A 57,671-nucleotide genomic window follows, 5' to 3' on the forward strand; every position below is an offset into this window, starting at 1 on the left:
ACAGTGTGCTGTGCTTCCGATACCAGCGGACAGTGGCCGCGGATAACACGGTGAGCTTTGGTGGAGAGGACCTGCAGATCGAGCCTGACAGCGAGCGGAGCACATACGCCAGGGCGACCGTAGAGGTACAGGAGCGGCTGGACGGGCGCATCGTGGTCATGCACAAGGGGCGTGAGCTGGCCAGCACGGTTGCTCCCCTAAGACCCGCAGTCCTGCGAGCAAGGCGAAGAAAAGCTCAGGCGGGCAAGCGAGGAGAGGGGCGTGCTGGAGACGGGTCCGTCTCCAGCACGCCCCTCTCCTCGCCCAAGGATCGAAAGCTGGCTCCAGATCACCCTTGGAGATCGAGACTGACTCAACCAAAACCAGTCGTACTGACAAAATCACTGAGCAGTAAGACTGACAAAGTCATTGAGCATTGACACGCCTGAGTACTACGAAACTGCTATTCCGAGCGGGTGTGCGGGAGGCCGATTTACAGCCAGGAATTAAGGGCGGGTAGTCCATTGCGCTTATGGCGAGGGCGCCAGGCGACGGCGCGCGTGCATGAGCGCTCGCGGGATGCCGCGTGAATATGGGTCGTGCGGTTGACAGGGTTAGCTGGGCGAACATAGAATCGCAGGCAGTTGCCGCGCGTTCAACCGCGCCACGCGTAGCTTCCCGGAACGGGGTAGGCCCATTGAAGAAGCAGGTTGTCGTGATCGGTCTCGGCAGGTTCGGCTCAAGCGTGGCCCGCTCGCTGTATAACCTGGGCCACGACGTGCTTGCCATCGACGAAGAAGAGGACCGCGTGCAGACGATGATGGGCCAGGTCACCTTCCCCGTCGCAGGCGACGCCACGAGCGAGACCGTGCTGAAAGAGCTGGGCGTGCCGGACTACGACGCGGCGGTGGTGGCGATCGGCTCGAACATCGTGGCGAGCGTGATGACGACGGTGCTGCTGAAGACGCTTGGCGTGCCGTATATCGTAGCGCGCGCGCACAATGACCTGCACGGCAACACGCTGGAGCGCATCGGGGCGGACAAGGTGGTGCACGCCGAGTCGGAGATGGGCGTGCGGCTGGCGCACAACATGTTCAACCCGAACGTGCAGGAGTACCTGGAGCTGGCGCCCAACTTCGGCCTCAGCCGTATCAGGGCGCCGCAGGCGTTCGCCAACAAGACCCTGAAGGAGCTGGGATTCTCCAGTCCGCGCGACAAGTACGGGCTGGCTGTCCTGGCGGTCAAGCGCGGGCGGGACATCACGCTTAACCCGGACATAGACGACCGCCTGCATGCGGGCGACCTGCTCATCCTGGCCGGCAAGGACGAGCTGCTTGACCGGCTGCCAAGCTAGGTTGCGGGCCGCGCCGCGTGAACGATCGAACTATTGGCTGAGTGCCGGCAAGGACCGCTCTTATGCCTTTTCCAAAGCCATTCGGCGGGTCCCGCAAAGCGAAGGTCGGCGGCCTGCCCGCCATCCTGGTTGCGGTGACAGGCGATCCCTCTGACCTGCCTTCCGTCCAGGCGGCGTGCAATCTCCTGGACCCGGAAGGCGACCTGTATATCGTGTATGTAATCGAGGTAAGCCGAGGCCTGCCGGTAGACGCGGAGCTGGCCCCTGCGACGGCGAAGGGGGAAGAGGTGTTGCGGAAGGTTGAGGTGGTAGCGCGGGAGCTGCGGATCGAGCCGAAGGCCGGACTACTGCAGTCCAGAAAGGCCGGCCTTGCCATAGTCCAGGAGGCGATCGACAAGAAGGTCGACGCCGTAATTGTGGGCATCCCCTACAGGCAGGTCTACGGCGCATTCAGCATGGGCGAGACCGCACAATACGTTCTCACCCACGCGCCCTGCCGGGTAGTACTGTGGCGGGAAACCATCTCGCCCGCAACCGCGGGCAGGAGCATCAGGTAACCGGCGGGTCCGGTATCCAAGGAGAAGGGCCGTTGCTTGAGCTGACGCGCTCGGAGCACAAATTCAGAAGGGCAGTCATCCTGGGCTGCCGCCCATCGGCAATCGCAGTCGCGACCGCTCTTTCAGAACAGGGCTACACAGTGCACGTCATAGACGAAAGCACGGCGTGCCTGGACATGCTGCCCCAGGCGCGCGTGGCTGAGGGGAAGATCGTACCCCTGCTTTCCGTCAGAAACATACAGCAGGACCTTATCAAGGCAGAGATACGGGACGCGAATGTCTTCATGGCCATGACCGCCGTGGACACGATCAACATACTCGCGGCGCAGATGGCCAAGCACATGTACCAGACCCCCCTCGTTATCTGCAAGATCGACGACCCAACCGTGCAGAGCATATACAAGGACCTTGGAATCATCCCCATAAGCCCCACGGCGCTGGTGAGCCAGTACGCCCTGGAGGCCGTTCAGCCGTAGGGGGCCGACCGCATGCATATCATCATCGCCGGCGCGGGCAAGCTTCGGACGGCCCTCGCAAGGTGGCTGGTCAGCAACGGCCATGAAATCGCCGTCATCGAGGAAGATGCGACCAAATGCGCACTCCTCGACGAGGTGCTCGGCAGCGTATCCGTGCACGGCAGCTCGGTGGACGTATCGAAGCTGGCCCGAGCCGGCGCGAACCGCGCGAACGTTGTCATCGCCACTTCCGGGGACGATGACGTAAACCTTGTGACATGCCAGATAGCCAGGCAGCTCTTCGGGGCAGCCAGGACCGTTTCGGTTGTCAACTACCCTGAGCACGTGGAGCTATTCACCCTGCTTGGAATTGACGCGCCTGTCAGCGTCACATCCCTTCTGCTCACGCGGTTGCAGGAGAGCCTGTCCGGTCACGGTGTAGTACACCTGATGCCCATCGCCAACCACGAGGACAGGATGCTCGTATCGGTCAGGATTGCGCCCTCCTTCGGTAAGGTCGGAAGGCCGCTGAAGGAAATCGCCCTGGGAGAGGGCGCGCTTGCTGTGCTGGTCATCGGCCAGGACGGAGCGATAACGCTGCCTTCGCCGGAGACTCCTGTGCGCGCAGGGGACGAGGTTATTGTGGTAACCTCTTCCAACTGGCAGCAAGAGCTGCGAGACCTGCTTGTGGAAAGGCTCGAAAAGTGACCCAGTCCCCGAAACGCCTCGCCTACCTCGGCCCGGCGGGCACCTTCTCAGAGCTGGCGTGCGTTACCTACGGACCGGCGGACCTCCATCTCCCCTACCCCTCATTCCAGGCCGCCGTCTCCGCCGTGGACAGGGGCGAAGCGGACGAAGCCGTCCTGCCGATTGAGAACAGCATCGAAGGGCCCATTGCCATCAATGTGGACCTGCTGATACACGACTCCGATCTGCGCATCCGCAACGAGGTTGTGGTGCCGGTGTGGCACTACCTGATGGCGCACCCCGGCGCCAGCCTGGCCGACATCAAGGTGGTCTACTCTCACCCACAGCCGCTTGCCCAGTGCCGGAAGTACCTCTCGCGGAGCCTGCCGCAGGTGGAGCTGGTTGCATCGCTCAGCACGGCGGCCGCCGTGCAAGACATGATGAAGCTGGGGCGCGAGGTAGCCGCCATCGCTCCGAAGCGTGCGGCCGAGCTGTACGGGGCGACGATTCTCGTTGAGCGAATTGAGGACAACCCGAGCAACATGACGCGCTTCGTTGTGCTGGGTCGCACGGACCATCCGCGCACGGGGCGGGACAAGACATCCATCTGCTTCTCGTTCGCAGCGGATGCGCCTGGAATCCTCTACAGCGTCCTGGGGGAGTTCGCCACGCGCAAGATCAACATGGAGAAAATTGAGTCGCGCCCAACAAAGCAGAGCCTTGGCAGATACGTCTTCCTCGTGGACCTTGAAGGCCACCGGGAGGACCGGCTGCTGGGCGATGCGTTGGAAGCGGTGAAGAAGCAGGTCTCCATGTTCAAGGTGTTCGGGTCGTATCCGAAGTTTGAAGGTCCAACCAACGGCTCGCCCGGCCAGTAGGCCCGCAGCGGGAAAGAAACACCAGAGGACCGGCGCAATGCCGGTCCTCTGTATTTTTCGACTTATTCGGGAAAACTAGGCCTGGGACTAGGACTGCTCGCCGTTAGCGCCATCGGCGGACTTGCCGCGATTGGAGATCCGGCCGGCCAGCGGCGCCACGCGCTCGTTGACCTGCTCTCGCACGTTTTCAACCTTGGGGCCGACCTTTTCCTTCAGGCTGGCCGCCATTTCCTCGGCCTGATGGCGGAGCTTATCGCCGCGGTCCATCAGCTCTTGCCGCGTGTCCTTGCCGGACTTCGGCGCCATCAGCATGCCAACAACTACGCCCAGCGCCGCACCAAGGATGAAGGCAAAATGCCTGTCATCATGCCTGCCGCGCCCGCCGCTGCTACCCTATCCGAATCTGTGTCATAGTGTGCCATGGGTCCACCTCGGTTTGTTAGTTTTCGTCTCTGTCCTTCTTCTTCCTCCGCCCCATCGAGAATCCCCGCATGAATGCCGCGAACTTGCCTGCCGTAAACGCAGTGCCCGCACCCGCCGCAGCCGTCGCGGCTATTGTCTTTTGAAGGGTTGCCACTGTCTCTCCCACTTTTTTGGTGGTCCTATCCACCGTGGCCATGAGCTTCTTCACCTTGCTATACAGGAGGAGGGCGATAACTATAAGGATAACAAGGAAAAGGATGAAGATTACGTCTCGGATGATGCTTGCAATGTACTCAATCCACTGAAGCCATACGGGTACGTCCAAGGAAATCCCTTTGTCGGTGATTTCGGGCCACTTGACTCCATCGTAGCATGGGGTAAAAATGGCCGCAACACGCGGAAATCACAAAGGGGATAACGTTTGCCTCATCCCCTTTGTTAGTGATTTTTGGATTGAATTTCTGCTAGGGCTGAACGAGCATCCTTACGGACTGGCCGTCCTTGCGCTGGGTAAGCACACGATGGCCCCCCTTCTCCGCCCAGACGATCACATCGTACGTGTTCAGCGCGTCCGGGATTATAACCTCAACGAACGATCCCCTGTCCGCCTGGACCTGCGCGGTGAGAGCAGCGATGATGCCGGCGCAGGTCTTGCCCGTGCCGTCGATGATCACCCACCCTCCCTTGTGGCCATTGCCGTTGCCGTTCGCGTGAGCGCCGTCGCGCACGTCGATAGCACCGGCCTTGCGCAGGTCGACTTGCCGCTTGAATTCAGCCACTGCCTCCCAGTGCACCCCGTCGTTCCTATCGCCCTTGGAGCAGACCGCGCCGCGCACGCCAACGATGTCCGGGTTAATGCGGGCCAGTTCATCCAGATTATCGAGCTTCAGGTGGCCGGAAAGCGCCGTGCTCATGCCGAGCTGCTTGCCCTCGAAAACCAACTCGCGGAGGGTTGGCTCGGGGATGAAGTCGAAGAGGTTCCGCCCGTCCTTGGTGAGCGTGTCGATCAGCCAGCCGTCGCACTTGCCGTCCTTGGCAAGCTCCACCATGCGAAGCGGGTCCAGGCCGCAGTCGTACAGGAGATTGTCTGCGAACAGGGAGCCGATGAGCTTCGTCTCTGTGCCCTTGAGAGCTTCTTTTGAGGCGAGAAGAGTCTCAACCGCCAGAGCGTACTCGGTCTGCATGAAGCCTACCTTCACGGAGGTGGCCCCGAGCACGCCCGCGGCGTACACCGCCATGGCGACGGTGCCGACCTGGTTAGGCACGACGCCGAGGGTGACGCTGGCGTGGTGCGGATATGGGACCGCCTCGCGCACCTGCTTGACCACCCAGGGGTTGGCCGAGCCAACGAGGGCCTCCTGGAGATTCTTAACGTCGACGATGTCCGCGCCGCCCTTCAGCGCCTGCATCGCCTCTTCCAGGTTCTGAACGCTCACCATGAGAATCATGTTAATCACCCACCGTTGAAGGCACTTTGGATTGGACTGCCAGGATATCGGCCTTCAGCTCTTCTTTTTCATCCGGAGTCAGGTCGACGAGCGGGGGCCGGACTCCGCCGCCGGCCATTCCCATAACCTCGCCCCAGTGCTTGCACATCGCCGCCGGGAGAACGCCGCCGGCCTGCTGCACCATACGCTGCCACCACCTGTCCGAGACCGCCTTGATGGGGCGGATACGCGAATCGTAGAAGTTGTCGTCGATGTCGCCTGCGGTGGCGCGGTCTATGAACTCCGTGTAGTAGTTTGCGCCGGGCCGGTCGAACCGCCAGTCCGACGTGTTGGCAAACATCACCTGCTGCCGGATGCCCAGCTCCCTGCCCTTTAAGAGAATCCACTCATCCGGGGCGCTGATGATGGCATCCTTGCCTATCGTCCGGTGCGCCTCGATGGTGATATCGCGGTTGAAGCTCGCCTCTTTCACACCAACGACATTCGGGATCGCGCAAAGCTCCTTGAGGGCCGGCGCACCGAGGACGATGCCGAACTGCGGCGAATTATAGAACATAATCGCCAGGTCCGTCTTACCCGCCAGCAGGCGGACGAAGTCGATAACCTGAGACTCCTTGCGCGTCACAATATAAGGAGGGGCGACAATCAGGAGTTCGATTCCCGCCGACTGAGCGTAGTCGGCTAGCAATGTCGCTTCCTTAATAGAGGTGTGCGTCACGTGGGCGGCGGTTAGCCATTCCCCGCGGCTTTCGTCCGCGAGGATGTCGTAAACCTTGAAGCGCTCCTCGCGGGTCAGGCTCCAGAACTCTCCCATTCCCCAGGTTGCACCCGCGCCACGTGCGCCAAGACTTCGGATATGGCGGATGTTCCTCCGGAGGCCGGCTTCGTCGACCTGGTCGTCAGGGCTGAACGGGGTTACGAGTGTTGACCACTGCCCCGTCAGGTTATCCCAGGCCCAGTCCCTCGCTTCGCCCTTCGTGTAGTGTGCCATGTGGACTCCTGCCTGCCGCGCTCCCGTCCCGGTCGAAACTAAGACTGGGCGCAACAGCGAACGGGTCGAATAGTCGATTGTGAAATCCGTAACATTCCGCGTCTATGATATTCAGCAGCACTTTTCGATGTCAATTATAGAGGGTTTCGTGCGGCGTGTTAATTGACCGGCCGGGCGGCAGTCGCTAGGATATCGGCTATCGTTGCGGACGGGTCCCCGGCAACTTGTAGGAGGCGTTCTCATGGCAACCAATGCTACTGATACGGCAAATCGCATGAGCTCCGATTCACCTGAACCTGGCGAGACTCAAAAGGCCGGGGCGCTCATACGCCTGGCCGCCGGGCTAATCGACCTCGTCGTTATGGGTATCCCGGCTCTCCTGCTGGTCTCAATATTCATGGATGTTACAGCCAACCCGGACGCGACGCCTCTCGAAAGCCTCTTTTCTACGGCGAACCTATTGCAGGGGTTCATCATTCTGATTGTTACGGTGCTCATGCTCGTGAACTGGGACGGCCGAACGCCCGGGAAGAAGATCCTCAATCTCCGCATCGTCAGCTACCCAGGCAATGGCGAGCTCTCTTACTACGTCGCCACATTGCGCAGCCTGCTTAGCCTCACGGGCGCATTCACCATCGGCCTCGGATACCTGGTCATGGGAATTATGATAGCCACACGAGCGGACCGGCGGGGCTATCACGACATTCTGGCGGGAACGTGCGTGATAAGAGAACGATGAAGTATGAATGATGAAGTATGAAGTTAACAGCCAGAGAGTCCGGATGGGTCATTCATCATTCATAATTCTCCCCTGTCCTTCAACCGCCGCACGAACTTGAGGCCGGACCAGACGCGGTCTACTGCGCAGACCTTAACGTCCACCAGGCCGCAGCTGAGGCCGATGTCCCTAACAACCTTCTCGGTCAGGTCAGTCATGACGCGGGACGACCCTTTCGGCCATGAGACCCAGAGCATACCGTCCCTCGCCAGCATTTCCCGCAGGCGGGGAAACTCATGGGCAAGCTCCCCGGCCGAAGTTGTGAAGACCTGGATGAAGGGGGACCCAGGCTGCGCCTCGCCGGTCACCGTCACGCCGTCCGGCAGCGGAGCGAGCGTTTCATCGTAGCCCTCGGGCGCGTTCAGCAGAACGATGGTCATGCCGGCCTTGATTCCGAGTTTTTTCGCCAGCGGTGTGCCTGAGTACCCCGCAGTTGTGGCGCCGCTATCCCGCATCTGGTCTGACTCCCGTTTGACCTGTGAAGGAGCGACTGAATGGAGCCTAGAATCAGTATGATAACGCTCGGCGTGTCCGATCTGGAACGCGCCCTGCGCTTCTATCGCGACGGCCTCGGTCTGCCGGTGAGAGGGGACGCAGGCGGCGGAGTTGCCTTTTTCGTCCTGCACGGCACATGGCTTTCTCTTTTCCCTCGGGCTGAGCTGGCGAAAGACACCGGCGTTAAGATGGAAGGCCGAGGGTACCAGGCCTTCTCGCTCGCGTACAACGTGCGGAACAAGGCGGATGTGAAGCCGGTGCTGGAGCAGGCCGTCGCAGCCGGAGCGACGCTGGTGAAGCCGGCACAGGACGTGTTCTGGGGCGGGCACGCCGGGTACTTCGCAGACCCGGACGGCTTCCTGTGGGAGGTTGCCTGGAACCCGCACTTCTGGGTGGGGCCGGAGGCGCTAACGTAGAGACCCCCCGGTGGGTCGTCCCTACGACATTTCGTCCGTCAGGCCGGCCTCGTATGCCTTGAGGCGTTGTGCGAGGGCGGCGTGCTCCGGCCTGGCCAGGTCAGGATCGGACTCCAGGATGTGGCGCGCCTCGGCGCGGGCCATGGCGATGATGTCCTGGTCGGACAGCTTCGCCACGCGCAGGCTGGGCAGGCCGCTCTGCCGTGTGCCGAGGTAATCGCCGGGGCCGCGGAGCTTCAGGTCCTCCTCTGCAAGCTCGAAACCGTCCGACAGGTGCTCGACCAGCTTGAGCCGCTTTCGCGCCTCCTCGCCGGGTTCGTCCGCCAGCAGCAGGCAGTAGCTTTCGAACTTCCCGCGCCCTACTCTGCCCCTGAACTGGTGGAGCTGCGCCAGGCCAAAGCGGTCTGCTCCGTCGATCAGCATTACCGTCGCATTCGGGACATCGATCCCCACCTCAACGACCGGCGTTGAGACGAGGATATTCGTCTTTCCCTGCACGAACTGCTCCATCGCCGCGGCCTTCTCCCTGAGCGGCATCTTGCCGTGGAGGAGCCCCAGCTTGAGCTCCCGAAAGACCTGCTTTGAAAGCCGTTCGTACTCCTCCACAGCCGCGCGGGTCTGGACCGCCTCCGAGCCTTCAATGAACGGGCACACGACGAACGCCTGCCGGCCAAGCTCCACCTGGGCGCGAATGAAGTTATATGCGGACTGGCGCCGGTCCGGCTCCACCCACCGCGTGCGGATCCGCTGGCGTCCCGGGGGCATCTCGTCGATGGCGGATACGTCCAGCTCGCCGTACAGCGTCAGTTGTAGCGAACGGGGTATCGGCGTGGCCGACATTGCAAGCAGGTGCGGCCTTGTCCCCTTCTCCCGCAGGGCCGCGCGCTGCATCACACCGAAGCGGTGCTGCTCGTCCACAACGGCAATCGCAAGCCGGGGCAGCGCGACGCTGTCCTGAAGGACCGCGTGCGTCCCGATGACCAGGTCGATTTCGCCGGAGGACGCCTGCTGCTGTATCTCCCGCTTCACCTTTTGAGACAGGCTTCCCAGCAAGAGCCCAATGACGAGCGGCCTGGGCAGACCCTCGTAGGTGACGGCGATGACGTTATCGCTCAGGGCGACGGTCGGCTTGCCGGAGAGCATCCTGCGGATGCTGAGAAAGTGCTGCTCGGCAAGGATGGCGGTCGGGGCCACAAGAGCGCCCTGATAGCCGTTGGCGACGGCCATCAACAGTGCCATAAATGCGACAACGGTCTTGCCGCTGCCCACGTCACCCTGCAGGAGCCTGCTCATCGGCTTCGTGCTCTGGATATCCCCAAGCACCTCATTCAGAACGCGCGCTTGGGCATCCGTCAGGTTGAACGGCAGCGAGCGCTGGAAGGCGAAGAGCATTTCCCGGTCTACCTTCAGCGCCACCCCGGTTTCCTCGACCTGCCATGCCTGCTTGCGGGACATTACGGCCATCTGCAACATGAAGAGCTCGTCAAATGCAAGCCGGCGGCGGGACGATTCGAGGTCTTCCTTGCCCGAGGGGAAGTGCATTCCTGATATGGCGTTCCGGATGCCTGAGAGGCCGGTGCGGTGGCGTGTCGAATCGGGGAGGTACTCACCGACATGGGTCAGCGCGCCGTCCAGCGCCTGCTTTACGTAGCCTCGCAGCGATCGCTGGTAGAGTCCTTCCACCAGAGGGTAGACGGGCACCAGGCGGCCCGTGTGGAGTAGGTCTTCCTGTCCCGCCAGGACCTCATATTCCGGGTTTTCGAAGACGAAGGCGCCCCGGAAGGCGGTCGCCTTGCCGCTCAGGACAATGCGGTCGTTGACCTTGAGCGTCCTTGCGACCCAGGGCTGGTTGAACCACGTTACACGCACATTGCCCGTGTCGTCGCCCATGACCGCCTGTGTTGATCGCTTTGAGCCTAGCTGCGTCTCGGTTGCCTCCCACACGTTGACGACAACGGTCTGCTCCTCGCCGAACTTCAGCTCGGAGACGGTGCGGATTTTCGAGTAGTCGCTGTGCCGGTGCGGGAAGAGGTAGATGAGGTCTTCCACCCGCTCAACGCCCAGCCGCTTGAGCTTTGGGACGGTCTTGTCGGTGACGTAGCGGAGGACGGTCACGGGGTCGCTGAGCTTTATCGGCGCGGCAAGCTTCCCGGCCGTTTTGCGTGATGGCGTCGAGGGCTTCGCAGGGGTAGCCGAGGTCGCGCCGTTGGCCGCCGGGACCGGCGCGGCGTTTATCTTGTCGATCGCGCGCTTCGCCCAATCCTTGCGCTCTTCAGGCGTGCGAGAAGAGTACGATGGGTAGTTCCCCAGTACCGGCTTGAGCTCGCCTTCCCACCTGGTCAGGAAGGAGTCCAGGCCGCCAATGACGGCCTTGTCCAGGAAGCCTTCCGCGGCCTCCTTTGCGAGCATTTTGCGGAGAAGCTCAGTTTTCGGGGGTGTGGGTGTAGCCATGCCAGCACAATTGTACTACGTGTGGGGTGAACGGCAAGCGCGATTGGCGTTAACAGTACCCTTACGACGGGCGGGCGCCATCCGCCTTGAGCAGGCCGATCCCGACGGCGCCCGGGCCCACGTGGGTGCCGACGCCGGGTCCGAAGCGCGCGACGAACGGCTCCTTGCGCACGGGCAAGAGGTCCTTGAGCCGGCCGGCGATCTCGTGAGCTATCTGGGGGTCCGTGCAGTATGCGACGCACAGCTCCTCGATGGGCGCGTACCCGCGCGCCGCCTCTTCAAGCGCCGCAACGCCTTTGGCAAAGGTGCGCGCCTTACCGAGCGGCTGGACTTCGCCATCTCGGACGATGATCATGGGCTTGATCTTTAGAATCGTACCAAGCAACGCCTGCGCCTTGCCGATCCTTCCGCCCTTCTGGAGGAACTCCAGGGTGTCGAACAGGGCTATGCACTGCGCCCGGCCCATGGCGCTGTTTGCGACACTGACGACCTCCGACACGGGCGCTCCACGGTTGGCCGCCCACGCGGCAGCGATGGCGACCATCGCGAGGCCCAGAGACGCCTGGAACGTGTCTATCACCTCTATCGGGCAGGAGACCTTGGCCTCGGACTTGGCCTGGTTGGCTGCGTTGTACGTGCCGCTCACCTTGGAGGAGACGTGGACGGAGACGATGGCATCGGCGTCCTTCGCTACTCGCTCGTAAGCCTCCACGAAGTCTCCAATTGATGGCGCGGACGTTGTTGGCATGACCGGCCCGTCGATCAGGCGCTTGTAGAAGTCGTCCGGCGCTATTTCAACACCGTCCTTGAAGGTCTTCTCGCCGAAGATGACCTTCACGGGGACAACGGTAATACCCAGGCTCTTTGCCAGCTCCAGGGGCAGGTCGGAAGCGCTGTCTGTCACTACTTTGACGGGCATTTGATTATCCTTCCTACTCAATGGAAATTATGAAGTGGTAGTGCGGCTGTCCGCCGTACACAAGCTCGCATTCAACGCCTACGAAGGCCTCTCCGATGGACTTCAGGGTCGCTTCGGCATCCTCTTCCGAGACCGGCGCGCCGCGGTATAGCGTCACGAGGCTGCCCGCCGATGCATCCGCTTTCTCCAGCAGCGCGCGCACGAGGCCGGGAAGCGAGTCCCCCGCCGCGACAACCTGCCTGTCCAGCAGGCCGATCAGGGCGCCGGCCCGGACGGTCACGCCGTCCAGCTCAATGTCGCGGATGGCGGTGGTCACCTCGCCTGTGCGTATGCCCTCGATCGCGGACTCCATCTCCTTGAGATTGCCGTCCAGCCCGCTGTCCGGGTTGAAGGCGAACAGCGCTGCGACGGCCTGGGGGATGGACCTGGTAGGTATGACTTTCGCCGGCTTTGAAGCCAGCTCCGCGGCCTGCCTCGCCGCCGGGATGATGTTGCCGTTATTGGGGAGCACGACGACGCTTCCGCCGGGCGCCTGCTCTATCGCAAGCAGGATTTCTCGCACGCTGGGGTTCATCGTATCGCCGCCCTGGATGATCGTCGCGACGCCCAGGTCGGTCAGGACCGCCGCCATCCCCTCGCCCGCTGCGACCGCAATGACCGAGATATCCGATGCGGTCGCCTCCTGCCTGCGCGCCGCCGCGAACTCGACGTGCTGCTCGTCCATGTTCTCGATCTTGACTTGCGCCAGCGTGCCGTACCGGACGCCGGCGCTCAGCACCTTGCCAGGGTCCTCGGCGTGAACGTGCACCTTCACCATCGTGTCATCCCCCACGACGACGGCGGAGCGCGCCGTTTCGGCCATGAGCGCCCGGACGGCATCGACGTCCAGCCCTGCGCCCTTGATTATGAACTGCGTGCAGTAGCCGTACATCTCATCGTCGGCGTCCTGGAGGAACGCGTTGGAAACCCGGCCGGCCGGAGACCCCTGCCTGAAATGAGCGGCGACGGCGTCCGGAGTAACGAGAGCCTCCCCCGCGAGGTGGCGTCGCATGCCCTCGAGAATTATCGCGAGGCCCTGCCCTCCGGCGTCCACCACGCCGGCCTTGCGGAGGACCTCGAGCATGGAGGGCGTGCGGGCCACGGCATCGTTGGCGGCGTCAACCGCGGATGCCACAACACCCAGGACTGTGCGTTTGCCGTCCAGACCATCGTTGGCAGCGGCCGCGGCGCTGGTTATAACAGTAAGGATGGTCCCCTCTACGGGCTTGCCTACCGCCTTGTACGAGTATGCGCGCGCCTGGTTGAGGGCTGCGGCGAGCTCGCGCGGGCCGAAGTTCACCGAGCCGGAGAGGCCGGTGGAGAGGCCCTTGAAGAACTGCGAGAGGATAACGCCGCTGTTCCCCTTGGCGCCCATGATGGCGCCCTTCGCCATGGCGGCGGCAACGGCGCTCGCAGGCGCGCTGTGAAGGGGAGCGGCCTCTTCGTTTACGGCCTTCAGGGTGAGAAACATGTTCGTGCCCGTATCGCCGTCCGGGACCGGGTAAACGTTCAGCGCGTTGATCGCCTGGACGTTCTGCTCCAGCAGCCGGGCCGCCGCCGACAGCATCGCCTTGAGGTCGTCGCCGTCAAGCCGCTCCTCGCCCTTTCTTGACTCTGCTCCACCATTTACCAAGGTTGCCTGCCGGGGTATGTTATGATATATTTTCCGGGTTAAGCTCGGATTCTACTTCAAGACCAATTTACAGTCAAAAGGCCTACTCCACAATGCGATGTGAAATCTGCCTCAAGTCCAGCTCCTCCGGCTACAACGTGAGCCATTCCAAGAGGCACACGAAGACCAGCTTCGTGGCCAACATTCAGAAGGCCACGGTTTTCAAGAACGGAGAGTCGAAGAAGATGACTCTCTGCACGCGCTGCCTCAGGACCCAGTACAAGTCCGCGACCAAGGTATAGCGCGCGGCCCCGAGAATCACCGGCTCCCGGCGGCATAACTGCCCAGAAGCGGTAGACAGAGCCACCAATCCAGCTAACACCTACCTAACACTCGTGCGCGATGCATTTTCGCCGCGCATTATGTAGTCTGGATTCATGCAAATCCTCCTCACAGGCCTAAATCACAAGACTGCCCCGGTAGAGGTCCGGGAGCGCGTCTCCTTCTCGAAGGAGCAGCTCTCCCGCGCGCTGCCGTTGCTGGCGGCCAGGACCGGCGAGGCTGTGGTGCTCTCCACCTGTAACCGTACCGAGGTATACACCGCCACCGACAGCCCCGAGGACTCGGCGCTCGAGATCCGCAGCTTCCTTGCCGACTTTCACGGCGTCGCGATGGGCGACGTTTCTCCTCACCTGTACGACCGCGCAGGCCGCGAGGCTGTGCACCACCTTTTCACCGTTTCTGCCGGCCTTGACTCTATGATTTTGGGCGAGTCCCAAATACTTGGCCAGGTCCGGACGGCATTCGCACTCGCCGCCGAGCACGGCGCAGTCGCATCCGAAGTGTCGCGCCTCTTCCACCGAGCCATCCGAACCGGCCGCCGGGTGCGCGAAGAGACTGAGATATCGCGCAACGCACTCTCGATCAGCTACGCGGCAGTGCAGCTTGCCCAAAAAGTAATGGGCAGGCTCGCAGGCAAGCGCGTGCTCCTGATAGGCGCCGGCGATGCCGGCCAGCTTGTCGCCCGGGCGCTGCGCACCACAGGCGCGGCGGACCTTATGATCGCCAACCGCACGCTCTCCCGGGCCGAGGAGCTCGCCTCCGAGCTGTCCGGCCGCGCGGTGCCGTTCGCCGATATCCCGTCCGCCCTGATCGACGCCGATATCGTCATCGCCGCCACCGAGGCGCCGGAGTTCGTCCTGCGCACGTCCGACCTCAAGGCCGCGTTCGCGCACCGCAACGCCCGCCCGGTATTCCTGTTCGACCTCTCCGTCCCGCTCAACATCGACCCGCAGACGGCGAAGCTGGACGGCGTGAGCCTCTACGACATCGACGACCTATCGGCCATCGCCGAGGAGAACCTTCAAAATCGCCGCAACGCCGCCGACGCCGCCGCGAAGATCGTGGATGAGGAGACGGACGCCTTCATGTCGTGGTGGAGCACACTGGACGCGCTGCCGCTGGTCAAGTCGCTCCGCGCCCAGGCGGAGGATACCCGCGCCCGCGAGCTCGCCCGCGCCGTCCGCAAGCTCGGCGACCTCCCCCCCGAGCAGCTTGAGATCATCGACGCCCTCACCCGTTCCATCACCAACCGCCTCCTCCACGACCCCACCCTCGCCCTCAAGCAGGCCGACGAAGCCGAGCTCAAGGCCATCCGCGCGCTGCTGGGCATGGACGAGGGACATTAGCTCACGCGGGCGGCCCGTTCCTTCGACCCCTCACCTCCACTCGTTCCCCCAGAACCCCCAGTCCACCATCCGACCGCCGTCGTAGACGATGTAGTCCGGCAGGAGCATCATGCCGAGGTGGCTGCCCCAGCACACCGCATCCGGCGTCACGCCGCCGTGGACCGCGACGTACCGCTCACCGTTGAGCGGGTGCGGGAAGAGGGCGAACACGGATAAGCGCTCGCCCGTGTATCTCTTCCCCGCCAGCGTGATCGCGCCCGCCCCGAACTCCAACGGAAGCTTGCCCTTGAACCGCGCCAGGACGGCGTTCGTGGCGTATGTGCCGTACAGGAGGATATTGTTTGCCTTGAGGTCGTCGTCCGCCAGCTCCTTGTCCGGTACTATCGCAAGGTCCACGGAGTTCTCGCCCATGATGCCGCCGCGGTGGACGCCGCCGTTGCGCTTCTTGAAGTAGGCCTGCGCGTCCTTCGCAGCCCATGTGTTGAAGTGCGTCTCCTCGTCCGTGCCCGCCGTTCCCGGCACCATGAGCGCGCGGTCGAAGAACAGGTCCGATATCGGCCCGGACATGCCGCGTCGCTTCTCGCCCGGCGTGCCCGCCGTCGAAACTGACCAGCTCTTGCCATTAATACGGAACGTCAGCCGCTTCGAGATTTCCAGCACGCCCATGTCCTGCCCGTCCACCGCCACGCGGCCGCGTCCCGACCCCACCGGCCCGATGGAGAAGCCGCGGACGTTCGCCGTGGACACGGTCACCGCGCCGCCGTCCTCCAGCCGCGCGTTCACCAGCGCCCTCCGGCCGTAGCGCTCGATCTGGTCTACCGTCACCCAGTACGACCGGTTGTGGCGGAGCTGGTACGTGGCGAGCGCGACGTGGCGGGGGTTGCGGACCTTGTTTTGCTCCAGCATCCACAGGATGAGTTGCTCGTACATGGGGTTCGGCGGCACCTCGTGACCCAGCTTCGCAGTCTCGGTGTACTGGTGTTGGAACCCCTTCTCCCTGAGCAGGCGCGACATCTGCCGCGAGTGCTCCACCGGCACTCCCCCGCCGACGCCCCTGTCCCACGCGCCGAGCTCGATCCACAGCGGCGTGTGCTCCAGGTTCTCCACCAGCAGCGCCGCCGAGCGGGCCTGCCACGACGGCTCCTCCCACTCGCTCATGTGGAACGTGGCGCCGCCGGGCTTCTCCCACAGACGGTAGTCGCAGTAGCCGCAGATCGGCACGCCGGCGGCGAAGAAGTCCGGGTAGTGCGACACCATGTACCAGACCGACGCGCCCCCCATTGATGAGCCGATGACCGTTATGCGGTCACGGTCGATCTCGTGGCTTGCCGCCACCGCCTCAATGGCTTCAAAGACGTCCACCTCGCCATAGTTCTGGTGCACCGAGCCCGGCCCGCACCCCGTCGGGCGCAGCACCACGCACGACTTCCCTCCCCGCCTGGCAATGTCTGCGATCTTCTCCGTGTCCTCCACTGCCTTTTGCAGGTTCGTGATGGCGCCGGGGCTGATCTCCAAGATCAACGGCTTCGGCCCGGGCAGGTCGTCCGTCGCACATACCGCATAGGGATGAAGCTTCAGATCGATCTTGGACCGGAAATACAGAAGCTGGGCCTGGGGGCGCATGTTTTCACCTGCAAAGGCATCGAAGTGTCGTACATGATAGCGGAAAATAGGTAGATATTCGCATTGAGTGATTCGCACCGATGGGTTAGTCTAAAAAGATAAGTGAGGTAACAGATGAAGGTGCTCATTACCGGCGCTGCCGGCGCCGTCGGATCGACGCTCGTTCGCGGGATGAAAGACCGCTACGAATTGCGCGGGTTTGACAGGCAGCCGATGCCAGAAATGGCAGACGCCATTGTCGGCGATGTTGCCGACCCGGAGGCGGTCAAGCGGGCAACCGAGGGCGTTGAGGTCGTCATACACCTGGCCGGCGCGCCCGGCGGCGGCTACCCGTGGGAGGCCGTGCTGCCGAGCAACTTCGTCGGCTGCTACAACGTCTTCGAGGCATGCCGCTTGAACGGCGTGCGCCGGGTCGTCTACGCCAGCCGCGCGGGCATCCTGGGATGGGTGAAGGACACGATGCGCACGGTGGACCAGGTCCCGCGCCCGGACAGCTACTACTCCGCCAGCAAGATCTTCGGCGAGGGTATGGGGTGGATGTACCAGCTCAGGTACGGCATCGAGTTCCTTGGGGTCCGCATCGGCAACTTCAGCCGCACACGCGACCTGCCTGAGCACCCGCACCAGCTCAGCCACGGCGACGCCGTCCGGGTCTTTGAGCGCGCGGCCATTCAACCCGGCGTGAAGTACGAGATCGTATTCGGCGTCTCGGATAGCACATGGCCCATGTATGACATTGACCACGGACGCCGCGTGATCGGGTACTACCCGCAGGACAAGTCGGTGTGGGAGCCGACGAAGGAATAGAAGTTAGTAGTTGGAAGTTAGCAGTGAGTTGAAGACTGGACCAGCAGCCGTTTTGAGAGGGGGAGAAGTATGGCGAAGATCAAGCATATAGCCATAGCGACGCAGCAACCGGAGGAGACGGCAAAGTTCTATCGCGAGACATTCGACCTGCGACTAGTGGGCAAGGTGGACACGGACAACCTGGAGGGTTACTACCTGACCGACGGCAACGTGAACCTGGCCATCGTGCGGTACAAGAACGACGCAATGGCCGGCAACGAGCACGGCAAGGAGTACACGGGCATCCACCACATCGGCTTCCAGGTGGAGGACATGTCCGTTACCGACACTCGCCTTCGCAAAGCGAACTCCGAGCCCCGCAACGACATTAACGGCGCAAAGCGCTCCGAGCTCGGTAAGGCGTACAACGGGCGAAACGTCGCATTCACCTACGCCGGCCCGAACGGCGTCCTGCTGGACGTATCGCACACCGGCTGGGTAGGCACCGGCCAGGCGGACGCCCCGGCACACGCGGGAACGGTCCATCCGACAACGCCGCACCCGTCTACGGCGCACAGCCCCACAACCCCGCATGCGGCCTTCAGGGGCGCAATACACCCCGGTGCCGCAGCGGCGCGCGCTACGAGATAACTCAGCCTCGCTATCAACACAAACGTCAGGGGGGCGGTCGGCATGCCGACCGCCCCCCTGAATTTCTTATCTGACTCCAGCTGCTAGCTCACTGCTAACTGCCCACTGCTCACTACTTCTTCTTGTGGAAGAGGTTGAGCGCAGAGCCCGCCCAGAACCACTGCACCTGGTTAGCGCCGAAGCTGTGGTTCAGGTTCAGCGTCTCGGTCGTGCCGTCTGAGTGCTTGATGAGGCACGTCACAGGCTTGCCCGGCGTCAAATCGGCCAGACCCACAAGGCTGATCCTGTCGTCCTCGCGGACCTTTTCATAGTCCTTCGGGTCCTGGAAGGTCAGCGGCAGCAGCCCCTGCTTCTTCAGGTTCGATTCGTGGATGCGCGCGAAGCCCCGCGCGATTACGGCAGCGCCGCCCAGCAGCCTGGGAGAGAGGGCAGCATGCTCGCGGCTGGAGCCCTCGCCGTAGTTGAAGTCGCCCACTACGACCCACTTCACGCCCTTCGCCTTGTAGTTGCGGGCAACCTTGGATATCGACTGCCCCTTCTCGCCGGTGAGCTGGTTGGTCGTCTTGCCCGTCTCCCCTGTATGGGCGTTGATCGCGCCCATGAACATGTTGTCGCTGAACTTGCCCAGGTGGCCGCGGTACTTCAGCCAAGGGCCGGCCGGGGAGATATGGTCGGTCGTCGTCTTGCCCTTTGTCTTCACCAGCACGGGCATGTCGACGTAGTCCTTCTTGTCCCAGGCCGGGAACGGCTCAATGATCTGCAGGCGGTCGCTCGTGGGCGAAACGCTGACCTGGATCTTGCTGCCGTCGTCCGGCGGCGCGACAAAGAAAGGGTTGCCCTTTGCGAAGCCCTTCGAAGGCACTTCCGGCGCCTGTTTGGGCGCGGTGAGCTTGAACTGCTTCCCGTCCGCGCCGGTCAGCGTGTCTGTCAGCGGGTTGAACGACAGCTTGCCTGCCACGGCCAGGGCAGTCACGATTTCCGGGCTGCCGATGAAGTTCATCGTTTCGGACCGACCGTCATTGCGGCGGGGGAAGTTGCGGTTGTAAGAAGTGACGATCGTGTTCGGCACGCCGTCCAGCATCTTTTCGCGCTTCCACTGACCGATGCAGGGGCCGCAGGCGTTCGCGAGAACGATGGCGTCCACCTTCTTGAGCGTCTGTAGCTGCCCGTCGCGCTCAATTGTCGCGCGGACCTGCTCGGAGCCGGGCGTCACCATGAAGGCGGCCGCGGTCTTGATACCACGGGAAGCAGCCTGCTGGGCAACGTCCGCCGCGCGGCTCATGTCCTCGTAGGAAGAGTTCGTGCAGCTGCCGATAAGCGCGGTATCGATCTTGTCGATGAACTTGCTCGCGGGGTCTGCCACCTCGGCTTTCAGCTTCGAGATAGGCCGCGCGCGGTCCGGCGTATGCGGGCCTACGATGTGCGGCTCCAGCTTCGTAAGGTCGATGTGCACAACCCTGTCGAAGTACTTTTCCGGGTTCTTCACCACCTCGGCGTCCGGCACCAGCAATTCGTGGTTCTTCTCCGCCAGGCGGGCAATAGCCGCGCGGCCCGTCGCCACGAGGTATCGGGACATGCGCTCGTCGTGCTCGAATATGGAGGTCGTTGCGCCGATCTCCGCGCCCATGTTGGTAATCGTCGCCTTGCCGGTGCAGCTGATCGAGCTCGCGCCCGGCCCGAAGTACTCAATTATCGAGTTAGTGCCGCCCTCAACCGTCAGGAAACCAGCGAGGTACAGTATGACGTCCTTCGGAGCGGTCCAGCCGCTCATCGATCCCGTGAGGTAAACGCCGACGTGCTTGGGGTACAGGATCTCCCACGTCAGGCCCGCCATTACTTCCACGGCGTCCGAGCCGCCCACGCCCACGGCGCACGCACCCAGTCCGCCCGCGTTCGGGGTATGGGAGTCCGTGCCGATGATCACGCATCCCGGGAAGGCATAGTTTTCAAGGACCACCTGGTGGATGATGCCCGCGCCCGGGCCCCAGAAGCCCACGCCGAACCTGGCCGAGGCCGTGCGGAGGAAGTCATAGACCTCTTTGTTCTCCTCGATGGACTGCACCAGGTCGAGGCCGCCCTCTGTCCGGGCCTGGATAAGGTGGTCGCAGTGGACCGTCGTCGGCACCGCCGCACTGGAGCGCAGCGTCTGAATGAAATTCAGCATCACCGTCTGGCCCAAAACGTCCTGCAGCGCCACCCTGTCCGGGCGCACCTGCAGGTAGCTCTTGCCGGGAATCAGCTCCTGGTTGACGGCGTCGTCCAGGTGCGAGAGCAGTATCTTGTCCGCAAGTGTCAGAGGCCGGCCAAGGTTCTTCCTGACGGCCTTCATGTTCTTCTCCATGGTGGCGTACACCCGCGTCACCATCTCCGGAGTCGAATTAATCTCAACCATTACCGGTATCCTCCAGATATTCCATTCTCTATTAAGATTATCAAAATAGAACACGGCCCCGATACGTTCGGGGCCGTGTTCTGGAAGTCCTGTGCAATAATCGCAGACACAGGGCCTGGACTAGCCCCTGGTCTGGTTGAAGTACTTGTAGTTGAGGTCTATGTACTTGTCCCACTCCTTTGGAGTGTCCGGCTCTGCGAAAATCGCTACGACGGGGCACACGGGCTCACACGCGGCGCAATCGATGCACTCTTCCGGGTTGATGAAGTACTGGTTGTCATCGTCTGTGGTGTAGATGCAGTCTACAGGGCAGACGTCTACGCAAGCCGCGTCCTTAACGCCTACGCACGGCTCGGCGATAATGTAGGACATCTCTCGTGAACCCTCCCTCAAGGCGCCCCGGCTACCCGGGACACATCCAATAGATTTTCGCGTTCACAATTATAGCGCCGGTGCATATACCGCACAAGCGACTTTCGTAAACGGGGTTCTCATTGCAAACGGTCGCCACGCCACGTATTGTAGCGTGAGTCAACAATTTCTGTTAACCAAAACGCACAGGGAGGGCGCCATGACCGAGCTTCAACCACGGCCTGTGGAAATCGACGAACAGCTCGTGGAGCGCACCTGGAACGACGCGGCCGCGCTGACCGACTGGACGCCCTTCCCGACCGGTTACGGCATCCTCCTGAATGAGCGATACCAGTTCCCAGTGGACATGGCCCTCGCCCGCATGAAGCTGGACTCCAAGCGCCAACTCTTCGTGGACAACCCCATATCATAGGTCACATGGAGGGCGTTACACGGGAAACGCACTCTGTCCGTGAGCACCCCGCCAACCCGGTCTTCAACCCGCACCGCAACTACCCTCACTACATCGTTCCCGACCCGGAAGTCGGCTACCGCCTCTACTACAATCACGCCGGCGGCTGGGTCCAGCATGTGGCCCACTCGAAGGACGGCATAAACTGGGACCTGCCGGACCTCAATGTGGGTGACTTCGACCGCTCCCACATTCCCGACGGCCCGAACAACGTCATCGGCGCGGGTGAGATAAACGGCCTGTTCTACGAGCCGCACGACCCTGACCCCGACCGCCGCTGGAAGATGATCGTCCGTCCGACTACCAGAACGTTCAAGCACAAGCGCTGGCCCTATCTGAACCTGTCCCCCGAGAAGCGGGACCAGATGGGCGTCCCGTACGAGCTCCGGGTCTCGCCGGACGGGTACAGGTGGAAATTCGAGGCCGAAACGAACCACTGGAAGGGCCCAACGGCGGACTTCGACGCGCCGACCTACCAGCCCTATGCCGGCAGCGACGTTTTCCGAACACGCTGGGACCCCGTGCTCCGCAAGTACGTCGGCAATACGAAGCACCGCATCGGCCCTGATTTCCGCCTCTCCTCTATTTTCCACTCCGCCCGCGTCGTTGGCCAGATCGAGAGCGACGACCTTACCCACTGGTCCGCCCCACGCATCTATGCCTACCCGGACAGCATTAACGCCGCCCACCAGCCGCTGAACGGCATGCACGGCATTTACGAGGCGGACGGGTACCCGTACGAGAGTATGTGGATGAGCAATTTGTCCATGACCAACTACACTCCCGCCACCAACAGGCAAATGCGCGACCATAACTTGATGGACTCGCGCCCCTATATAAAGCGCAACTGGATCCGGGCAGCCGCCAGCCGCAACGGTCGCCACTGGTACTACTTCGGCGACCGCAAACCCCTCGTCCCCCTCGGGCCTGACGGAGCATGGAATTCCGGGTACCTCCGCGCCGTGAACCTGGTCACCACGGGCGGCCCCATCGTCAAGGGCGACGAGCTCTGGTTCTACTACCGCGGCAGCACGATCGACGGGCCCAAGAACACATGGGGCCACGCGATGGGCATCGGCATCCTCCGGCGAGACGGCTTCGCCTCGCTCAACGCGGGACCGGACGGCGGACTGGTTATCACACGCCCGTTCGTATTCGAAGTCGAAGGCAGGCTCCACGTCAACGTCGACGCCGGCAAGGACGGGTCCCTGCGCGCATCCGTCGTGGATGAAGACACGGCCGAGCCGCTGCCTGGCTTCACCGAGGCCGATAGCTCGGTCGTCGTTGGCGACTCCCCACGGGCGCGCGTCGGATGGCGCGGCCATGAAACGTTGTCGCCCCACAAGAAGCGATACGCCCGCCTCGCGTTTCACCTGAAGAACGCGCGACTGTATTCGTTCTGGATAGAGTAACGGCAGCCACAAGTCGGATAGCAACGGGCGCACATCTGTGCGCCCCTACGAAAACCGGCCCCGCCGGTGACAGCGACCTCTCGTATCAGGCCGCTTCTCGGTGCGCTGGCGTTTACAGGAGGCCGCTACTTGACATTCCGCCCGCCCGCGTGATTACCTTTTCAGGTTCGTAGCGAAGCTGCGCAAGTCCATCTTCCCGCGAGGCGTTCATGGGTCAGCTTGAAGGAAAAGTCGCCATCATCACGGGCGCCGGCACCGGCATCGGCAAGGGCATCGCCCGCGCGTTCGCACGGGAGGGCGCGTCCCTGGTGCTCGCTTCCCGCAACACTGAGCACCTCCGCGAGACCGCCGCCGAGGCCCATAGCCTGGGCGCAAAGGCGATCGTCGTTCCCACGGACGTGACGGACGAAAAACAGGTCATCGCGCTGTTCGAGGGGACGATGAAGGAGTTCGGCGCGCTGGACCTGCTCGTGAACAACTCCGGCGTCTTCGACGGCGGCCCCATCGACCAGATATCGCTGGAGACATGGAATAAGGTCGTCGGGGTCAACCTCACCGGCGTCTTTCTCTGCACCCGCGAGGCGATGAAAATTATGAAGCCGCGACGCGCCGGTCGTATTATTAACATGGGCAGCATCTCAGCGCAGATGCCCCGCAAGAACGCCGCGCCGTACACCACTACCAAGCACGCGCTCGTGGGACTCACCAAGGCGACCGCGCTTGAGGGCCGGGAATACGGCATCACATGCGGCGCCCTGCACCCGGGCAACGTGCGCACGGAGCTGCGCGCCTCAAGCATTCGCCCACAGGACCACGAGCCCATGATGACGCCGGACGACATAGCGGTGGCAGCCCTCGCAATGGCGGTCCTGCCGCCCTACGTGAACATGCTGGAGTCGATCGTCCTGCCAGTAGACCAGCTCTACCTGGGTAGAGGGTAATGCCGATGATCGCCATAGACGGGCCGGTCGCTTCCGGCAAGAGCGCCGTCGGCCGCCGCGCCGCAAGGCGCCTGGGCTACCGCTTTCTGGACACCGGCTGGATGTACAGGGCCGTCACGTGGGCCGCCATTCACCGCCAGGTGAACATCCTCAACGAAGACGCGCTTACCCACCTGACCCACCACATCCAGATGGAGCTCGTCCCCGGCAAAGACAACGGGGACCGGCTGGTGCTGGACGGAATCGACATGACGGACCATCTGCGCGACCACGACGTCCAGTGCCATGTCTCGCCCGTCTCGGCCGTGCGCGGCGTCCGCGAGGCGCTCGTCGCCCAGCAGCGGAGCATTGCCTCGAAGGGCAGCATCGTAATGGTTGGACGCGACATCGGTACCGTGGTGCTCCCGGACGCCGAGGTAAAGGTCTTCCTCACCGCGTCTCTGGACATTCGCGCCCGGCGCCGCTACGAGGAAGTCAGGGCGGGCGGCGTGACGTACGAGGAGGTGGTCGCCGACCTGCTGCGTCGCGACAAGATCGACAGCGAGCGCGCGGAGTCCCCGCTCAGGCAGGCGGGCAACGCCGTGCTGATCGAGACGGACCGCCTTACGGTGGATGAGATCGTCGACCGCATCATGGGCCTCGCCAGGGTGAAGACCGCGAATGAAATCCCTTAATCCTACCTGCAACTTCCTGCAGCGGATAACGTTGCGCATCTTCGCCGACTACAGGGTGGAGGGGAAAGAGAACGTCCCGCCCATGGGACCGATCATCATCGTCGCCAACCACTGCAGCAACTTCGACCCTCCCCTGCTCTCGACCAGCCTGCCACGGCGCGTCCGCTTTCTGGCCAAGCGGGAGATGTTCAAGAACCCGTTCTTTAGGTGGTTCTTTACCTCGTACGGCGCCCACCCGGTAAACCGCGAAGGGCTGGACATCACAGCCTACAAGTGGATGCTGGAGCAGCTCAGCAAGGATGCCGCGCTCGTGATTTTCCCGGAGGGCACGCGCAGCCGCGGCGGCGGAATGAAGCGCGCGCTCCCCGGCGTAACGCAGGTCGCCATCAAGTCCCAGGCTACGATTCTACCTGTCGCCATCACCGGCACCGAAAAGCTAGGCTCGTGGCTCCGCGTCTTCAATCCCACCGGCAAGATACGCGTCAAGATCGGCCAACCCTTCACCCTCCCCATCATCGAAGGCAAGCCGGACAGGGTCGTCCTGGACTCGATGACGGATATGATCATGGGCCGCATAGCCATGATGCTTCCGGAAAGCTACCAGGGCGTGTACAAGCAGGGCGCAAAGGCGTCCCAGGCCCAGGCGAAGGCGGACGCGCCGAAACAGTGAGCCGCCGCTGAATTCGGTATGGGGGTCTGAGACCTGCCCATGCCGGACCCGCCGACCCCTTTTTCCCCTCTCTACTTTCCTTCAGGCGTGGTATAACTCTTGGTGAGGGCTTAAATTATCTCCATCACGCTTCAGGCTCCCCAGATCGCGAGGTTGAACACCTATGTGCGGAATTCTTGGCTATACAGGCGCGCGCCAGGCCGCCCCACTCCTGCTTGATGGACTTGCCACGCTCGAATACCGGGGCTACGACAGCGCCGGCATCGCCGTCATCGGCGCAGGCGGCAGCCCGGAGGTGCGGAAGTCCCAGGGCAAGCTGGCCAACCTGCGCGCCACGCTCAACGGCCAGGTCCCCCAGGGCGTCTGCGGCATCGGCCACACGCGCTGGGCCACCCACGGCCGCCCCAGCGACGACAACGCCCACCCCCACACCGACTGCCGAAACGAGGTCGCAGTCGTCCACAACGGCATCGTTGAGAACTACCTTGAAATCAAGCGGGAGCTACAGGCAAAAGGCCACGAGTTCCTATCGCAAACGGACACGGAGTGCATCCCGCACCTCATCGAGACTTACCTCATGGAGGAGTACCCGTTCGAGGAGGCGGTCATGAAGACCGCCGGCAGGCTCCGCGGCGCGCAGGCCGTCGTCGCCGTCTCCCGGCGCGACCCCGGAAAGATCGTCGCGTTCCGGCTGGGCAACGCAGGCGGCATCGTCCTCGGCTACGGGAAGGGCGAGATGTTCCTCTCTTCCGACCTCCCTGCCCTGCTGCCGCATACACGGCGCATCGCGTACCTGGCAGGCGGCGAGACGGTGGTGCTGACGCCTGGCGGCGCCGCATACCGCCGCGTGGACGGGTCAGCGATCACCAAATCCCCGACCCACGTCCCTTACGACGCCGTCTCCGCAGCGAAGGGCAGCTACAAGCACTTCATGCAGAAGGAGATAGCCGAGCAGCCGGAAGCCGTTATCAACACGATGCGTAATCGCGTCTCTTTCGACAAGGCCACGGTCGAAATGGAGGAATCGCTGCTGGCGAAGATTGACGTCGACAGGATAGACCGCGTCGTGATCGTAGGCGTGGGGACCAGCCTGCACGCCGGAATGGTGGCGCGCCACTGGATGGAGCAGTTCGCCGGCCTGCCGACTGAGGTCGACAATTCATCGGAGTTCCGTTACAGGGACCCAATCCTGAACGACCGCACGCTGGTTGTCTCTATCAGCCAGTCCGGGGAGACGGCAGACACCCTCGCCGCGATGGAGGGCGCCGCCCATAAGGGCGCGAAACAGATAACGCTTACCAACTACGATGGCACTCAGACGACGCGCATCGCCGACGGGACAATTCTCATACGTGCCGGAATGGAGATCGGCGTAGCCGCCACAAAGACGTTCCTGTGCTCGCTGACAGCGCTGCACATGCTCGCCATTTACCTTGGGATCAAGCGCGGCACACTAAACGGGGAGCGCGTCGCCGGCCTCATCAAGGAGCTCGCCCACCTGCCGGAGATGCTCGGCAACCAGGTGCTTCCGAATCCTGTCTACGAACGCCTTGCAGATAAATACTCCCGCTACAAGGACGTCCTCTACCTGGGCCGCGGGATAAACTTCCCGATGGCGATGGAGGGCGCGCTCAAGCTGAAGGAGATCAGCTACATCCACGCCGAAGGGTACCCTGCCGGCGAGATGAAGCACGGACCGATATCGCTCATCGATGAGAACATGCCGGTCGTCGCCCTGATCCCCCACGACAACCTGTACGAGAAGATGCTCAGCAATATCCAGGAAGTAAGGGCGCGCGGCGGGAAGGTGATCGCGATCTGCACCGAGGGCGATGTCGAGCTGCCGAAGATCGCAGACGACGTTATCTTCACGCCGAAGTCGTCCCCGCTCATCAGCCCAATGCTGATGGCGGTGCCGATCCAGCTACTCGCCTACCACATCGCTGTCCGCCGCGGCTGCGACGTTGACCAGCCCCGCAACCTGGCCAAGTCCGTCACCGTAGAATAGGAGAGACGTCGGCAGTGGATTAAACTAGTCCCCTTGTGCAAAATTGGGGAATTGTCAGCGGAAACAGCCACTGCGTCGGAGTGCGGCCTAACGTTTCTCCATCCTGGACGGCACAGATGATAAATACCATGCAGGCGTCCCTGACGGTGCGCGGCGGCCCTAATAGCGGCATGACCGTCACCCTTTCTAAACGCCCGGTTACCCTCGGAAGGCGATACGACAATGACATCGTCGTCGACGAGGCCACCGTATACCGCCGCGCCACGCCCTCATCATGGAGACCCCGTCCGGCGTCGTAATTCGCGACCTCAACACCACCAACGGCACATACGTTAATTTCGACCGAGTAGGCTCCTGCGAGCACTCGCTCAAGAGCGGAGACCGCATCCGCCTGGCGGGCAGCGAAGTAGTTATCGTTTACCTGCAGGAGGGGTACAACACGGTCAAAATGGATACCCCGCCTGCCTTCGCGGGGGAGGCGGTCTCTTCGAGCAGAAAGGCGTCGGCGACTGAGGATGCCGGAGAGTCACTGGCGCCCAAAGACACCGCACTGCTCAAGTATCTGGAATCGCGACGTAGCGAAGTTGTGAGCCGCGAGGATATCGTGAAGCGGGTGTGGCCGGAGCTTCCTGCCGGCGTAAACACGGAGCTACTGGTATCCGAGTCCGTCAACAGGGTCCGAGCGAAGCTGGGCGACGACCCGGCAAAACCGACCCACATTATCACAGTCGGTGAGTTCGGCTACCTTTTCATCTGACGCATCAGCTTTACTGTAATTCGGGGGCTAACGTTAATGGTGTCTATACCGCCGGGGAGCAGTCTTGGTAGGTACAGGGTTATTCAGCAACTTGGGCGCGGCGGCATGGCCACGGTCTTCAAGTGCCACGATCCCGACCTTGACCGATACGTCGCCGTCAAGGTGCTGCCTTCCTATTACAACGATGACCCCACCTTCATCGCCCGCTTCGCCCAGGAAGCCCAGACCGTAGCCAAGCTGAACCATCCGAATATCCTTCAGATTTACGACTTCGGCTCGGACAAAGGCTTTTCCTACATCGTCTCGGAGTACCTCCCGGGCGGCAACCTTCAAGACAAGCTCAAGGGCGAACCACTCCCCCTGGACGAAGTTGTCAAGTACATGGCGCCCCTGGCAAGCGCTATGGACTATGCCCATGCTCAAGGCATAATTCACAGGGACTTGAAGCCTTCCAACGTTCTCCTGAGCTCCGACGGCAAACCCATTCTGGCGGACTTCGGACTCGCCCGCATGATGGAGTCTGCCGTCAGGTTCACTCAGGCCAACCAGGCCCTGGGCACCCCGGAGTATATGGCCCCTGAGCAGGCGATGGGCGCGGATGCCGACCACAGGTCCGACCTGTATGCCCTGGGCATCATTATCTACCAGCTCCTGGTGGGACAGACTCCCTTCCGGGCAGACACGCCCGCGGCCACGCTTATGGCCCATGTCCACTGGCCGCTGCCGTTGCCAACTACCCTGAACCCGAACATCGAGCCGCGCCTTGAGGCCACACTCCTCAAGGCCCTGGCCAAGGAGCCGGACGACCGCTTCCAGTCCGCCGGGGACCTCATAGACGCCCTGACAATGTCCTCTCGAAAGAAGGACTTGATTAACGAGGCCGACCTTGGCGCGACTGCCGTGATCGATACTTCCAAGGTGCGGGGCGCGCCGGACATGGAGGGCGCAACGCTCGTCATGGGGCAGGGCGCCACTCAGGCGATTCCAAAGTACCAGGCGCCCTCGCGCGGAACCCAGGCAGCCAAGCCCGCTCAACGCCCAACTGCGGCGTCGGGCCGCGCCGCCGCGCCGCCAACCGCACCCGGCCAAACACGGCGGCCAAGCCCGGGACCGTGCCGGTGCCTTTGCCTGCCAAGAAGGGCCCGCCCATGGCGCTCATACGGGGCGGCGCCGTGGCCGTGGTGGCGGCCGTCGCGGTCGGCGCATTCATCTTCATGAACGGCGGCAAGGGCGGAGAGACTGCCAACACGCCCGTGCCAACCAACATACCGGTAGCCGCGGTGGCCACGAGCACGCCACAGCCCGGTATGAGTCCTGCAGAGATACTCTCCGCGCTCAGCCGCATGCAAAACGATGCCAAAGAGGCAATTCCCCAGATACGACAGATTGATGCGAAGTCGCCTCTGGAAGCGGACTTCAAGACCCGGACCGAGCTCGAGGGGATTACCCGCAGCTTCTTCAAGCGCGAGGCGCTACGTGACCAGGTCTTCGAGACCGAGGAGCTTTACAAGGCCCTGGGAATGATGGCTGAGAGCGAGAGCCTGGAGGAGATTCTGGTCGGTATTCAAACGCAACAGGTCTCAGCACTCTTCGACGACGCTGCCGGCAGGTTCTACGTCGTCAACGACGGCACGACCGTCGGCCCGCGCGACGAGCTCGCCATAGTTGCCGCTTACATGAGCGGCATGCAGCAGCAGAATTTCAACGTCGCAGAAATCCGTCGAAAAGCCGGCGAGTTCAGCCTTGATGAGCTTCGCGCAGTCGACGCCATGATTAAGGGCGATATTGCACAGGTGCTCGACGGGTACATATCTAGGAACATGACGCAGGCGGAGATTTCGACGCTGTCCGCGCCACTGGCTGAGAACAAGCTACTCGCCGCCCCGAAGGTGGTGCGAGCGGTAAATAACTTCCAGTCACAGGAAGGCGAGACATTCAGCTACGAGCTATTCGGCGAGGACGGCTGGAACGGCGTAGACCGCGCCTACACTCGGCCTCCGGTTTCCACTGAGCAGGTCATACACCCGGCCAAGTATTTCGTCAACGAAGAGGTGGTTCACACCATCGTTCCGAATATCGCGAACCGCATGGGCGGCGGCTGGAGCCAGGTCAGCGGCAACGCCATGGGTGAGCTGCTGATTCGCACCTATTTGCTGGAATTCCTCGGCGACCAGCAGGCGGGCGACGCCGCAGCCGGTTGGGGTGGGGACCGCTACTCGCTGATGGTCGGCCCGAGCGGAGAGAAGCTGCTCATCGCAAACATCGTGTGGGACACCAACTTGGACGCCAAGGAGTTCTACGACGCCTACGCCGCATTCATGTCCGCCAAGTACGCCGGACAAAACATCGAGATAAACAGGACAAACACCGTCAGCCGCTGGATTGTGCCCAACAAGGAGGCCATTTTCCTCGGCAAAAACGCGTTCGCGACCGTACTGATGATCGCCAGCAACAGCAAGGATGACAAGGCGCTTCTTGAGACGGCCTTCCAGAAGCTCACAGAGGCGCTCCAGGAGCAGTCACCCTTGGTCGGACGGTAACGTGGCCCCAGACCGACAAAGGAGCCGCGCCTTTCCCCTGCCGAACAGAGGATAGGCGCGGCTCCCTTCATTACTCCTGATTACTTCTACAGCCGGCGTTACCTCACCGTAACGTCTGAAGCCCCCGCAGAAATCCTCAGATCGATCCTGTTCGTCGCCGTGTCGTAGTCCGAGGACTGGTGCACGTCTCCCACTTTCGGGAAGCGGCTCGCAATGTCTATGGATGAGAGCCCGGACTCGTTTGTGATCCTCGCGGCCACGCCCTGCGGGATCCGTACGCTCACGTCCGCCGCGCCGGCGCTGATCTTGGCGATCACGTTTCCAGCATTCGCCGGCATGGTCACATCCAGGTCCGCTGCGCCGGTGCTGATGTCCACACTCGTCGCCCGCAGCTCCATCAGGTCAAGCTCCATGTCCGCCGCGCCGCTATCCAGGTCGAATCTGACTGTTGGGGAACGTGACAGGTTGATGGTCCATTCTACGTCACCCCTGCCGAACCAGGAGAATGGCCCGCCGTCAGTCCGGCTGATTGTGAGCGTCCCGTCACTGCCGTTCCTAGTCATCACGGCCTCCGCCGGCTCCCCAGGGTTCTGCAGGCGCGCCTCGAACAAGTTAGTTGACCCGGCAGGTAACGTCCCTACCCGCAGTCGCCCTGCTCCAAAATCCACGTTCGCCTGGATGGTGCGAATGTCGCCGAGCGGCTCTGACAATGTCGTAACCTGCCCGCCGGAGCTGAACACATCGTTGTTTGCGGCGTACACAATTGCGCCAACCAGGACTGCAATGAGCGCCACAGCGACGACCGCAGCTACTGTTTGCGAAGCGGACCTGAATATGATACCGACTCCCACAAGGATTATGATCACCGGCCAGAGGCGCCAGAGGTCCGACCATATGGAGCTTGGAAGAACGTCCAGGTTCTGGAGCAGGAAGATGACTCCCAGGGTGACCAGTACTACAGCGAAGATTGGTATGCCGACCCTGTTGCCGTTTAACATGGTCTTACCTCCGCGCCCTGCCGAGTATCAACAACAGGCCGATGGCGATCAATACGACGGGCCAGATAACGCCCCATTCCAGCCAGCTGAATACCCCAAAGTTGATCAGCAGGAACAGTATGCCCAGGGCAATTATCCCGAGCCCTATGACCTGCGCGCCCTTGTTGCGAGACTCGGAATATCGACGAGGTGAAAAGTCGGGCGCAATCTCCGGCGCCGGCTGGCCGGCAATATCAGCCGGCGGGGTGCCGGAAGACGACGCAGGAGGAACGATGGACTCCTGCTCTGGAAGTATTATGGCGAGGACAATGTAGATGATGATCCCTGAAGCCCCGGCGAAGACCAGCAGCACGAAGGCAAGTCGAATCAACGTTGGATCGACGTCGATGTACTCTGCGATCCCGCCGGCCACGCCGGCAATCATGCGGTTCTTCCTACTCTTGTACATTCTCTTATTCATGTCGCCTCCTCTGGCCTGACAGGAAACGGACACTCATTCACAGTTACATTTTTGCGGTTCACCGTCAAATCGCCGTGAACACGGGCGCCGAATCCGTGAAAAGCGTGCGCTAAAGGGCGCTATTCGTCCGTCGTGCCAAGAAGAGTGTTCAGAATCGTGCTGACGACAGCCACGATCAGGGCCGCCACGAACGCCCACATGATGTTTTCCACCTCGACAGCCAGGTCCAGCAGACTCGCAAGCCAGACCGCCAGAAGCAACATGAGCGTGTTGATGACCAGCGCGAAGAGCCCCAGTGTGAGGCACGTCAATGGCAGTCCGATCAGCTTGACAAAGGGCTTGATGACCGCGTTAACCAGTCCGAAAATCAGTGCGGTGCCAAGCAGCGCCTTCCAGTCGGCGATGTCGAGGCCCGGCAATAGCTCCGCCGCGAGCCATAGGGCCAGGGCGTTAATAAGGAACCTGATCGCCAGCAAGACTATCCCTGAAGGGCGCTTGTCCTTCTCGTCACGTGCCATGCTGGATCCCTCCATTCGCTGATGCTGAACGATTTACCCTCTTCTGCATCGTACGCGAATCGGTATCTGGATTCAATTACGTGACCTGGCCGTTCCGCTTGACAGAAGCGTTGTGTTCTACCATAGTACCTGTCGTTCAAATAATTCATCACGAGGTGCAGCATGGTGGCCTCCTTTTCGTGGCCCCGCCCCGTCACGGTCCCGGGAATACAGTCGTTCAGGGCCACAGAGGTCACGCCGCCTCCCGCCTGGGCGCTGATGGAGCGCAGGCTCTTCAAGCTTATTGAAGAGTCTTGCGAGCTTGCCGCATCCAGGTACTCTCGGCCGGACGGCAACTGCTACGCAATCCACGATGTAGACGACACCTACGAGAGCCGCTCGATGCGTGGCCTTTTTTATGCCATGGGCGGAAGCGACCGGATGCTGGAGATCGCATACCGCTCCTGGGAGTCCACGACGGCGCTCTACAGCGACGGCGTGGCCCGCAGGCCGGACGATCCTGCCTTCACGAACCCTCGGTTCAGGCCGCAGCTTCATAACGAGTACTATACGGACGCAGGCCCCTACGACTGGTTTCACATGGGGGAAGGAAACCAGTCTTTCTACGACTTCGGCCTGGCCGACCCCACTAACCCGCAGATGCACGCCCGCGCGCGCCGTTTTGCCGGCCTCTACCTGGGTGAGGACGCATCCGCGCCGAACTGGGACCCCGTTCACAAGATAATCCGCTCCACGTTTCACGGCTCTCTCGGACCCAAGTTCAAGATGGAGCCGGATAGGACCAGGTTGTACCTGGACCCGGTCTATGGAAAACCCGAGCAGAACCGGGGATACGCCCAGCGCACGAACCTGCATCCCGTAATCAAAGACCTGGACAATAACTGGTTTGACGACCCTGCGCGCCGCGAGGAGGTCTGCCGTCTCTTTGACGAGATTATCCTGAACGGCGATGTCCCGGACAACCTCATCTGCACCGCCCTCATCACGAACGCGTACCTGTACACCGGTGATGACAAGTACAAGAAGTGGGTCCTGGACTACACTGAGGTCTGGTTGGAGCGCGCAAGGGCAAACGGCGGGATTATCCCCGACAACGTGGGGCCGACCGGAAAGACGGGTTAGAACCGCGGCGGGCAGTTCTGGGGCGGGCTGTACGGCTGGAACAGCCGCTGGTCCGGAGACCACATCATGATGGGGGCTGTCATCGCCTCCACCTGCTCGCTGCTCCTAACCGGGGACTATGGCTACCTGGAGCTGATCCCCGGCCAGATAGAGGCCCTCGTCAAGATGGGCAAGGTGCGCGAGGACGGCCACCTGCTCATACCAACCCGAATCACCGAGAAGGGCTGGACTGAGTACAAGACCTTGTGGGTGCGCGAGCTGGCGCACCTGTACCACGCATCGATGGCGCCGGGCGACCGCGACCTTTTCAACCGCCTCTACAAGGGTGACAAGGAGAGCAACTGGCGAGAGATCAGGCCTGAGCCGGACCGCCGGAGCGGGAACTCCGAGCGGGCGCGCTTCCTGTACTACGAGGGAAAGAACGCGGACTGGTCTGTGACCATCCTTTCCTCCGAGTACGAGCAGGTGCTCAAGCAATTCGAGCTTATGGTCAATGACCCGCGGTCTACGGCGGAGATAGCCAGGGACAGCCGGTGGCCGGCCAACCCGTGTGTGGTGAAGGGCCTGACGCAGGTCACGATGGGCGCTCCGCAGACGATCTACAACGGCGGGCTGAACCGGGCTACCGTACGCTACTTCGATGCAGACCGCGCCCGCCCCGGCCTGCCGCCGGACGTTGCCGCACTGGTGGACAGCCTCGGCCGGGACCACGTGGGCGTCCACCTGGCAAACACCAGCCGCACCGAGACTCACCGCCTGATCATCCAGGCGGGAGCGTTTCGCGAGCACGAATTCACCCAGGTGGGGGTTGGGGATCCTGGGCTGGGGGCTGGCTCTTCTCTCCCCCCTCGGGGGAGAGATACAGAGAGGGGGTCTTCGCCCCCCCTCCAAGTCAACAGCAAGCACTTCGAGGTTGTCCTGCCGCCTTCCGCGAGCATTCGGATCAACGCCGGGCTGAAGCGCTTCTCCAACAAGCCCAGCTACGCGTTCCCCTGGCATGGGGACAAGGCGCCGGTGATTTAGATACGGGATTACGGGACAGAATGCAGTGTAGCTGCACAGCATGCTGTGCAGCTACACGGCCCGCACTCTTCCAGGCACCACGAGGCGGCTACGGCGCTCCGCCTGACGGCGTGTCCGTGAACCACAACGATTCAATGTAGAAAGGCGGCGGCACGTCCCGGCAGCCTCCTGCACAACCACTCGCGTGATAGTTGTGTTCGCGCCTCCGAGGTCGGCCAGCGGGATGCTTACCCAGTACCAGCCCTCCGGCCCGAGGTCAGCGTACTCGTTCATAGCGACGCGCCGTATTGTCCGCCCGTTCGCGTCCCGCATTGCCACGATCAGCTTCGGCAGCGGGCTGCCGTTGGGATTAATCACGAAGTCAAAGTGAGTATATGGCGTGGTGTTGAAGGTCGGCTTGCGAAGCTGCAGCCCCGCCCACCCCCTGTTAAACCTCACCTCCATCGACCTCCCGCCCGTGAGGACTGGCGACAGCGCCCTCGGGTCAACCTCCGCATCCCAGCTCCAGTTATCCCAATGAAGGTCCTCGTCGTAAACGAACCGATCGGTGGAAGGCCCCGGCGGCGCGCCTTCCAACCGCACGAAACGCAGGTCGTCGATATAGAAAGGCGACGGCGTTATGCCCGCCCCCTCCTGCACCACCACACCGGTGACTGTCCGGTCTCTCGCTCCGAGCTGTTCGAGCGGGATGGTGACCAGGTACCATCCGGCGCTCGTCGGCCGGGAAACCGCATATATGGATACACGATTGATCAGCCTGCCCGTGCTGTCTTTGAGGCCGATTCGCAAGTCAGGCAACGGGTCCCCATTCGGGCTGATAAAGAACTGCAGGTTCGAGTACGGCGTCGTGTCGAAGCTCGCCCTGTGAAGCTGCAGCCCGCCCCCAAGCCTGGTGAACATCACGCCAAGGGACTTCGTCCCCACGTAGACCGGAAACTGCGAGATGGGGTTCACGGTCGCGTCCCATCTCCAGTTGTCCCAGCGGAGCGACTCGTCGTACACGTCGTGCGCCCGCGACTGCGGATCGCTCGACCCGACGAAGCGCATGTCATCTACGAAGTAGGTTGGCTGCGCAGCCCCGGCGTTTTCCTGAATGGTCACCCGCGTGATGGTAGTGGCTACTGCGCCGAGCTCGTTCAGCGAAACTGCGACGGTGTACCAGCCGCCTGACGTTGGGTCCATGTAGATGCCGGCCGGATGCTCTTTATGATCCCCCCGCTGCTGTCGTGCAGCATGACGCGAAGATCCGGAAGCGGCCTACCTTTTGGATGGAGCGTGAACCGGAGGTGCGTGTACGGCCCGGCGTAGAACGGGGCCGGCGCATGGAACGATAGACCGGCCCAGGCCGCGTTGTGTGTCACGGCCATCGATCTGGAGCCTTCAAACACCGGCGATGTGCCGGCGGGGTCCACGGTCGTGTTCCAGCTCCAATTCTGCCAGTACGCCGCGTCATCGTAAACGACGCCCGAAGAGAAGTCCGCGCGCGCCGAATCGCCAATCGCCGCGGCCGCGAGCGCCGCCACTGCGAGCACTGCGGCGACCAGAGCCTTCGAAGTCCATCCCATGCTCCACCGCCTTCCCTACCACCCTCATGGCCCTTATGCGCACATAATAGGCCCGCCGGCAACGGTCCACTTCGTACAAAGGCAGTATGGGCGCCAACTGCCGGACTAGTTTGAATCCAGCAAGAACTTTCGCCGGCTTGAAGAATTCAGGCCGTCGTGTATAATACGGCCCTCCCGCCCACCCGGCGTCTGTCCGACAAGCACCTTTCATGGAGAAGATCAATGGCAAGGGTTTCCATGCCCGGACTTCACCGCGTAACCGCTACGGAGGTCGCGCCCCCGCCCACATGGGCCCTGATGCAGCGCCGCCTGTTCAAACTCGTCGAGGACGCAGGGATACTCGCATCCGAAAAGTACGCGCGCCCCGACGGCGGGTGCTACTCGGTCCACGACGTGGACGATACGTATGAGAGCCGTTCCATGCGCGGGATCTTCTACGCTATGGGCGGCGGCGACAAGATGCTGGAAATCGCCCACAAGTACTGGAACTCCTCCACCGCGTTCTACAACGACGCCACCGTCCGACGACCCAGCGACCCCACGCACCCCATGTTCATGGTGCAGCTCCACAACGAATACTGGAACCACGCAGTCCCATTCAACGCGGACTGGTTCCACATGGGCGAGGGCAACCAGTCGTTCTACGACTTCGGCGTCGCCGATCCTACCAACCCGGACATGCGCCGGCGCGCGAACCGCTTCGCCGAGATGTACATCGGCGATGACCCTGAGGCGCCAAATTACGACAAGAAGCACAAGATCATCCGCTCTCCCCTGCACGGCTCCGAAGGGCCGCTCTTGCACGCGGACGTTAAGTACCGGCTCATTCACGAGGACGGCCACACCACCGGGGCGCTGGAGCTCGTGCGCCATTGGCTTGATTCGCGCTCGCTCGGCGATTTCGGCCACAGGCGCTCGCGCCTGGTGGACTACAAGCCCAGCGACAAGCCGCTGGTGACGCCGCTCCACCCCATCGTCAAGGAGCTCGAGCCGCTCTGGTTCGAGGACCCGGCGCGGCGCGACGAGATAATGAAGCTCTTCGACGACATCGTCCTCAACGGCGATGAGCCCAGCAACCTGTGCACAGTCGCGCTCGTTACCAACGCCTACCTGTACACCGGCGACGCTAAATACAAGAAGTGGGTGCTGGAGTACACCGGCGCGTGGCTGGACCGGATCAAGAAGAACAAGGGCATCATCCCGGATAACATCGGCCCCACGGGCAAGATCGGCGAGAAACGCAACGGCCAGTGGTGGGGCGGCCTCCACGGCTGGATGACCGCTGGCGCGTCCGACCGCATGTTCATCTCCATCACCATCGCGGCCGAGCTTGCCCACCTGCTGAGCGGCGACGCCGGCTACCTGGAGGTCCTGCGCTCACAGATCAAGGTGATGTTCGACAACCACAAGATTCGCGACGACGGACAGATTATCTTCCCCACGCAGCACAACGAACAGGGCTGGGGCGGCTACGGCCCAATGCGCCCGCGCCGGGGCATCTTCCACCTCGCGCACCTCTACCACGCCTCGTTCGCGAAACAGGACTACGACTACATCGTCCGACTGCGCGAGGGGGAGCGCGAGATCGACTGGAACGAGGCGCCGGTCATTGGCGACCGCGGCGGCGCGGGAAGCGAGTACAGCCGCTTCCAGTACTACGACGGCAAGAACCCCGACTGGCCGCTTAAGACCCTTACCGCGGACTACCAGGACGCGCTGGGACACTACGAGTTCATGATCAACGACCCTCGCGACACCGCGGCGATAGCCCGGGACGCGAAGTGGCCGCCGAACCCGGTGATTGTCAAGGCGCTCATCCAGACGACGATGGGCGGTCCGCAAACCATATACAACGGCGGGCTGAACCGCGGCAACGTCCGCTACTTCGACGAGGACCGCGGCCGCCCCGGCCTCCCGCCGGATGTCGCCGCGCTGGTAGACAAGCTGGGCGACGCCAACATCGGCATCCAGCTCGTCAACACCAGCTCCACCCAGACGCGCAAACTGATCGTCCAGTCCGGCGTCTTCGGCGAGCACACGTTCACGGAGGTAAGGACCCAATCGGCGGGCAAGGAGCCGGCGATTGTGCCGGTAAACGGGAAATATTTCGCGGTGACACTCCCACCGTCCACGAGCATCCGCCTGGACGCCGGCCTGAAGCGGTTTTCAAACGACCCGAGCTATGCGTTCCCATGGCACAACGGCAAGGTGCCGGTGATATAGGGGTACGGGGTATGGGGTATGGGGCAACAGCCGTAACAGTCGGCACCCTCACCCTTCGGCCAGAGCGCCGAAGACCTCTCCCGTCGAGGGAGAGGTAAGAATGGGTCAGGCAGCCACCTAACCCCTACCTCCCTATTCCCCCGATGAAGCATAGGGGTCATGCGGGATCCAAGGACCTTCCCTGAGAGGGAGGGGTTCTGAGATAGGCTGCAAAGCCGCCTCTACGCGAGTCTGAGGGCGTAGCCCTCAGTGGGGCACGGGGCGAAGCCCCGCACCGGGGTCTGGGGCGGAGCCCCAGGGCTCTATTCCCCCCCTCTCCGTGTACGGAGAGAGGGGGCCAGGGGGAGAGAGGTCGGGGCGGTGTCCGGCCCCACGGGCGAGGTCACCATTCACAGATTCGCCGCCCGACCGGCGTCCCCAAGCGTCGCGCCGTCGCCATTCGATTCACAACTATCCGGAGGCTCCAATGTCCGCAAGTGTTCCAGGGCTCGTGACTATCACCGCAACGGAGACAGCGTCGCCGCCGGCGTGGGCGTTGCTTGAGCGCAAACTAATTTCAACGATGGAGGACGCGGCGCGCCTAGCCCACAAGAAGTACTGCAATTCCGCAGGCCTCCCCTACTACGTACTGGACACGGACGACGTCTACGAGAGCCGCTCCATGCGCGGCCTCCTGTACGCAATGGGTGGCGCGGACGACCTCCTGGACATCGCGCTCAAGGAGTGGAACGCCATCACGCGCTACTACGACGACGGGATCAAGCACCCGGACGACCAGCCCACCCACCCCATGTACATGGCGCAGCTCCACAACGAGTGGTGGAACCTCGCCATCCCGTACAACTCCGACGCGTTCCACGAGGGCGAGGGCAGCCAGTTCTTCTACGACTTCGCCATGGCGTCCCCCAACAACGCGGAGATGTACCGCCGCGCCAAACGCTTTGCCAACATGTACATTGGAGACGACCCCGAGGCGCAGAACTGGGGCCCGAAGCACAAGATCATCCGCTCGCCCATGCACGGCGGCAGTGGGCCGTTCCTCAAGAACAGCTTCACCACGCACAAACTCATCCACGTCGGCGGCCACACGACCGGAACGCTGGAGTTCGTCCGCGAGATGCTTGAGCGCGGCTCAATGGGCAACTTCTCCCACCGCACCGGCCTGGGCGACAAGCCCGGAAACAAGCCGCTGACGACGACGCTCTACCCCATCGTCAAGGACCTGGACCCGCTGTGGTTCAAGGACGCCAAGCTGCGCGACACGATTCTCCAGCTATTCGACGACATTGCCCTCAATGGCGACGACCCCGCGAACCTGGGGTTGACGTCGCTCGTCACCAACGCGTACCTGTACACAGGCGAGGAGAAGTACCGAAAGTGGGTGTTGGAGTACGCGGACGTGTGGCTGGAGCGGCTGAAGAAGAACGGCGGCATCATGCCGGACAACACCGGCCCTACGGGCAAGATCGGCGAGAACCGTAACGGCCAGTGGTGGGGCGGCATCCACGGCTGGAACACCGGGGATAAGGGCGGCCTGGACAAAATCTTCATCTCCTGCGCCGTCGCCGCGGAAAACGCCGTGATGCTGAGCGGGGATGTGAAGTACCTGGACCTCCTGCGTCTACAGGTCAAGTACCTGCTGGACCGCGCCAAGACGGACGAGAACGGCCAGCTGCTCGTCGGCGCGCGCCACGGGCCGGACGGCTGGGGCGCCTGGCAGCCGATGCGGCTGCGCGAGCTGTCGTACATCTACCACGTCTCGATGAGCAAAGAGGACTACGACCTCATTTGCCGCCTCCGCGAGGGCACGCGCGATATGGACTGGAACGCCGCGCCCGTGGAAGGCGACCGCCGCAGCGGCAACTCGGAGTTCCCGCGCTTCCAGTACTACGACGGCAAGAACCCGGACTGTCCGGAGAAGATCCTCGCAGCCGACTACCACGTGGCGTTCATGCAGTACGACGCAATGCAGCACGACACGCGCGACACCGCCCAGATCATCGAGGACAATAACTGGCCGCCCAACCCAGTCGTCGTGAAGGGGCTCATGGAGGTCACAATGGGCACGCCGCAGACGCTGTACAACGGCGGCCTGAACCGGGGCACCGTTCGCTACTTCGACACCGACCGCAACCGCCCGGGCCTGCCGAGTGACGTGGCCGCGCTCGTGGACAAGCTCGGCCCGGACGTCGTCGGCATCCAGCTCGTCAACACCAACCCCACCGAGGCCCGCAGGCTTATCGTGCAGTCCGGCGTGTTCGGCGAGCACCAGTTCAAGAGCGTGAGCTACAACGCCGCCGAGGTCGCGTTCAAAGACAACAACCCCAAGCAGCGGGCCAGGGCCGAGCGGACGAAGGTTGAGCGCTCCCTGCCGCTCGACTCGAAGTACGCCGGCGTGGAGCTGCCGCCGGGGACGTCGATACGGCTGGACCTCGGGCTCAAGCGGTTCGCGAACAGGCCCAGCGCGGCGTTCCCCTGGCACGGCGGCACAGTGCCGCAGGAGTAGGGTACGGGGTGAAGGATAAGGGGTAAGGGGTACAGGATATAACGAATCACAAAAAGAGGTCACAACACATGCTTAACATGCCCTGCCTGCCTTTCGTAACTGCCACTCGACTGGCGCCGCCGCCCGGATGGGCGCTGCTGCAGCGCAAGCTGATGGACGTGATGGAAGAGGGCGCGGAGTACATGATCGGCAAGCACGCAGAGAACGGCGGCGTTATCACCTACGCTGACGACATGGACGACCTCTACGAGCAGGTGAACAACTGGGGCCTCTTCTATGCCATGGGCGCGAGCAAGAAAATACTCACGATGGCCCTGGAAAGCTGGAACGCCACGACACGGTTCCACGATAGGAGCATCAAGAGCCGCGTTCACCCCCGTTTCCACGCTTCCAGCCACAAGGAGTACTACAGCATCAACCACCCCGGCGACGCCGAGTGGCACCACAAGGGCGAAGGCAACATGGCCTTCTACGACTTCGGAGTCGCGGACCCCACGATCTCGGAGAACGTCCGGAGGGCGCGCAGGTTCGCAGGCTACTACATCGGTGAGGACCCCGAGGCGCCGAACTGGGACCCGAAGTACAGAATACTTCGGTCGCCCGCGCAGTCCGGCGAGGGGCCCTGGCACAAGACGACGACGGAGTACACGCACTCTTACCTCCTCGGCGGCAAAGGGCTGGACTCGATTTCGTGGTACGGCGTGCGCTCAAGCCTCCAACCGTTCGTGAAGGACCTTGAGCCCACCTGGTGGAAGGACCCAAAGAGGCGCGATGAGATCAACGCTCTCTTCGAGAAGCTGGTGCTGAACACAGACTCCTCCAACAACCTGGCAGCGACGGCGCTGGTCACAAACGCCTACCTGTACACAGGCGACGAGAAGTACCGACGGTGGGTGCTGGACTACGTGGAGGCGTGGATAGACCGCACGAAGCAGAACGGCGGCATCTTGCCTGACAACGTCGGCCCTACCGGCAAGGTGGGAGAGAACCGCAACGGACAATGGTGGGGCGGCCTGTACGGCTGGAACCACTACCAGGGTTACAACATCATGTTCCACGGCCTGGTCACGGCCGTGGAGTGCGCACAGCTCCTCAGCGGGGACTCGCGCTACCTGGAGCTACTGCGTTCGCAGATCCGGATGCTGCTCTCCAACGGCAAGCGCAAGGACAACGGCCAGCTGGTCGTGCCCAACCGCTACACCGCCGAGGGCTGGGCCGCGTTCATGCCGATGCGGATCTTCGAGATCGCCCACCTCTACCACGGCTCGCTATCCAAAGAAGACTATGACCTGTTCTGCGAGATACGAGCGGGAGACGTGGAGCGCAACTGGAACGTTGTGGAGCCGACGCACGAGAAGAACCAGCAGCTGCGGGACGGCCACCAGCATATGGCCCGCTTCCAGTACTACGACGGCAAGAACCCGGGCTGGCCGGAGCAGATACTCTCTGCTGAGTTCGTGACTGCCTCCGATGCCATCCGGCGGATGAAGGCCTACCCGGACGACATGCTCAAGCTAATCGAGAACAACGACTCCCCGGACAATCCCGTCGTCACCAAGGGCCTCACGCAGACGATGCTCGGGGCGCCGCAGTCCAACTACAACGGCGGCCTCCTGCGCGCGACGGTGCGGTACTTCGACGCCGACCGCGCACGCCCGGGCCTTCCCCCGGATGTTGCGGCGTTCGTGGACGAGATCAAGGACGACCAGGCCGGCATCCGGCTCGTCAACATGAGCATGGAGCGGGCCGCGAACGTGATCGTTCAGGCCGGCGCGTTCGGGGAGCACACGTTCACGGAGGTGCGGTACGGCGAGGACGATCCTTCGACAATCGACAGGAAGAAGGGGATTGGCCCGTCCGTAATCGAGCGCACCCTGCCCGTTCACGGCAAGCACTTCGCAGTGAGTCTTCCGCCCGGAAAGGCCCTGCGAGTGCAGGCCGGCATGAAGCGATTCTCCAGCAAGCCGTCATACGGTTTCCCGTGGCACGGCGAGAAGATACCGGCGCCGTTTCAATAGCGGCAGTATGGTATACTTGCCAGGTAAGGAATAATTCTCCTTACCTTCATGCAAGGAGGGATACATGGTGGTGGCAAAAGTGACCAGCAAAGGGCAAGTAACTATACCCAAAGATGTTCGCGAACGGCTTGGAATCGAGCCGGGGGATGAGATCGAGTTCGTCGAGAGTGACGGCGAAATCAAGGTCGCTAAACATTTCACCGGATCCCCATTCGACAAGTTCGTGGGCTACTTGAAGCACCTCAAGGGGAGGACCACGGACGAGCTCATTGAGGAGATGCGTGGGGAGAGATGATAACGGCCCTGGATACGAATATCATCCTTGATATCGTAGTCCCCGACACGGCGGACGTCCGAACTTCAAAAGCCCTTCTGGAAAGGGCCGGTAGAGAGGGCGCCCTCGTGATCTGCGAGGTCGTATATGCGGAGGTGGCTGCCCGCTTTCAGGATGGTTCGGCGTTGGACTTTTTCATGCAAGAAACCCGGATTCGCCTGTCAGCCAGCACGCCAGAGGCATTGGCGGAAGCGGGAGTTGCCTGGACGAAGTTTGCGTCAAACCGGAGGCGCAAAGTGCAGTGCGGCTCTTGCGGACGAGAACAAGACATCGTCTGCATCGATTGCTCCCAAACAATCAGCTTCCGCCAACGAGTTCTCGCAGACTTTCTCATTGGTGGCCATGCGTTGCTACAGGCCGACCGCCTGTTAACTCGTGACCAGCGTTACTTTCGCACATACTTTGCAACACTCAAATTGGGGCCGGAGCTCGACCCCTCAAACTAGCGCCCAATGTTTGTATTGTGGGAGGTGACTTATGTCCCGACCCTATGCCCTGCTTCGTGCGGGATTCCCGTACTACAAGACGATCGGAGCGCGCGGGAGGACAATCCTGCCTAACGACATGACCATTGCGCCGGACGGCACCATCTACACGCTGTGCCAGGGCACCAACTACGGCAAGGGCAACCCCGGGCCGATCTACATCACTAACCTTGAAGACGAGTACATCGGCAGCATGGCGTGGCGGAACGCCCAGTACGGGCCGTATGGCCACTGCCAGTTCCACTGGCCCTGCCAGATCGTTATCGACGGCAAGAATCGGCTGTTTTGCTCGGACCAGGCCTTCGACTACCTGCAGGTCTTCAACAGGGACGCCGAGTATCTTGGCCGGTTTGGAGAGGCCGGGACCGGCCCCGGCCAGTTCAACCGTCCATCGGGCCTTGCCGTGGACGCTCAGGATAACCTGTACGTCGTCGACTCTCTCAACCACCGCATCCAGAAGTTCGACAAGAATGGGCGTTTTGTTTCAATGTTCGGCTCGCTCGGCTCGGAGCCAGGCCAGTTCAACATGCCGTGGGGCACCCACGTGGACAGCGAGCACGACGAGATCTACGTGGCAGACTGGCGCAACGACCGCGTTCAGGTCTTCGATATGAACTGGGAGTTCCAGTTCCAGTTCGGAGAGTCCGGCAGCGGAAAGGGGCAGCTCAACAGGCCAATGGGCATAGCCGTGGACAAAGATGGCGACATCTACGTGTGTGACTGGGGCAACAACAGGGTGCAGCTATTCGACAAGACGGGACGCTATATCCAGCAGTTCCTCGGAGACGCCACGCTCTCCAGGCAGGAGATCGAGGTCTACCTGAGGCGGCACTCGGCCAAGCAGAACCGGTTGAGGATTGAGGCTGACAACGAGCAGGAGAAGCTCTTCGCCGGCCCGCGCTCCGTGCGGGTGGACTCCGAGGGCCACATGTTTGTGGTGGAGGCCGACCACTACCGCATCCAGGTGTACAAGAAGCAGGCCATTGTTCTCACGGAAATGGACGTGGCCCCGCCCCTCAAAGTCCCCACGATGAACCAGAACTAGAGACGACTCGGAACGGCAGGAGAGTTGGACCATGCCCATGAAAAAGCTCACAGACTCCCAGATGAGGGACTTCGTGCGGAATGGCTTTGTAAGGGTGCAGACGGCCCTGCCGCCCGAGTTCCACCGGGAGATCTTCAGGGCATCGGAAGAGCTGAACAAAGAGGGCAACCCGGGGAACAACCTGCTGGCCAAAGTGCCGGCCATGCAAAAAATCTACGACGATCCCGGCGTCGCGGGGGCGCTCGCCAGCATCCTGGGCGACGACTACTTCATGCAGCCTCACCGCCACATGCACTTCAACCCTCCAGGCAGCCCCGGCCAGACAATGCACAAGGACTCGTTCACCCGCCGCAGACACCACACTCGCTGGATGGTCACTTTCTACTTCCCCCAGGACACGACGGTTGAGATGGGGCCGACGGGCGTAGTGCCCGGCAGCCACTACTTCAACAAGTACAACCCGGAGACGGACACGCCCGAAAGCTTCATGGCCGGCCCAGCAGGCAGCGTTGTGATCGCGAACTACGATGTGTGGCACCGCGCGACGCCTAACCGTAGCCAGAAGAACCGGTATATGCACAAGTACCTCTTCACCCGCATGTCGGAGCCCACCGCTCCGAGCTGGCGGAGCACGGGCGATGCCTGGGTTGCAAAGAAGGGCGACCAGCACACCGCCATGTGGTCGCACATGTGGGACTGGCACTACGGCAAGCTGTCAAAGGGCAGGGCCGGCACCCTTGAGATGAGCGAAAAGGAGATCAGGCAGAAGGTGGCGGCGCTTTCAAACGACTCTGAGCGCGTCGCATTCGACGCCGCGTACACGCTGGCGAAGGTGGGCGAAAAAGCCGCCCGCCCGCTGGTGAAGCTACTGAGCGACGGGTCCGCCGAAAAGTGGTACACCGAGCTGACCCGCAGGCCGCCCGGGCAGACATCGCCGTCCGCGAACGCAAGCTATGCCCTGATGGCGATGGGCGCCCCTGCCGTCCCTTTGCTGGTCGACCTCGCCTCCAGCCGCAATATGTGGAACCGAGCGAGCGCGGTCGTTACACTGATGGACATCGGGCCGGCCGCGAAGGCCTCAGTCCCGGCCATTGCTGCGGCGCTCAAAGACGATTCTCCGCTTGTGCGCCAGTTCGCAGCGGAGGCTATGGGCACGGTAAGCCAGGGGACGTCGAAAGGCGTTGCGGCCCTCGTCCCTGCCCTCAAGGACCAGGATGAGACCGTGCGCAGGTTCGCAGCGCTCTCACTGGCGAAGATCGGCCCCCATGCAAAAGGGGCCACGAAGGCGCTAATTTCGTCCCTGGGCGACAGCAATCGTTATGTCGTCGGCAACGCCCTCCACGCCCTGCACCGGATCGATACGGCCGAATCGCGCGAGGCGGTGCTCGCCCACCTGTTCACTGCGCGCTGGGACCGCCTGACGACGAAGACATCGCTATACTAGACGGACTAAATCTAATTCAGGACTCACTCATGCCACACGTTTACGGAAGCTCGGCGACGGCGCAGTCAAAGTACACCGCCAAGCGCGCGGCAGGGCCGATCAAGATCGACGGCAAGCTGGACGAGCCCTCGTGGAAGCTGGCGCAGAAGTCGACACGCTTCGTGGACCTCGTCACCGGCCAGCCTGTGGAGCACGACACCCGCGCTGCCGTCCTGTGGGACGACGACTACCTGTACGTGGGCTTCTGGGTGGAGGAGCCGGACGTTCGCGGCACGCTGACGGAGCGCGATTCGTTCATCTGGAACGACAACGACGTCGAGGTCTTCATCGACGGCGGAGACACGTACTACGAGTTCGAGATGAACTCGCTCGGGACCGTCCTGGAGATCTTCTGGATCTGGAAGGATGTGTACAAGCGCGGCGGTAAGTTCGATATCCCCGAGTTCGACCTCTTCGGCGGCAACGTCTGGGTCCTGAACGGGCTGGACGGCCGCAAGCACCCGCGCGGCGCGCGCTGGGGCTTCCTGGACTGGGACATGAAGGGGCTCAAGACGGCGATTCACATCGACGGCACGCTGAACAAGCGCGACGACACGGATAAAGGCTGGACGGCGGAGATCGCGTTCCCCTGGAAAAGCATGAAGTGGCTGGCGAACGGCCGCTCACTGCCGCCCAAAGAGGGCGACGTGTGGCGTATCGACTTCTCCCGCTTTCAGCAGTACGACAAGGAGACGAAGCCGCTCCCGAGCTGGGTGGTCAAGGACAGCCCCGGCTGGGTGTGGAACATGCACGGCCTCTACGACTCCCACATCCCGGAGTGCTTCGTGCAGGTGAGCTTCAGCGAGAAGTCCGTGGGGAAATAACCGGTCCCCTGTAGCCCGCGCGATTCATCGCGCCCGTCGTGCTCGCCAGGGTCGCCCGTTGGCGACCCGTGCGCGATGAATCGCGCGGGCTACAAGATGACCGCCGCACCTCCATTCAACTATGCCTACCCTCCTTTGACAACCTTCGTTATCCCCTGATACCCTGCCACCGCAACGACGGCCCGCTCGAAATATTCACCACCGTGGAGGCATCCCTTGCCCGCCAACAAGCCCATCTCCATCCCCGGCATAGCAACCATTACCGCCAGCCGGATCACTCCTCCGCCCGCGTGGGCCGTATTGGAGCGGCAGCTCATAACGACGATGGAAAAGGGCGTGGAGGTCTTTAACGAGAAGTACACGACGCCCGACGGTAACATGCACTTCATCTACGACGTGGATGACGTGTTCGAGAGCCGCGTCAACCGCGGCCTCCTCTACTCGGTGGGCGGAAGCAGCAAGTTCAAGGACCTGGCGATCCGCGAGTGGAACGCGACGGCCCGCTTTTACAGCGAAGAGTTCAAGCCCTCGCCTGTGGAGCAGCACCCTCACCTGTCCGCAAAGCCGGACATCCTCTCCCAGGGGGAGAGGAGTAATCGGTGGAAGCCGGGTTCTATCCATCCCATGTATATGGCCCAGCTCCACAACGAGTTCTGGACGCTCGCGATCCCATTCAACGCGGACTGGTTCCACATCGGCGAAGGGCTGCAGTCGTTCCACGAGCTGCCGCTGGTCGACCCGACCATTGAAGAGAACATCCGGCGCGCCAGGCGGTATGCCTCGTTCTACAACGGCGAGGACCCGAGCGCGCCGAACTACGACCCGAAGCACAAGATCATCCGCTCCCCCTTCGGAGGCAGCAAGGGGCCAATGCTCCGGGCCATCGACGCTCCGCCGATGGTGCACGAGGGCGGCTACGTCTCGAACGCGATGGACCTGGCGCGGTACTTCCTCGACCCCGCGTCGTACGGCGACTTCGGCCACCGTCGCGGCGTCGCCAGCAAGCCGAGCGCAGGGAAGCTGATGACTCCGCTGTACCCCATCGTCAAAGAGCTTGAGCCCAACTGGTTCGAAGACCCGAAACGCCGGGACGAAATCCTGCGACTGTTCGAAGACATTGTCCTCAACGGCGACGAGCCGACGAACCTCCCCTGCACGGGCCTGATGGCAATGGCGTACATGTACACAGGCGAGGACAAGTACCGCCAGTGGGTTGAGGACTACGTAGGCGCGTGGATTGACCGCACGAAGAAGAACGGCGGAATTATGCCGGACAACATTGGCCCCACCGGCAAAATAGGCGAAAAGCGCAACGGCCAGTGGTGGGGAGGCATGCACGGCTGGAACCGCCGCGGCGGTTGCGACCGCATGTTCACGGCGATCGCGATCGGCGTGGAGGCAGCGACGCTCGTCAGCGGGGATACAGGCTACCTGGACCTGCTCAGGTCGCAGCTGCGCCTGCTGCTGGACAACTCCATCAAGCGCGAAGACGGCCAGCTACTGCTGCCGAACAGGTACGGCCCCGAAGGGTGGGCGGAGCATCGCCCATGGACGATCAAGGAGTTCGTGCACCTCTTCAACGCATCGCAAAAGCCCGAGGACTACCAGATGATAGCGATGCTGCGGGAAGGCAACCGCACAGCTGACTGGAACGACGTGCCGTCCGGGCCGGACCCCAAGGGCGGTCGCACGGACACGGGCCGTTTCCAGTATTACGACGGCAAGCTGGCGGACTGGCCGGAGCGGCTCGTGGAGGCGGAGATACAGTTCTCCCAGACGGTCACGAGCAGCTTCGTCAACGACCACCGCTCGCTTGAGCAGATACTGGAAGACAACATCTGGCCGGCGAACCCGCTCGTGATGAAGGGGCTGACGCACCTGGTCACAGGCGGCCCGCAGCACCTGTACAACGGCGGCCTTCAGACCGGCAGCATACGCATCTTCGACCCCGATCGCGCGCGGCCCGGCATGCCGGAGGACGTGGGCGTACTGGTGGACGAGATAAAGGCCGACCGCACGGGTGTGCAGCTCGTCAACCTGGACCCAGTAGAGTCCCGCCGCGTCATTGTGCAGGGTGGCACGTACGGGGAGCACCAGTTTACTGACGTAAGCTACACAGAGACGGACCGCAACTGGACCGGGACGAATCCGGGGACGTGGATTCGGGCAAAGGCCACCAGCACGGACCGCTCCGTGCCCGTTAACAATAGCTATTTCGAGGTAGTCCTGCCGCCCGCGACCGGAATTCGCGTGAGCGCCGGCATGAAGCGGTACGCTAACAAGCCGTCGTACGCGTTCCCGTGGACTAGGTAGAATAGTGAATTGAACAGCCGGGCTTGTCCTTAATTCACTATTCACTATTCTAAATTCACTATTCGTTCGAGGTGTCTGTGGAATCACTTGCAGGCGCCGCCAACGCGTTCGGCGGCTTTGTTGTGAGCCCTGAAGCTCTGCCTACTGAGCCGGAGCTTTTCCGTCGCAAGCTCGCCTTTTCAATCGAAGCGTGGCGGCAAGAGGGCTACAAGCTGGTCTGGCTTGAACTGCCGATCAGTCGCGCCAGGCTGGTGCCTATTGCGGCGGACCTTGGCTTTTCGTACCACCACGCAGGCGAAGGGTACCTGATGATGACCTGCCGGCTGGTGGAAACGGCGTTCATACCGGCGTATGCGACGCACTACATCGGCGCGGGCGGCGTTGTTCTTAACGACCGGCGGGAGCTGCTCGTGGTGAGGGAGAAGCGCGGCGGCAAACAGGGAATCCCGAGCAACTTCAAGCTGCCGGGCGGCGCGCTTCACGCAGGCGAGCATCTGGTGGACGGGGTAATTCGAGAGGTGCTGGAGGAGACGGGCATAAAGACCAGGTTCCAGTCGCTCGTCAGCCTGCGGAACCAGCACGGCTACCGGTACGGCAAATCGGACATCTACTTCGTGTGCCGCCTTGAGCCTCTCTCCAACGAAATATGCAAGCAGGAAGACGAAATCGAAGAGTGCCGGTGGATGTCTGTGGACGACTACCTGGGGATTGATAGCGTGAGCATCTTCAACAAGAGCATCGTTCGCGCCGCTATCGAAAACCCTGGGCTCTCGCCCCGTGTGCTTGACGGCTACGGCCGCGACCCGACGAAGATCGAGATATTCTTCCCCCGCAACCCGCAGTAGCATGGCAGGCGGCGGCCCGTGCAGTCAGTACGCCGCTGATCTCGCCGTCAGTCCGTGCAGGGGTTGGCCGATATCCCCGCCCGCGTGCACTTGCGCTTGAGGCTGTTTCTGCCGTCGGCGATCGCCTGCCTCACGAGCGTCGCGGCCTCCGGCTGCACCCAGGCGGTCCAGGAGGCCTCGTTCTCCTTGAAGTAGATAAGCCCAGCAACCGCCACCGATATGCCTGTGCGCCCGCCGGTAACTATGGATGCAAGCCTCTCTATTGCGGACGGTTCGGGAGTCATGGCCGAAAACACGGCACAGGCGTCCTTCATTTGCCCGGCAACCAGCGACGACACGACTATGCGGCTGTTCTCCTTCGCCCCGAACGCCGAGCCCAGGTCCACGAACTTCTCCGCGGACACGTTGGACGCGTACCAGTCGGAAAAGCGTCCACGGTCGAAGTCCATAACGGCATCCACGGCGCCATTCGCAAGAGCATCGGGATACTGATCGGATGGCACCTGGACCATCTCTACGGAGTAAATATACCCGTAGACCGCCAGGTACCCGGCGACGAAGTTAACAATCTGGAGGGCGTTGTCGTCCCACTGCGCCAGGCGGATGGTGCCCCTGGCGGGTGTGTCATACGGAGAAAAGGTGTCCGGGCCCGTAGGCGAGCCGACCGGGATCCCTGCCGGCGTCGGCCTCGGCGTGGGCGTTCCCTCAATCATCGATCGCCTGTCGCTTACCACGAACGGATCGGCTTTCGGCGTGCAGGAGATAACCGACGCCAGAAGCAGCAACACGGTAATTGTCACAAGGCGTCGGTCGGTCATGGTATTAGATTCTCCTGGTCACTCCCACTGGGGACCGCCGGCAGCCACCCTGGCGTGCATGGCCGCGAACTCCTTCGAGCCGTCGTCGAACCAGTATTCGAAGTCCGCGCCGCGGACCGTTCCTTCTTCCCATCCGGTTATCCGGGTGAGGTCCGGGTTGGACGGTGTGTACAGCTTCTTGCCGCCCGGCATGTATGTGATGCCAAGCCGGCGGGTGGTCGCCTGCGGGCGCGGCGCGGAAAGTCGCTTGATAGCCGCTTCGTCCACATTCACACCGAGCCCGGGACCTTCCGGCACGGGAGAAAAGCCTTCGATTATCGGGATCTTCTTCGTGGCCACGTCGTCATCGCACTGGTCCTCCAGGTTGATCGAGTGTCCGGTCGCGCTCGGCAGGACGGCCGCCATGTGGAGAGCAAGGGCCTTACCGAGCGTGCCGCCCGTCATCTGCATTATGGTCTGAATGTTCGCCCTCGAGTAGAGGTTGCCTCTCGACAGGGTGTCACCGATGCTGCATGTGGGGTACCCGTCCCCGATCATATAGATGTCTGCAACGCCTGTCAGGGCTTCCTGGTAGCCGCTCAGAGGATTCTTGTGCATGACGATAGGGATGCGCGACTTTTCCCTGAGCCTGCGCCAGTCATCCAGAGCGTGATTTGGGAACGGGTCTTCAATAAACCCGACGATAGGGTGCTGCTCCATGCGATTGACCAGGTCAAGGACGCCCCCCATAGTCCGGTTGCCGTTGAAATCGAAGTGGAGCTTGAAGCCCGGAGGCGCAACCTCCTCGGCCATGCGAATGTGCTCCATCACGTCCCAGAAGCCGCGCATGTGCATCTTGAAGACCATGTAGCCCAGCGCCACTGCCCGCTTTATCTCTTCGCGGTACAGCGCCGGCGTGCACGAGCCGGTCCATGCGGCGACGGTAACTCCGTCCCTCACCTTCTGTCCCATCAGCTTGTAGGCAGGCACCTCGAGGTACTTGCCCATCACGTCGTAGAGCGTCATGCCAAGACCGGGATTGAAGTTGTTGTTCAGAAAGTCGAAGGGGTTGCGGTCTACAATTCGGTCAAGCTTCGGCTCCTTCTGCCTCGCGCCTTCCCAATCGTAGTCCCCGTAGCCAACGATCCCGTTATCGGTGGTTACCCGATAAAACATCCGGGAGTAGTAGTCGTGAGTTCGGCCGTGCGATTTGTAACGCTCAGCGATCCTGGGGTATATCGGAAACGAATCAATATTGACAATTTTCAAAAGGCACCCCTGACAAGGCCCGAGTGAGGATGGAACTCTAGGTGTCGCTGCAGACCATACCTATGGCGCCGGGGACCTTTATGCACTTGCGATTGAGGCTGTTCTCGCCTCGGGCAATGGCGTCCCTAACGAAAGTGGCCGTTTGCTGGTCCACCCATGGAGTCCAGACGGCTTCCTGCTGCTTGAAGAATATCTGGGATGACACGGCCGGCGACACGCCGATGCGACCTGTGGTGATCCTGCCGGCGGCCTCTGCAACAACCGCGTCTGGGATCTTCACGCGAGACAGGAAGTCGGCGACCTCAGGGGCCTTTGCCTGGAGGGCTGGTGAGGCGAGGATACGGTAGTCCGACTGGTCATTGTAGACCGTGCCAAGGTCGAGCAGGGCACCGGACTCTACATTCTTCTCGTACCAGTCCGCGATTTCGGTCCTGTTGGCCACTAGAGCGGCGTCGACTTCCCCTGTCAACACAGCCTCTTCTTAGGCTTCGCCGGCGGGAGTAACAAGCTCCACTGTATAGAAATACCCATAGACTATGACATATGCGGTGATGAAGTTTACGATCTTGACGGTGTTGTCGTTCACCTCCGCGAAGTTAACAACGCCCTTCGCCGGAGTGTCGTCGACAGTCGGCTCTTCGCCATCAACAACTACCGGCGTAGCCCCCAGCGGCCTTGGCGTTGCAGTCCCGATGCGCTCGTCTTGCCTCTGGCCCACGGCAAATGGGTCAGCATCCGGCGTGCACGCAACGGCGGCCGAAATGCCGAGCGCGAATAATGACCCGATTAAGACCAGCGTCCTCAGCTTCATTCTGTCCTTTTGCCTTCCTAGCCGGAGACCGGCTCTACCCTTTCCTGCTTGAGTGATTCGGGCCGGATAAACTCCTTGTATCGCGTAAGCACTTCAACTCCGTTGATGTACCTGGCGAACCCAGCCGATTTGCTCATTTTGACCACTGTAACTTCCAGAACGTTTTCACCCTGCTTGAGGATGTCAATCGGCAGGGAATACCGGAACCAGTGCGCCGCCATACGCAATGGCGCAAAAAGTGGGCTGGTCCGTGGCTTGATTTTCATCTGAAGCGCCCGCTCGTCCGTGACCTCTGCCTCAGACCGGGCCATCACCCGCCCGTTGAACCGTATCTCGATTTCGTCCTCAACGCAGAAGTCGGAGAATCGGACAGATAGCTGCGGAGACCTCATCTCGCCGTTCTTTCGGGCCGCATCAACGTCGTCGGAAACAACGATTGGAACGAGCGCTGTCTTGCCCTCCTCCAGTTGTACCGGCAACACGCGCCTGGGGGGTTCCGTGATCTCGTCCTCCGCCTGGCGCTTGATGGTGCCGAACTCGCCGCCGTAGTCCAGCATCTCTTCGAAGGTCATCCCAGGTTCGCGCGGCTGGGCGAGGTATCTCTTTTCACGAAGCACGAGCGCGCTGGGGTGCGCCATTTCCCGCAGGACCTGGTACTCCCGCTCGGCGAACGGCCACGGCAGGTAGCCAAGGTACATGCCGGTTGCGCCCTGAACGCTGAGCGTCTGGGCCAGGGCACGGTACATATCCTCGGAAGGAAGCACCACGCGCTCATCGTAAATCCGCCGTGGAGGGCGGAAGTACGCCCCGGCCTGCGCCGGCCTGGCAGCATCAACGAGCCAACGGATATCGATCGTACCCGTGTCAACCAGCTGCTCGGCGGCCTGCCCCACAACCAAATCCACGCTCTTGTTCTTGAGCCACGCTTCTACGTCCAGCCCCAGCTTGAGGTTGGCATTTCGCTGGTCAAGCACCCTTGCCTCGATCGGTATCCGCCGCCCCTGTTTCGCCCCTATTCGGTCCGCGAGCTCGCGAACGCGGCCGACGAATTCATTCATGACCGGGATGTTCTTTTCCTCTGTGCCTGTGCGGAAAAACTTCGGCACAAACATGAAATCGAGCTCGATGCCCTCAGGCTCGTAATCCTCGAGGAGCTCCCGGAGCACGTCCAGCTTGTGGTCCTGAACGCGGCGGTTGGCGTAGTCGTAGCACCACTCATAGCGCGGATGGTTAGGGTCCTTCTCACCCAGGCACACCTCTTGCCAGTGGTCCCACTTCAATATCCCACATCTGTCTGAGCCAAACTTGTCGCAGCTCTGGAGCTTCAGGCTCGGAAAGACCTTCAGCCCCGTTTCCTTCCCCCTGTTGATGACCTCCCGGACCTGGTCGGTGCCCATGGCGGCAGTGTCTTTGACCATACGCATGATCCGCCAGTCGATAAAGGAGGTCCAGACGTCTTGCTTCTGGCCCACAACGCGACCGACCTTGCTCTGGTGGAAATAGACGTCGCCGTAGCCAAGTCCAAAAGCGAGCGCATCCACGCCGGTGCCAAGGAGCTCATCAACCGGCCAGCGCAACATATTCAGCGTCACTGGCGGGTCCAGGCGCTTGGCATGGAAGTGGTGCGCGTCCTGGTAGTAGATCAGCCGTGGGTGGGGCATTCCGCCTCTCCTGTGCGCCGACAATATGCTGAGAGCTATCGAAATGGTGCATTTCCTGAACCTTTCTGTCAACGTTCGACAAAAAGAAACGGCCCCGATAGGACGGGGCCGTTCAAGTAAGGGTCGAAGGCGGCTAGGGCGACTTGATTGTTTCGGTGGAGACCGGCTGCTCCATGCGCGCCTTCAGTGTCTCGAGGGCCTTCTTTGAGGCGGGCGCCGCAAGCCCCTGCCTGGGCATTAAAGTTGAAAGCAATGGGCCGCGTGACGTTACGGTCTCCTCGTATTGTTTGCCGCTTTCCTTGAGATGGAAGTCGAATATATGCTCATGAGATGACTTTCCCGCGATGGCCTTGTATGCAAACCGCAGCGGAAACTCGTAATCTGTTACCTCGATCTCCGCCGCGGGCTTGCCGTCCACGGCCTCTACCTTGAACCTGGAGCCGATGCCAAGGATCCCCGGCGTAACCTTTTCAATCTTGACCTGGTCTCCCCTCCACTCCGCCATTTTCGTGAACTCTTTGACGTGGTTGAAAACTTGTTCCCGGTCGGAGTTGATGAATACGCTCGTCCTGCTTGTCCTGGGCATAGTCGTCTCCTCTCTAAACCTGTTAGTACTTAACGTCCTTAACCGCATAGTAGGAAATAGACCATCCAATGTCAACATGTCGACGAGAAGATTATCATTTTCAATTTCTACTATAGCTAAACCTGCCAAACCCTGTGTGTTCTCTCCACCTATCGTAAGTGTTCATGGTAGGGAACAATTCCGGAATGTGAACTAACAGCGCCCGTTATTGCGAATGGCCTGGAGCAGGGCGTATGCGCGCCGCATTACTTTGCATGACCGCATGAACGGGCAAAAATAATCGGCGCTCCCGGTGATGGGAGCGCCGAAGTTCGATTGTCTTTGCTGGAGCGGGCCTTTAGTTGATGAGCATGCCAACTGCGATCAGAACGGAGGCAGTTGCCAGGAGCACGCCGCCCATCCATGCCGGCATGAACGCACCACGCTCATGGCGGCGGGAACGGAAGAGTTCTGTCCTGGTGTTGAGTGCGTTAGTGACCGGCCTGCGCCCGAGCGTGACTTGCATCTTTGCAATACCCCTTCGAATGTCCCGGGTTTACAGCCCCACTGCATTTCGCAGAGGGTGTATGCCCTACACCACTTAGTATGCACGAAGTCGAATGTGATGTCAAACAAAAGCCCGGGCAAATGGATGCATGGCGCCCATCGGTCAACCTAGCCGATCTTCGTCACCCTGCTGACGGCATACTGATTCGCCGTACCTGTGGGAGCCATTCCCAGGCAGGTAAACGTCGGCACTGTGCCTGTCATCGCCACGGCGGCCTCGAAAGCGCCCGGATTGGCGCCCTTGGCATCCGTGAAATCGACGCGCACGTGTGCCAGTCTCTTGTCGTCGCTGAGCCATGTCACCTTGCTCGCAACAGGCCGCCCGAACCAGCTCCACCCTTCACGTACCATGATCTCCCGCTCGGCGATCTGCTCCCAGGGCGACGGCATGGCAGCCCATCCGCGATAGTACCGCCCTGCCGCGGCGGCGGACCCTGTGTGAAGCACCAGCGAATCCAGGAAGCCCATTTCCACGCGCGACCAATACCGGCCGTCCGGCATGTCCAGCACATTAGGAGAAAGGCGATGGCCGCCCAGGTGGCTGACCTGCCACACTCGCAGGTCGCCGCCGGCCTTGCGGGTGTAATTCGTGCGCAGAGCGTCGAAGATCGGTATCCCATTGGTCGCGCAGCAAGTATCGTGGCTGCCGTGAGTGCAGACAAAGAGGTCCCTGGAGCCCGAGTTGCGCTCCTGGTACTTCACGAACTTCGCCAGATCGTCAGGCCTGATAAGGAGCGCCTCGACCACATCACTCACGTTCTCGGTCGGAACGAGGTAATGGAGCTTGGAGTAGCCTGCCGCGAGCCCGTCCGCTCGGGTGAAAAGCATGACGTGCGAGTGGCCAAGGACAGAGTACTCCTTGTCTTTCCTCACCGCCTGCAGGCGCGTGGACGCGCCCATCTGCGACGCTCTGGCCACGGTGGCCGAGACGGCGTGCGGGAAAGCCTTGCTATCTATAATCTCCTTCACCCAGGGCTCGGCGACCTCGATCACGAGAAGCCGCTTCCACCAGTTGGCCGACCCGCCGGGGTCCTCGTTGTTCGTCCTGGAAAATACTGAGCAGAGCCGGTCTCTTACTCTCAGGTTCTCTGTAGTAGTCAAGTGGTTATCTCCGGAAAGGGACGTTGCGCCACCGGAAAGTGTAGCAAAACCCATACCCTCCCGCCAGAACAGCACCGCGGCCCGCCTATCCTTGCGCCGCCGCATGCCCCGAAATAGAATACCCCCACGGCATTTCAGGAGAACCAAACTTGCTAAAGCCCTTCATGGTAGACCCCTCACAGGCGATCAGGGTCAAGGAGCAGCTGCTCCGCGAGACCGTTTCCGCCATCTTCCGAAAGATGAATGTGACGGCGGACGACGCCGACATCGCAACCGACGTGCTCGTGGCGGCAGACCTCCGCGGCGTGGAGAGTCACGGAGTATCGAACATGCTCCGCCTGTACGTCCGCGGCTATCGGCTGGGGGAGCTTAACGCGCGTCCCAACTGGCGCGTCCTGAGAGAAACGCCGTCCACGGCGAACATCGAGTCGGACGCGGGCCTCGGCATTATCCTTGTGCCGAAGGCGATGGAAATGGCCATAGAAAAGGCGAAAAAGGTCGGCATGGGGGTGGTGACGCTCCGCAACGGGCGGCACCTGGGTATGGCCTCGTACCACGCGATGATGGCGCTGAAACACGACATGATAGGTATGTGCATGACATCGTGCCCGGTGTACGTTGTGCCGACTTTCGGCGCGGAGGCGCGCCTTGGCACCAACCCCATCGCCATTGCCGCGCCTGCGAACAAAGA

The 57,671-nt window shown here is 62.0% G+C and carries 55 protein-coding genes and 1 pseudogene (1 of these 56 running past the window's edge); 33 read left to right on the forward strand and 23 right to left on the reverse strand.

Annotated elements, in window-relative coordinates:
* The first annotated feature begins 571 nt into the window (after positions 1-571).
* The 5 genes from FJ319_00605 to pheA all read left to right on the forward strand — a co-directional run bounded on the left by FJ319_00605 (position 572) and on the right by pheA (position 3,910).
* Positions 572-1,333, forward strand: coding sequence for a TrkA family potassium uptake protein (locus FJ319_00605; GenBank protein MBM3932802.1), 762 nt, complete (start codon positions 572-574; stop codon positions 1,331-1,333).
* Positions 1,334-1,395: 62 nt separating this feature from the next.
* A complete protein-coding gene (locus tag FJ319_00610) occupies positions 1,396-1,890 on the forward strand; it encodes a universal stress protein (GenBank protein ID MBM3932803.1) in 495 nt (164 codons plus the stop codon).
* Entirely contained in the window at positions 1,782-2,366 is a 585-nt protein-coding gene (locus FJ319_00615; protein ID MBM3932804.1) for a TrkA family potassium uptake protein, read from the forward strand. The genes FJ319_00610 and FJ319_00615 overlap by 109 nt, the downstream gene beginning before the upstream one ends.
* 12 nt (positions 2,367-2,378) lie before the next feature.
* Positions 2,379-3,053: a TrkA family potassium uptake protein gene (locus tag FJ319_00620; protein MBM3932805.1), complete on the forward strand. Its 675-nt coding sequence runs from the start codon at positions 2,379-2,381 to the stop codon at positions 3,051-3,053.
* Positions 3,050-3,910: a prephenate dehydratase gene (pheA, locus tag FJ319_00625; GenBank protein MBM3932806.1), complete on the forward strand. Its 861-nt coding sequence runs from the start codon at positions 3,050-3,052 to the stop codon at positions 3,908-3,910. Before FJ319_00620 ends, pheA begins: the two co-directional genes overlap by 4 nt.
* Positions 3,911-3,997: 87 nt before the next feature.
* Here pheA and FJ319_00630 read toward each other — a convergent pair whose 3' ends face one another.
* The 4 genes from FJ319_00630 to FJ319_00645 form a co-directional block, all read right to left on the reverse strand.
* A complete protein-coding gene (locus FJ319_00630; protein ID MBM3932807.1) occupies positions 3,998-4,222 on the reverse strand; it encodes a YtxH domain-containing protein in 225 nt (74 codons plus the stop codon).
* A gap of 127 nt (positions 4,223-4,349) precedes the next feature.
* Positions 4,350-4,658: a hypothetical protein gene (locus tag FJ319_00635; GenBank protein MBM3932808.1), complete on the reverse strand. Its 309-nt coding sequence runs from the start codon at positions 4,656-4,658 to the stop codon at positions 4,350-4,352.
* 139 nt (positions 4,659-4,797) lie between these two features.
* The gene (locus FJ319_00640; protein MBM3932809.1) at positions 4,798-5,781 is read right to left on the reverse strand and encodes a hypothetical protein; all 984 of its coding nucleotides are present in this window, start codon (positions 5,779-5,781) and stop codon (positions 4,798-4,800) included.
* A gap of 1 nt (position 5,782) precedes the next feature.
* The gene (locus FJ319_00645; GenBank protein ID MBM3932810.1) at positions 5,783-6,772 is read right to left on the reverse strand and encodes a dihydrodipicolinate synthase family protein; all 990 of its coding nucleotides are present in this window, start codon (positions 6,770-6,772) and stop codon (positions 5,783-5,785) included.
* Between the two features lie 241 nt (positions 6,773-7,013).
* Here FJ319_00645 and FJ319_00650 point away from each other — a divergent pair, with 241 nt between their 5' ends.
* Positions 7,014-7,511: an RDD family protein gene (locus tag FJ319_00650; protein MBM3932811.1), complete on the forward strand. Its 498-nt coding sequence runs from the start codon at positions 7,014-7,016 to the stop codon at positions 7,509-7,511.
* A 59-nt stretch (positions 7,512-7,570) separates the two neighbouring features.
* Here FJ319_00650 and FJ319_00655 read toward each other — a convergent pair whose 3' ends face one another.
* Entirely contained in the window at positions 7,571-8,005 is a 435-nt protein-coding gene (locus FJ319_00655; GenBank protein ID MBM3932812.1) for a DUF3052 domain-containing protein, read from the reverse strand.
* A 39-nt stretch (positions 8,006-8,044) separates the two neighbouring features.
* Here FJ319_00655 and FJ319_00660 point away from each other — a divergent pair, with 39 nt between their 5' ends.
* Positions 8,045-8,461 carry a VOC family protein gene (locus tag FJ319_00660; GenBank protein ID MBM3932813.1) on the forward strand — a complete coding sequence of 139 codons (417 nt, stop codon included), beginning with the start codon at positions 8,045-8,047 and terminating at the stop codon, positions 8,459-8,461.
* 21 nt (positions 8,462-8,482) lie between these two features.
* Here FJ319_00660 and recG read toward each other — a convergent pair whose 3' ends face one another.
* The 3 genes from recG to FJ319_00675 all read right to left on the reverse strand — a co-directional run bounded on the left by recG (position 8,483) and on the right by FJ319_00675 (position 13,503).
* Complete coding sequence (gene recG / locus FJ319_00665; protein MBM3932814.1) at positions 8,483-10,912, reverse strand: ATP-dependent DNA helicase RecG; 2,430 nt, start codon at positions 10,910-10,912, stop codon at positions 8,483-8,485.
* Positions 10,913-10,973: 61 nt separating this feature from the next.
* A complete protein-coding gene (locus FJ319_00670; GenBank protein ID MBM3932815.1) occupies positions 10,974-11,831 on the reverse strand; it encodes a DegV family protein in 858 nt (285 codons plus the stop codon).
* Between the two features lie 13 nt (positions 11,832-11,844).
* Entirely contained in the window at positions 11,845-13,503 is a 1,659-nt protein-coding gene (locus FJ319_00675) for a DAK2 domain-containing protein (GenBank protein ID MBM3932816.1), read from the reverse strand.
* 2 nt (positions 13,504-13,505) lie between these two features.
* Here FJ319_00675 and rpmB point away from each other — a divergent pair, with 2 nt between their 5' ends.
* Complete coding sequence (gene rpmB, locus FJ319_00680) at positions 13,506-13,784, forward strand: 50S ribosomal protein L28 (protein ID MBM3932817.1); 279 nt, start codon at positions 13,506-13,508, stop codon at positions 13,782-13,784.
* A gap of 135 nt (positions 13,785-13,919) precedes the next feature.
* Positions 13,920-15,170 (forward strand): glutamyl-tRNA reductase, encoded by a 1,251-nt coding sequence (locus FJ319_00685; GenBank protein MBM3932818.1) that lies wholly within the window; start codon positions 13,920-13,922, stop codon positions 15,168-15,170.
* Positions 15,171-15,200: 30 nt separating this feature from the next.
* Here the strand turns inward: FJ319_00685 and FJ319_00690 are convergent, their stop codons facing one another.
* Complete coding sequence (locus FJ319_00690) at positions 15,201-16,793, reverse strand: hypothetical protein (GenBank protein ID MBM3932819.1); 1,593 nt, start codon at positions 16,791-16,793, stop codon at positions 15,201-15,203.
* A gap of 114 nt (positions 16,794-16,907) precedes the next feature.
* Between FJ319_00690 and FJ319_00695 the strand changes: the two genes are divergently transcribed.
* A complete protein-coding gene (locus FJ319_00695) occupies positions 16,908-17,600 on the forward strand; it encodes an NAD(P)-dependent oxidoreductase (GenBank protein MBM3932820.1) in 693 nt (230 codons plus the stop codon).
* Between the two features lie 69 nt (positions 17,601-17,669).
* Complete coding sequence (locus tag FJ319_00700) at positions 17,670-18,230, forward strand: VOC family protein (GenBank protein ID MBM3932821.1); 561 nt, start codon at positions 17,670-17,672, stop codon at positions 18,228-18,230.
* Between the two features lie 112 nt (positions 18,231-18,342).
* Here the strand turns inward: FJ319_00700 and FJ319_00705 are convergent, their stop codons facing one another.
* Both FJ319_00705 and FJ319_00710 read right to left on the reverse strand, forming a co-directional pair.
* Positions 18,343-20,622: an aconitate hydratase gene (locus FJ319_00705; GenBank protein MBM3932822.1), complete on the reverse strand. Its 2,280-nt coding sequence runs from the start codon at positions 20,620-20,622 to the stop codon at positions 18,343-18,345.
* Positions 20,623-20,742: 120 nt separating this feature from the next.
* Positions 20,743-20,994: a ferredoxin family protein gene (locus FJ319_00710; GenBank protein ID MBM3932823.1), complete on the reverse strand. Its 252-nt coding sequence runs from the start codon at positions 20,992-20,994 to the stop codon at positions 20,743-20,745.
* A gap of 199 nt (positions 20,995-21,193) precedes the next feature.
* Here FJ319_00710 and FJ319_00715 point away from each other — a divergent pair, with 199 nt between their 5' ends.
* From FJ319_00715 to FJ319_00760, 10 genes are all read left to right on the forward strand, one after another.
* Positions 21,194-21,406 (forward strand): hypothetical protein, encoded by a 213-nt coding sequence (locus FJ319_00715; protein MBM3932824.1) that lies wholly within the window; start codon positions 21,194-21,196, stop codon positions 21,404-21,406.
* A gap of 5 nt (positions 21,407-21,411) precedes the next feature.
* Entirely contained in the window at positions 21,412-22,857 is a 1,446-nt protein-coding gene (locus tag FJ319_00720; protein ID MBM3932825.1) for a hypothetical protein, read from the forward strand.
* A 209-nt stretch (positions 22,858-23,066) separates the two neighbouring features.
* On the forward strand, positions 23,067-23,798 hold the full coding sequence (locus tag FJ319_00725) for an SDR family oxidoreductase (protein MBM3932826.1): 732 nt from the start codon (positions 23,067-23,069) through the stop codon (positions 23,796-23,798).
* Positions 23,798-24,472: a (d)CMP kinase gene (locus FJ319_00730; protein MBM3932827.1), complete on the forward strand. Its 675-nt coding sequence runs from the start codon at positions 23,798-23,800 to the stop codon at positions 24,470-24,472. The genes FJ319_00725 and FJ319_00730 overlap by 1 nt, the downstream gene beginning before the upstream one ends.
* On the forward strand, positions 24,459-25,142 hold the full coding sequence (locus tag FJ319_00735) for a 1-acyl-sn-glycerol-3-phosphate acyltransferase (GenBank protein ID MBM3932828.1): 684 nt from the start codon (positions 24,459-24,461) through the stop codon (positions 25,140-25,142). The genes FJ319_00730 and FJ319_00735 overlap by 14 nt, the downstream gene beginning before the upstream one ends.
* 163 nt (positions 25,143-25,305) lie before the next feature.
* Positions 25,306-27,150: a glutamine--fructose-6-phosphate transaminase (isomerizing) gene (glmS, locus tag FJ319_00740; GenBank protein MBM3932829.1), complete on the forward strand. Its 1,845-nt coding sequence runs from the start codon at positions 25,306-25,308 to the stop codon at positions 27,148-27,150.
* A gap of 116 nt (positions 27,151-27,266) precedes the next feature.
* The gene (locus FJ319_00745) at positions 27,267-27,449 is read left to right on the forward strand and encodes a hypothetical protein (GenBank protein MBM3932830.1); all 183 of its coding nucleotides are present in this window, start codon (positions 27,267-27,269) and stop codon (positions 27,447-27,449) included.
* A complete protein-coding gene (locus FJ319_00750; protein ID MBM3932831.1) occupies positions 27,425-27,907 on the forward strand; it encodes an FHA domain-containing protein in 483 nt (160 codons plus the stop codon). Before FJ319_00745 ends, FJ319_00750 begins: the two co-directional genes overlap by 25 nt.
* Positions 27,908-27,943: 36 nt before the next feature.
* Positions 27,944-29,125: a hypothetical protein gene (locus FJ319_00755; protein MBM3932832.1), complete on the forward strand. Its 1,182-nt coding sequence runs from the start codon at positions 27,944-27,946 to the stop codon at positions 29,123-29,125.
* Positions 29,056-30,447, forward strand: coding sequence for a hypothetical protein (locus tag FJ319_00760; protein MBM3932833.1), 1,392 nt, complete (start codon positions 29,056-29,058; stop codon positions 30,445-30,447). The genes FJ319_00755 and FJ319_00760 overlap by 70 nt, the downstream gene beginning before the upstream one ends.
* Before the next feature lie 98 nt (positions 30,448-30,545).
* On the opposite strand, the gene FJ319_00765 is transcribed toward FJ319_00760, so the two are convergent.
* The 3 genes from FJ319_00765 to FJ319_00775 form a co-directional block, all read right to left on the reverse strand.
* Positions 30,546-31,445: a hypothetical protein gene (locus tag FJ319_00765; GenBank protein MBM3932834.1), complete on the reverse strand. Its 900-nt coding sequence runs from the start codon at positions 31,443-31,445 to the stop codon at positions 30,546-30,548.
* Between the two features lie 4 nt (positions 31,446-31,449).
* Positions 31,450-31,905 carry a PspC domain-containing protein gene (locus FJ319_00770; GenBank protein MBM3932835.1) on the reverse strand — a complete coding sequence of 152 codons (456 nt, stop codon included), beginning with the start codon at positions 31,903-31,905 and terminating at the stop codon, positions 31,450-31,452.
* Between the two features lie 119 nt (positions 31,906-32,024).
* Positions 32,025-32,438: a phage holin family protein gene (locus FJ319_00775; GenBank protein ID MBM3932836.1), complete on the reverse strand. Its 414-nt coding sequence runs from the start codon at positions 32,436-32,438 to the stop codon at positions 32,025-32,027.
* 147 nt (positions 32,439-32,585) lie between these two features.
* Between FJ319_00775 and FJ319_00780 the strand changes: the two are divergent.
* Positions 32,586-34,568 (forward strand): annotated as a pseudogene (locus FJ319_00780) (hypothetical protein).
* A gap of 51 nt (positions 34,569-34,619) precedes the next feature.
* Here the strand turns inward: FJ319_00780 and FJ319_00785 are convergent.
* Together FJ319_00785 and FJ319_00790 are read right to left on the reverse strand one after the other, a co-directional pair.
* The gene (locus tag FJ319_00785) at positions 34,620-35,750 is read right to left on the reverse strand and encodes a hypothetical protein (protein MBM3932837.1); all 1,131 of its coding nucleotides are present in this window, start codon (positions 35,748-35,750) and stop codon (positions 34,620-34,622) included.
* Positions 35,705-36,133: a hypothetical protein gene (locus tag FJ319_00790; protein ID MBM3932838.1), complete on the reverse strand. Its 429-nt coding sequence runs from the start codon at positions 36,131-36,133 to the stop codon at positions 35,705-35,707. Before FJ319_00790 ends, FJ319_00785 begins: the two co-directional genes overlap by 46 nt.
* A gap of 237 nt (positions 36,134-36,370) precedes the next feature.
* Here FJ319_00790 and FJ319_00795 point away from each other — a divergent pair, with 237 nt between their 5' ends.
* The 10 genes from FJ319_00795 to FJ319_00840 all read left to right on the forward strand — a co-directional run bounded on the left by FJ319_00795 (position 36,371) and on the right by FJ319_00840 (position 50,209).
* Positions 36,371-38,356, forward strand: coding sequence for a hypothetical protein (locus FJ319_00795; GenBank protein ID MBM3932839.1), 1,986 nt, complete (start codon positions 36,371-36,373; stop codon positions 38,354-38,356).
* 466 nt (positions 38,357-38,822) lie between these two features.
* On the forward strand, positions 38,823-40,862 hold the full coding sequence (locus tag FJ319_00800) for a hypothetical protein (GenBank protein ID MBM3932840.1): 2,040 nt from the start codon (positions 38,823-38,825) through the stop codon (positions 40,860-40,862).
* 77 nt (positions 40,863-40,939) lie between these two features.
* Positions 40,940-42,880: a hypothetical protein gene (locus FJ319_00805; protein ID MBM3932841.1), complete on the forward strand. Its 1,941-nt coding sequence runs from the start codon at positions 40,940-40,942 to the stop codon at positions 42,878-42,880.
* 70 nt (positions 42,881-42,950) lie between these two features.
* Positions 42,951-43,175: an AbrB/MazE/SpoVT family DNA-binding domain-containing protein gene (locus FJ319_00810; GenBank protein ID MBM3932842.1), complete on the forward strand. Its 225-nt coding sequence runs from the start codon at positions 42,951-42,953 to the stop codon at positions 43,173-43,175.
* Positions 43,172-43,660 (forward strand): type II toxin-antitoxin system VapC family toxin, encoded by a 489-nt coding sequence (locus FJ319_00815; protein MBM3932843.1) that lies wholly within the window; start codon positions 43,172-43,174, stop codon positions 43,658-43,660. Before FJ319_00810 ends, FJ319_00815 begins: the two co-directional genes overlap by 4 nt.
* A 31-nt stretch (positions 43,661-43,691) precedes the next feature.
* On the forward strand, positions 43,692-44,744 hold the full coding sequence (locus FJ319_00820) for a 6-bladed beta-propeller (GenBank protein MBM3932844.1): 1,053 nt from the start codon (positions 43,692-43,694) through the stop codon (positions 44,742-44,744).
* 31 nt (positions 44,745-44,775) lie between these two features.
* Positions 44,776-46,188 carry a hypothetical protein gene (locus tag FJ319_00825; protein MBM3932845.1) on the forward strand — a complete coding sequence of 471 codons (1,413 nt, stop codon included), beginning with the start codon at positions 44,776-44,778 and terminating at the stop codon, positions 46,186-46,188.
* Between the two features lie 29 nt (positions 46,189-46,217).
* Positions 46,218-47,051, forward strand: a complete 834-nt coding sequence (locus tag FJ319_00830; protein ID MBM3932846.1) for a polyhydroxyalkanoate depolymerase — start codon at positions 46,218-46,220, stop codon at positions 47,049-47,051.
* A 240-nt stretch (positions 47,052-47,291) separates the two neighbouring features.
* Entirely contained in the window at positions 47,292-49,364 is a 2,073-nt protein-coding gene (locus FJ319_00835; GenBank protein ID MBM3932847.1) for a hypothetical protein, read from the forward strand.
* A 77-nt stretch (positions 49,365-49,441) separates the two neighbouring features.
* Positions 49,442-50,209 carry an NUDIX domain-containing protein gene (locus FJ319_00840; GenBank protein ID MBM3932848.1) on the forward strand — a complete coding sequence of 256 codons (768 nt, stop codon included), beginning with the start codon at positions 49,442-49,444 and terminating at the stop codon, positions 50,207-50,209.
* A gap of 47 nt (positions 50,210-50,256) precedes the next feature.
* Here the strand turns inward: FJ319_00840 and FJ319_00845 are convergent, their stop codons facing one another.
* From FJ319_00845 to FJ319_00875, 7 genes are all read right to left on the reverse strand, one after another.
* Entirely contained in the window at positions 50,257-51,027 is a 771-nt protein-coding gene (locus tag FJ319_00845; protein ID MBM3932849.1) for a hypothetical protein, read from the reverse strand.
* An 18-nt stretch (positions 51,028-51,045) separates the two neighbouring features.
* Complete coding sequence (locus tag FJ319_00850; GenBank protein ID MBM3932850.1) at positions 51,046-52,275, reverse strand: hypothetical protein; 1,230 nt, start codon at positions 52,273-52,275, stop codon at positions 51,046-51,048.
* A gap of 37 nt (positions 52,276-52,312) precedes the next feature.
* Entirely contained in the window at positions 52,313-52,744 is a 432-nt protein-coding gene (locus tag FJ319_00855; protein MBM3932851.1) for a hypothetical protein, read from the reverse strand.
* A 12-nt stretch (positions 52,745-52,756) separates the two neighbouring features.
* Entirely contained in the window at positions 52,757-53,086 is a 330-nt protein-coding gene (locus tag FJ319_00860; protein MBM3932852.1) for a hypothetical protein, read from the reverse strand.
* Positions 53,087-53,103: 17 nt separating this feature from the next.
* Positions 53,104-54,747 carry a hypothetical protein gene (locus FJ319_00865; protein ID MBM3932853.1) on the reverse strand — a complete coding sequence of 548 codons (1,644 nt, stop codon included), beginning with the start codon at positions 54,745-54,747 and terminating at the stop codon, positions 53,104-53,106.
* Positions 54,748-54,880: 133 nt separating this feature from the next.
* Positions 54,881-55,462, reverse strand: a complete 582-nt coding sequence (locus FJ319_00870; GenBank protein MBM3932854.1) for a hypothetical protein — start codon at positions 55,460-55,462, stop codon at positions 54,881-54,883.
* A gap of 525 nt (positions 55,463-55,987) precedes the next feature.
* Entirely contained in the window at positions 55,988-57,085 is a 1,098-nt protein-coding gene (locus FJ319_00875; GenBank protein MBM3932855.1) for a hypothetical protein, read from the reverse strand.
* Positions 57,086-57,129: 44 nt separating this feature from the next.
* On the opposite strand from FJ319_00875, the gene FJ319_00880 reads away from it, so the two are divergent.
* Positions 57,130-57,671, forward strand: partial view of an Ldh family oxidoreductase gene (locus FJ319_00880; GenBank protein MBM3932856.1) — the 5' portion only. 559 nt of this gene lie beyond the right edge of the window; the window shows 542 of its 1,101 coding nt (coding positions 1-542); it begins with the start codon at positions 57,130-57,132; its stop codon lies beyond the right edge, outside the window.

The organism is SAR202 cluster bacterium, assembly GCA_016872355.1.
In the GTDB taxonomy this organism is placed as follows: domain Bacteria; phylum Chloroflexota; class Dehalococcoidia; order Lucifugimonadales; family VGZY01; genus VGZY01.

Excerpts from the sequence above, each read along its gene's own strand:
- FJ319_00790 (MBM3932838.1), bottom strand. The coding sequence starts at position 36,133 with ATGGGATGGACTTCGAAGGCTCTGGTCGCCGCAGTGCTCGCAGTGGCG.
- FJ319_00805 (MBM3932841.1), top strand. The coding sequence starts at position 40,940 with ATGCCCTGCCTGCCTTTCGTAACTGCCACTCGACTGGCGCCGCCGCCC.
- FJ319_00655 (MBM3932812.1), bottom strand. The coding sequence starts at position 8,005 with ATGCGGGATAGCGGCGCCACAACTGCGGGGTACTCAGGCACACCGCTG.
- FJ319_00705 (MBM3932822.1), bottom strand. The coding sequence starts at position 20,622 with ATGGTTGAGATTAATTCGACTCCGGAGATGGTGACGCGGGTGTACGCC.
- FJ319_00765 (MBM3932834.1), bottom strand. The coding sequence starts at position 31,445 with ATGTTAAACGGCAACAGGGTCGGCATACCAATCTTCGCTGTAGTACTG.
- FJ319_00710 (MBM3932823.1), bottom strand. The coding sequence starts at position 20,994 with ATGTCCTACATTATCGCCGAGCCGTGCGTAGGCGTTAAGGACGCGGCT.
- FJ319_00645 (MBM3932810.1), bottom strand. The coding sequence starts at position 6,772 with ATGGCACACTACACGAAGGGCGAAGCGAGGGACTGGGCCTGGGATAAC.
- FJ319_00610 (MBM3932803.1), top strand. The coding sequence starts at position 1,396 with ATGCCTTTTCCAAAGCCATTCGGCGGGTCCCGCAAAGCGAAGGTCGGC.
- FJ319_00640 (MBM3932809.1), bottom strand. The coding sequence starts at position 5,781 with ATGATTCTCATGGTGAGCGTTCAGAACCTGGAAGAGGCGATGCAGGCG.
- FJ319_00865 (MBM3932853.1), bottom strand. The coding sequence starts at position 54,747 with ATGCCCCACCCACGGCTGATCTACTACCAGGACGCGCACCACTTCCAT.
- FJ319_00755 (MBM3932832.1), top strand. The coding sequence starts at position 27,944 with ATGGTGTCTATACCGCCGGGGAGCAGTCTTGGTAGGTACAGGGTTATT.
- FJ319_00795 (MBM3932839.1), top strand. The coding sequence starts at position 36,371 with ATGCCCGGACTTCACCGCGTAACCGCTACGGAGGTCGCGCCCCCGCCC.
- glmS (MBM3932829.1), top strand. The coding sequence starts at position 25,306 with ATGTGCGGAATTCTTGGCTATACAGGCGCGCGCCAGGCCGCCCCACTC.
- FJ319_00745 (MBM3932830.1), top strand. The coding sequence starts at position 27,267 with ATGATAAATACCATGCAGGCGTCCCTGACGGTGCGCGGCGGCCCTAAT.
- FJ319_00685 (MBM3932818.1), top strand. The coding sequence starts at position 13,920 with ATGCAAATCCTCCTCACAGGCCTAAATCACAAGACTGCCCCGGTAGAG.
- FJ319_00620 (MBM3932805.1), top strand. The coding sequence starts at position 2,379 with ATGCATATCATCATCGCCGGCGCGGGCAAGCTTCGGACGGCCCTCGCA.
- FJ319_00670 (MBM3932815.1), bottom strand. The coding sequence starts at position 11,831 with ATGCCCGTCAAAGTAGTGACAGACAGCGCTTCCGACCTGCCCCTGGAG.
- FJ319_00650 (MBM3932811.1), top strand. The coding sequence starts at position 7,014 with ATGGCAACCAATGCTACTGATACGGCAAATCGCATGAGCTCCGATTCA.
- FJ319_00860 (MBM3932852.1), bottom strand. The coding sequence starts at position 53,086 with ATGAAGCTGAGGACGCTGGTCTTAATCGGGTCATTATTCGCGCTCGGC.
- FJ319_00760 (MBM3932833.1), top strand. The coding sequence starts at position 29,056 with ATGGCGCTCATACGGGGCGGCGCCGTGGCCGTGGTGGCGGCCGTCGCG.
- FJ319_00750 (MBM3932831.1), top strand. The coding sequence starts at position 27,425 with ATGGAGACCCCGTCCGGCGTCGTAATTCGCGACCTCAACACCACCAAC.
- FJ319_00815 (MBM3932843.1), top strand. The coding sequence starts at position 43,172 with ATGATAACGGCCCTGGATACGAATATCATCCTTGATATCGTAGTCCCC.
- FJ319_00825 (MBM3932845.1), top strand. The coding sequence starts at position 44,776 with ATGCCCATGAAAAAGCTCACAGACTCCCAGATGAGGGACTTCGTGCGG.
- recG (MBM3932814.1), bottom strand. The coding sequence starts at position 10,912 with ATGGCTACACCCACACCCCCGAAAACTGAGCTTCTCCGCAAAATGCTC.
- FJ319_00660 (MBM3932813.1), top strand. The coding sequence starts at position 8,045 with ATGGAGCCTAGAATCAGTATGATAACGCTCGGCGTGTCCGATCTGGAA.
- FJ319_00725 (MBM3932826.1), top strand. The coding sequence starts at position 23,067 with ATGGGTCAGCTTGAAGGAAAAGTCGCCATCATCACGGGCGCCGGCACC.
- FJ319_00690 (MBM3932819.1), bottom strand. The coding sequence starts at position 16,793 with ATGCGCCCCCAGGCCCAGCTTCTGTATTTCCGGTCCAAGATCGATCTG.
- FJ319_00830 (MBM3932846.1), top strand. The coding sequence starts at position 46,218 with ATGCCACACGTTTACGGAAGCTCGGCGACGGCGCAGTCAAAGTACACC.
- FJ319_00700 (MBM3932821.1), top strand. The coding sequence starts at position 17,670 with ATGGCGAAGATCAAGCATATAGCCATAGCGACGCAGCAACCGGAGGAG.
- FJ319_00715 (MBM3932824.1), top strand. The coding sequence starts at position 21,194 with ATGACCGAGCTTCAACCACGGCCTGTGGAAATCGACGAACAGCTCGTG.
- FJ319_00875 (MBM3932855.1), bottom strand. The coding sequence starts at position 57,085 with ATGCGGCGGCGCAAGGATAGGCGGGCCGCGGTGCTGTTCTGGCGGGAG.
- FJ319_00845 (MBM3932849.1), bottom strand. The coding sequence starts at position 51,027 with ATGACCGACCGACGCCTTGTGACAATTACCGTGTTGCTGCTTCTGGCG.
- FJ319_00720 (MBM3932825.1), top strand. The coding sequence starts at position 21,412 with ATGGAGGGCGTTACACGGGAAACGCACTCTGTCCGTGAGCACCCCGCC.
- FJ319_00630 (MBM3932807.1), bottom strand. The coding sequence starts at position 4,222 with ATGCTGATGGCGCCGAAGTCCGGCAAGGACACGCGGCAAGAGCTGATG.
- FJ319_00730 (MBM3932827.1), top strand. The coding sequence starts at position 23,798 with ATGCCGATGATCGCCATAGACGGGCCGGTCGCTTCCGGCAAGAGCGCC.
- FJ319_00785 (MBM3932837.1), bottom strand. The coding sequence starts at position 35,750 with ATGGACCCAACGTCAGGCGGCTGGTACACCGTCGCAGTTTCGCTGAAC.
- FJ319_00695 (MBM3932820.1), top strand. The coding sequence starts at position 16,908 with ATGAAGGTGCTCATTACCGGCGCTGCCGGCGCCGTCGGATCGACGCTC.
- FJ319_00605 (MBM3932802.1), top strand. The coding sequence starts at position 572 with ATGGGTCGTGCGGTTGACAGGGTTAGCTGGGCGAACATAGAATCGCAG.
- FJ319_00820 (MBM3932844.1), top strand. The coding sequence starts at position 43,692 with ATGTCCCGACCCTATGCCCTGCTTCGTGCGGGATTCCCGTACTACAAG.
- FJ319_00735 (MBM3932828.1), top strand. The coding sequence starts at position 24,459 with ATGAAATCCCTTAATCCTACCTGCAACTTCCTGCAGCGGATAACGTTG.
- FJ319_00775 (MBM3932836.1), bottom strand. The coding sequence starts at position 32,438 with ATGGAGGGATCCAGCATGGCACGTGACGAGAAGGACAAGCGCCCTTCA.
- FJ319_00770 (MBM3932835.1), bottom strand. The coding sequence starts at position 31,905 with ATGAATAAGAGAATGTACAAGAGTAGGAAGAACCGCATGATTGCCGGC.
- FJ319_00800 (MBM3932840.1), top strand. The coding sequence starts at position 38,823 with ATGTCCGCAAGTGTTCCAGGGCTCGTGACTATCACCGCAACGGAGACA.